53 protein-coding genes and 1 riboswitch (2 of these 54 cut by a window edge) are annotated in these 54,992 nt (G+C 64.6%); of the genes, 35 read left to right on the forward strand and 18 right to left on the reverse strand.

The genetic code is table 11. The features are described 5' to 3' along the window. Window positions 1–697 carry the 3' portion of a ferrochelatase gene (hemH, locus tag KSS90_RS04470; RefSeq protein WP_217868368.1) on the forward strand. It extends 317 nt beyond the left edge of the window, so the window shows 697 of its 1,014 coding nt (coding positions 318–1,014); its start codon lies beyond the left edge, outside the window; it ends in the stop codon at window positions 695–697. Window positions 698–750: 53 nt separating this feature from the next. Here the strand turns inward: hemH and KSS90_RS04475 are convergent, their stop codons facing one another. Then, entirely contained in the window at window positions 751–2,025 is a 1,275-nt protein-coding gene (locus KSS90_RS04475; RefSeq protein ID WP_217868369.1) for a uracil-xanthine permease family protein, read from the reverse strand. Window positions 2,026–2,027: 2 nt separating this feature from the next. After that, window positions 2,028–2,666 (reverse strand): uracil phosphoribosyltransferase, encoded by a 639-nt coding sequence (gene upp / locus KSS90_RS04480; RefSeq protein WP_023630748.1) that lies wholly within the window; start codon window positions 2,664–2,666, stop codon window positions 2,028–2,030. A 165-nt stretch (window positions 2,667–2,831) separates the two neighbouring features. Here upp and KSS90_RS04485 point away from each other — a divergent pair, with 165 nt between their 5' ends. From KSS90_RS04485 to KSS90_RS04500, 4 genes are all read left to right on the forward strand, one after another. After that, window positions 2,832–3,389 carry a hypoxanthine-guanine phosphoribosyltransferase gene (locus tag KSS90_RS04485; RefSeq protein ID WP_023630749.1) on the forward strand — a complete coding sequence of 186 codons (558 nt, stop codon included), beginning with the start codon at window positions 2,832–2,834 and terminating at the stop codon, window positions 3,387–3,389. A 2-nt stretch (window positions 3,390–3,391) separates the two neighbouring features. Further along, a complete protein-coding gene (locus KSS90_RS04490; RefSeq protein WP_217868370.1) occupies window positions 3,392–3,865 on the forward strand; it encodes a WbuC family cupin fold metalloprotein in 474 nt (157 codons plus the stop codon). A 99-nt stretch (window positions 3,866–3,964) separates the two neighbouring features. After that, complete coding sequence (locus tag KSS90_RS04495; protein WP_217868371.1) at window positions 3,965–4,435, forward strand: hypothetical protein; 471 nt, start codon at window positions 3,965–3,967, stop codon at window positions 4,433–4,435. A gap of 70 nt (window positions 4,436–4,505) precedes the next feature. Beyond that, window positions 4,506–4,796, forward strand: coding sequence for a PA4642 family protein (locus tag KSS90_RS04500; RefSeq protein ID WP_217869736.1), 291 nt, complete (start codon window positions 4,506–4,508; stop codon window positions 4,794–4,796). A 76-nt stretch (window positions 4,797–4,872) separates the two neighbouring features. Here the strand turns inward: KSS90_RS04500 and mqo are convergent, their stop codons facing one another. Both mqo and KSS90_RS04510 read right to left on the reverse strand, forming a co-directional pair. Then, window positions 4,873–6,378, reverse strand: coding sequence for a malate dehydrogenase (quinone) (mqo, locus tag KSS90_RS04505; protein WP_217868372.1), 1,506 nt, complete (start codon window positions 6,376–6,378; stop codon window positions 4,873–4,875). 605 nt (window positions 6,379–6,983) lie between these two features. Next, window positions 6,984–7,217, reverse strand: a complete 234-nt coding sequence (locus tag KSS90_RS04510; RefSeq protein ID WP_217868373.1) for a hypothetical protein — start codon at window positions 7,215–7,217, stop codon at window positions 6,984–6,986. Between the two features lie 144 nt (window positions 7,218–7,361). On the opposite strand from KSS90_RS04510, the gene KSS90_RS04515 reads away from it, so the two are divergent. Then, on the forward strand, window positions 7,362–7,946 hold the full coding sequence (locus KSS90_RS04515; RefSeq protein ID WP_217868374.1) for a YajG family lipoprotein: 585 nt from the start codon (window positions 7,362–7,364) through the stop codon (window positions 7,944–7,946). 145 nt (window positions 7,947–8,091) lie between these two features. Here the strand turns inward: KSS90_RS04515 and KSS90_RS04520 are convergent, their stop codons facing one another. After that, complete coding sequence (locus KSS90_RS04520) at window positions 8,092–8,298, reverse strand: hypothetical protein (protein WP_046857121.1); 207 nt, start codon at window positions 8,296–8,298, stop codon at window positions 8,092–8,094. A gap of 158 nt (window positions 8,299–8,456) precedes the next feature. On the opposite strand from KSS90_RS04520, the gene KSS90_RS04525 reads away from it, so the two are divergent. Beyond that, window positions 8,457–8,717, forward strand: coding sequence for a hypothetical protein (locus KSS90_RS04525; protein WP_217868375.1), 261 nt, complete (start codon window positions 8,457–8,459; stop codon window positions 8,715–8,717). Between the two features lie 111 nt (window positions 8,718–8,828). Here the strand turns inward: KSS90_RS04525 and KSS90_RS04530 are convergent, their stop codons facing one another. Continuing rightward, the gene (locus KSS90_RS04530; protein ID WP_023630963.1) at window positions 8,829–9,995 is read right to left on the reverse strand and encodes a 1-acyl-sn-glycerol-3-phosphate acyltransferase; all 1,167 of its coding nucleotides are present in this window, start codon (window positions 9,993–9,995) and stop codon (window positions 8,829–8,831) included. A 125-nt stretch (window positions 9,996–10,120) separates the two neighbouring features. On the opposite strand from KSS90_RS04530, the gene KSS90_RS04535 reads away from it, so the two are divergent. Genes KSS90_RS04535 through KSS90_RS04545 form a run of 3 tightly spaced genes read left to right on the forward strand, consistent with a single transcriptional unit; the run spans window position 10,121 to window position 11,199 of the window. Continuing rightward, window positions 10,121–10,303 (forward strand): CPXCG motif-containing cysteine-rich protein, encoded by a 183-nt coding sequence (locus KSS90_RS04535; protein ID WP_010225771.1) that lies wholly within the window; start codon window positions 10,121–10,123, stop codon window positions 10,301–10,303. After that, complete coding sequence (locus KSS90_RS04540) at window positions 10,303–10,563, forward strand: putative signal transducing protein (RefSeq protein ID WP_217868376.1); 261 nt, start codon at window positions 10,303–10,305, stop codon at window positions 10,561–10,563. The genes KSS90_RS04535 and KSS90_RS04540 overlap by 1 nt, the downstream gene beginning before the upstream one ends. Window positions 10,564–10,578: 15 nt before the next feature. Beyond that, a complete protein-coding gene (locus KSS90_RS04545) occupies window positions 10,579–11,199 on the forward strand; it encodes an SOS response-associated peptidase (protein ID WP_217868377.1) in 621 nt (206 codons plus the stop codon). 93 nt (window positions 11,200–11,292) lie between these two features. Here the strand turns inward: KSS90_RS04545 and KSS90_RS04550 are convergent, their stop codons facing one another. Continuing rightward, window positions 11,293–13,434: a methyl-accepting chemotaxis protein gene (locus KSS90_RS04550; protein ID WP_217868378.1), complete on the reverse strand. Its 2,142-nt coding sequence runs from the start codon at window positions 13,432–13,434 to the stop codon at window positions 11,293–11,295. A gap of 152 nt (window positions 13,435–13,586) precedes the next feature. Between KSS90_RS04550 and KSS90_RS04555 the strand changes: the two genes are divergently transcribed. Continuing rightward, complete coding sequence (locus KSS90_RS04555; protein WP_046857116.1) at window positions 13,587–14,402, forward strand: M48 family metallopeptidase; 816 nt, start codon at window positions 13,587–13,589, stop codon at window positions 14,400–14,402. A 101-nt stretch (window positions 14,403–14,503) separates the two neighbouring features. Here the strand turns inward: KSS90_RS04555 and KSS90_RS04560 are convergent, their stop codons facing one another. From KSS90_RS04560 to KSS90_RS04570, 3 genes are all read right to left on the reverse strand, one after another. Further along, complete coding sequence (locus KSS90_RS04560; protein WP_172670939.1) at window positions 14,504–15,088, reverse strand: TMEM165/GDT1 family protein; 585 nt, start codon at window positions 15,086–15,088, stop codon at window positions 14,504–14,506. A 90-nt stretch (window positions 15,089–15,178) separates the two neighbouring features. Continuing rightward, window positions 15,179–15,300, reverse strand: a riboswitch (yybP-ykoY riboswitch). Between the two features lie 38 nt (window positions 15,301–15,338). After that, window positions 15,339–16,337 carry a methyltransferase gene (locus KSS90_RS04565; RefSeq protein ID WP_217868379.1) on the reverse strand — a complete coding sequence of 333 codons (999 nt, stop codon included), beginning with the start codon at window positions 16,335–16,337 and terminating at the stop codon, window positions 15,339–15,341. A gap of 44 nt (window positions 16,338–16,381) precedes the next feature. Continuing rightward, window positions 16,382–17,347: a 2-hydroxyacid dehydrogenase gene (locus KSS90_RS04570; protein WP_217868380.1), complete on the reverse strand. Its 966-nt coding sequence runs from the start codon at window positions 17,345–17,347 to the stop codon at window positions 16,382–16,384. Window positions 17,348–17,537: 190 nt separating this feature from the next. On the opposite strand from KSS90_RS04570, the gene KSS90_RS04575 reads away from it, so the two are divergent. The 8 genes from KSS90_RS04575 to KSS90_RS04610 all read left to right on the forward strand — a co-directional run bounded on the left by KSS90_RS04575 (window position 17,538) and on the right by KSS90_RS04610 (window position 29,732). Next, a complete protein-coding gene (locus KSS90_RS04575) occupies window positions 17,538–19,220 on the forward strand; it encodes a fatty acid--CoA ligase (protein ID WP_217868381.1) in 1,683 nt (560 codons plus the stop codon). A 331-nt stretch (window positions 19,221–19,551) separates the two neighbouring features. Next, window positions 19,552–21,438 carry a DUF1302 domain-containing protein gene (locus tag KSS90_RS04580; protein WP_217868382.1) on the forward strand — a complete coding sequence of 629 codons (1,887 nt, stop codon included), beginning with the start codon at window positions 19,552–19,554 and terminating at the stop codon, window positions 21,436–21,438. A 25-nt stretch (window positions 21,439–21,463) separates the two neighbouring features. After that, on the forward strand, window positions 21,464–22,828 hold the full coding sequence (locus KSS90_RS04585; RefSeq protein ID WP_217868383.1) for a DUF1329 domain-containing protein: 1,365 nt from the start codon (window positions 21,464–21,466) through the stop codon (window positions 22,826–22,828). 216 nt (window positions 22,829–23,044) lie between these two features. Continuing rightward, window positions 23,045–25,762, forward strand: coding sequence for a winged helix-turn-helix domain-containing protein (locus KSS90_RS04590; RefSeq protein ID WP_217868384.1), 2,718 nt, complete (start codon window positions 23,045–23,047; stop codon window positions 25,760–25,762). Window positions 25,763–25,906: 144 nt separating this feature from the next. Then, window positions 25,907–27,514, forward strand: coding sequence for a tetratricopeptide repeat-containing response regulator (locus KSS90_RS04595; protein ID WP_217868385.1), 1,608 nt, complete (start codon window positions 25,907–25,909; stop codon window positions 27,512–27,514). Continuing rightward, window positions 27,511–28,203 (forward strand): sensor histidine kinase, encoded by a 693-nt coding sequence (locus KSS90_RS04600; RefSeq protein WP_217868386.1) that lies wholly within the window; start codon window positions 27,511–27,513, stop codon window positions 28,201–28,203. The genes KSS90_RS04595 and KSS90_RS04600 overlap by 4 nt, the downstream gene beginning before the upstream one ends. Before the next feature lie 69 nt (window positions 28,204–28,272). Further along, the gene (locus KSS90_RS04605; protein WP_217868387.1) at window positions 28,273–28,917 is read left to right on the forward strand and encodes an MBL fold metallo-hydrolase; all 645 of its coding nucleotides are present in this window, start codon (window positions 28,273–28,275) and stop codon (window positions 28,915–28,917) included. Window positions 28,918–29,012: 95 nt separating this feature from the next. Further along, window positions 29,013–29,732, forward strand: coding sequence for a YiaD family glycine zipper/OmpA-like lipoprotein (locus KSS90_RS04610; RefSeq protein ID WP_217868388.1), 720 nt, complete (start codon window positions 29,013–29,015; stop codon window positions 29,730–29,732). 87 nt (window positions 29,733–29,819) lie between these two features. Here KSS90_RS04610 and pta read toward each other — a convergent pair whose 3' ends face one another. Continuing rightward, window positions 29,820–31,910 carry a phosphate acetyltransferase gene (pta, locus tag KSS90_RS04615; protein ID WP_217868389.1) on the reverse strand — a complete coding sequence of 697 codons (2,091 nt, stop codon included), beginning with the start codon at window positions 31,908–31,910 and terminating at the stop codon, window positions 29,820–29,822. 32 nt (window positions 31,911–31,942) lie between these two features. Beyond that, the gene (locus tag KSS90_RS04620) at window positions 31,943–32,245 is read right to left on the reverse strand and encodes a DUF3565 domain-containing protein (RefSeq protein WP_217869737.1); all 303 of its coding nucleotides are present in this window, start codon (window positions 32,243–32,245) and stop codon (window positions 31,943–31,945) included. Here KSS90_RS04620 and KSS90_RS04625 point away from each other — a divergent pair. Beyond that, window positions 32,244–32,729, forward strand: coding sequence for an FKBP-type peptidyl-prolyl cis-trans isomerase (locus tag KSS90_RS04625; RefSeq protein WP_023630340.1), 486 nt, complete (start codon window positions 32,244–32,246; stop codon window positions 32,727–32,729). The two genes, KSS90_RS04620 and KSS90_RS04625, sit on opposite strands and share 2 nt — an antisense overlap. Window positions 32,730–32,874: 145 nt before the next feature. Continuing rightward, window positions 32,875–33,357: a glutathione peroxidase gene (locus tag KSS90_RS04630; protein ID WP_102682126.1), complete on the forward strand. Its 483-nt coding sequence runs from the start codon at window positions 32,875–32,877 to the stop codon at window positions 33,355–33,357. 135 nt (window positions 33,358–33,492) lie between these two features. Here KSS90_RS04630 and fecA read toward each other — a convergent pair whose 3' ends face one another. The 3 genes from fecA to KSS90_RS04645 form a co-directional block, all read right to left on the reverse strand. Further along, the gene (gene fecA / locus KSS90_RS04635; RefSeq protein WP_217868390.1) at window positions 33,493–35,802 is read right to left on the reverse strand and encodes a TonB-dependent Fe(3+) dicitrate receptor FecA; all 2,310 of its coding nucleotides are present in this window, start codon (window positions 35,800–35,802) and stop codon (window positions 33,493–33,495) included. 111 nt (window positions 35,803–35,913) lie between these two features. Continuing rightward, entirely contained in the window at window positions 35,914–36,840 is a 927-nt protein-coding gene (locus KSS90_RS04640) for a FecR domain-containing protein (RefSeq protein ID WP_217868391.1), read from the reverse strand. Continuing rightward, window positions 36,837–37,382 carry a sigma-70 family RNA polymerase sigma factor gene (locus KSS90_RS04645; RefSeq protein ID WP_225933134.1) on the reverse strand — a complete coding sequence of 182 codons (546 nt, stop codon included), beginning with the start codon at window positions 37,380–37,382 and terminating at the stop codon, window positions 36,837–36,839. The genes KSS90_RS04640 and KSS90_RS04645 overlap by 4 nt, the downstream gene beginning before the upstream one ends. A gap of 126 nt (window positions 37,383–37,508) precedes the next feature. Here KSS90_RS04645 and KSS90_RS04650 point away from each other — a divergent pair, with 126 nt between their 5' ends. From KSS90_RS04650 to KSS90_RS04675, 6 genes are all read left to right on the forward strand, one after another. Continuing rightward, the gene (locus KSS90_RS04650) at window positions 37,509–37,814 is read left to right on the forward strand and encodes a DUF3649 domain-containing protein (RefSeq protein WP_217868392.1); all 306 of its coding nucleotides are present in this window, start codon (window positions 37,509–37,511) and stop codon (window positions 37,812–37,814) included. After that, a complete protein-coding gene (locus KSS90_RS04655) occupies window positions 37,811–39,373 on the forward strand; it encodes a PepSY-associated TM helix domain-containing protein (protein WP_217868393.1) in 1,563 nt (520 codons plus the stop codon). Before KSS90_RS04650 ends, KSS90_RS04655 begins: the two co-directional genes overlap by 4 nt. Next, window positions 39,373–39,699: a DUF3325 domain-containing protein gene (locus tag KSS90_RS04660; protein ID WP_046854208.1), complete on the forward strand. Its 327-nt coding sequence runs from the start codon at window positions 39,373–39,375 to the stop codon at window positions 39,697–39,699. The genes KSS90_RS04655 and KSS90_RS04660 overlap by 1 nt, the downstream gene beginning before the upstream one ends. A 4-nt stretch (window positions 39,700–39,703) precedes the next feature. Continuing rightward, window positions 39,704–40,255 (forward strand): RNA polymerase sigma factor, encoded by a 552-nt coding sequence (locus KSS90_RS04665; protein WP_217868394.1) that lies wholly within the window; start codon window positions 39,704–39,706, stop codon window positions 40,253–40,255. After that, window positions 40,252–41,223: a FecR family protein gene (locus KSS90_RS04670; protein ID WP_217868395.1), complete on the forward strand. Its 972-nt coding sequence runs from the start codon at window positions 40,252–40,254 to the stop codon at window positions 41,221–41,223. The genes KSS90_RS04665 and KSS90_RS04670 overlap by 4 nt, the downstream gene beginning before the upstream one ends. A 116-nt stretch (window positions 41,224–41,339) precedes the next feature. Continuing rightward, window positions 41,340–43,742, forward strand: coding sequence for a TonB-dependent siderophore receptor (locus KSS90_RS04675; RefSeq protein ID WP_217868396.1), 2,403 nt, complete (start codon window positions 41,340–41,342; stop codon window positions 43,740–43,742). A 28-nt stretch (window positions 43,743–43,770) separates the two neighbouring features. On the opposite strand, the gene KSS90_RS04680 is transcribed toward KSS90_RS04675, so the two are convergent. After that, window positions 43,771–44,646 carry a helix-turn-helix domain-containing protein gene (locus KSS90_RS04680; protein WP_217868397.1) on the reverse strand — a complete coding sequence of 292 codons (876 nt, stop codon included), beginning with the start codon at window positions 44,644–44,646 and terminating at the stop codon, window positions 43,771–43,773. A 251-nt stretch (window positions 44,647–44,897) separates the two neighbouring features. On the opposite strand from KSS90_RS04680, the gene KSS90_RS04685 reads away from it, so the two are divergent. From KSS90_RS04685 to KSS90_RS04700, 4 genes are all read left to right on the forward strand, one after another. Beyond that, entirely contained in the window at window positions 44,898–45,797 is a 900-nt protein-coding gene (locus KSS90_RS04685; protein WP_217868398.1) for a DMT family transporter, read from the forward strand. Between the two features lie 146 nt (window positions 45,798–45,943). After that, window positions 45,944–47,401: a glucosyltransferase domain-containing protein gene (locus KSS90_RS04690; protein ID WP_217868399.1), complete on the forward strand. Its 1,458-nt coding sequence runs from the start codon at window positions 45,944–45,946 to the stop codon at window positions 47,399–47,401. Beyond that, on the forward strand, window positions 47,398–47,766 hold the full coding sequence (locus tag KSS90_RS04695; RefSeq protein ID WP_217868400.1) for a GtrA family protein: 369 nt from the start codon (window positions 47,398–47,400) through the stop codon (window positions 47,764–47,766). Before KSS90_RS04690 ends, KSS90_RS04695 begins: the two co-directional genes overlap by 4 nt. Beyond that, a complete protein-coding gene (locus KSS90_RS04700; RefSeq protein WP_217868401.1) occupies window positions 47,763–48,701 on the forward strand; it encodes a glycosyltransferase family 2 protein in 939 nt (312 codons plus the stop codon). The genes KSS90_RS04695 and KSS90_RS04700 overlap by 4 nt, the downstream gene beginning before the upstream one ends. A gap of 47 nt (window positions 48,702–48,748) precedes the next feature. Here KSS90_RS04700 and KSS90_RS04705 read toward each other — a convergent pair whose 3' ends face one another. Together KSS90_RS04705 and KSS90_RS04710 are read right to left on the reverse strand one after the other, a co-directional pair. Further along, window positions 48,749–49,723, reverse strand: a complete 975-nt coding sequence (locus tag KSS90_RS04705; protein WP_217868402.1) for a 2-hydroxyacid dehydrogenase — start codon at window positions 49,721–49,723, stop codon at window positions 48,749–48,751. 85 nt (window positions 49,724–49,808) lie between these two features. Continuing rightward, window positions 49,809–50,756 (reverse strand): LysR family transcriptional regulator, encoded by a 948-nt coding sequence (locus KSS90_RS04710; RefSeq protein ID WP_217868403.1) that lies wholly within the window; start codon window positions 50,754–50,756, stop codon window positions 49,809–49,811. A gap of 180 nt (window positions 50,757–50,936) precedes the next feature. On the opposite strand from KSS90_RS04710, the gene KSS90_RS04715 reads away from it, so the two are divergent. The 4 genes in view from KSS90_RS04715 to KSS90_RS04730 are tightly spaced (at most 10 nt apart) and all read left to right on the forward strand, a layout consistent with a single transcriptional unit that may run on beyond the window. Continuing rightward, entirely contained in the window at window positions 50,937–52,463 is a 1,527-nt protein-coding gene (locus tag KSS90_RS04715; protein ID WP_217868404.1) for an efflux transporter outer membrane subunit, read from the forward strand. Beyond that, window positions 52,460–54,637: an FUSC family protein gene (locus tag KSS90_RS04720; protein ID WP_217868405.1), complete on the forward strand. Its 2,178-nt coding sequence runs from the start codon at window positions 52,460–52,462 to the stop codon at window positions 54,635–54,637. The genes KSS90_RS04715 and KSS90_RS04720 overlap by 4 nt, the downstream gene beginning before the upstream one ends. A 4-nt stretch (window positions 54,638–54,641) precedes the next feature. Beyond that, on the forward strand, window positions 54,642–54,842 hold the full coding sequence (locus KSS90_RS04725) for a DUF1656 domain-containing protein (protein ID WP_008097766.1): 201 nt from the start codon (window positions 54,642–54,644) through the stop codon (window positions 54,840–54,842). Window positions 54,843–54,852: 10 nt separating this feature from the next. Further along, window positions 54,853–54,992, forward strand: the 5' end (the start) of a protein-coding gene (locus KSS90_RS04730) for an efflux RND transporter periplasmic adaptor subunit (RefSeq protein WP_217868406.1). It continues 721 nt past the right edge of the window; 140 of the gene's 861 nt are visible here — the first part of the coding sequence; it begins with the start codon at window positions 54,853–54,855; its stop codon lies beyond the right edge, outside the window.

The following is a 54,992-nucleotide window of genomic DNA, read 5'->3' on the forward strand; positions in this document are numbered from 1 at the left end:
CGTGCTCGAGCGCCTGGCCACGCAAGGTGTGCGCAAGGTGACGTTGGCACCGCTTTATCCACAGTTCGCCGACAGTACCGTGACCACGGTGGTGGAGCTGGCGAAGCAGACCATCGCCGAGCGCCGGCTGCCCTTGCAGACTCGCGTGCTCCAGCCGTTCTACGAGCATCCCGACTATATCGAGGCATTGGCCGCCAGTGCCCGCCCGTACCTGGAGCAGGACTACGATCACCTGCTGCTTAGCTTCCATGGTTTGCCCGAGCGGCACCTGAAAAAGCTCGACCCCACCGGCAACCATGACTTCCAGGCGGCCGACTGCTGCAAGGACGCCAGCGCCGAGATGCGCGCGGTGTGCTATCGCGGCCAGTGCCTGGCCACAGCCAGGGCGTTCGCTACGAAGATGGGCATACCCGACGGCAAGTGGTCGGTGTCGTTCCAATCGCGTCTGGGTCGGGCCAAGTGGATCGAGCCCTATACCGAAACGCGGCTTGATGAGCTGGGCAAGGCGGGAGTGAAGAAGTTGCTGGTGATGTGCCCGGCGTTTGTCGCCGACTGCATCGAGACACTGGAAGAGATCGGCATGCGCGGCAGCGAGCAGTTCATCGAGGCCGGCGGCAAGGAACTGGTGCTGGTGCCGTGCCTGAACGATCACCCGGAGTGGGTGAGGGTACTGGCGGGGATGTGCGAAAAGGCCTGAGCAAGTGTTCGTGGGAACGGGGCTAGCCCGCTCCCACGAACGCCGCGGTCCGATCAGGGCAACTGATCATCCAGCTTCTTGTTCTTCCAGCCATCATTGCCCGGCAGGATCAGGTTCAGGGCAATGGCCACCACGGCGCACAGAGCGATGCCCTTCAGGCCCCAGTCGTCCGGGCCGTCACCGCTACCGATCAGCACGCCGCCGATACCGAACACCAGAGTCACCGAGACGATCACCAGGTTGCGGGCTTCGGCCAGGTCGATCTTGTGGCGGATCATGGTGTTCATGCCCACCGCGGCGATCGAACCGAACAGCAGGCAGAGAATGCCGCCCATCACCGGTACCGGAATGCTCTGCAGCAATGCGCCGAACTTGCCGATGAAGGCCAGGGTGATGGCGAATACCGCCGCCCAGGTCATGATCTTCGGGTTGTAGTTCTTGGTCAGCATCACCGCGCCGGTCACTTCGGCGTAGGTGGTGTTGGGCGGACCACCGAACAGGCCGGCCGCGGTGGTGGCCAGGCCATCACCGAGCAGGGTGCGGTGCAGGCCCGGCTTCTTGAGGTAGTCCCGACCGGTCACGCTGCCCACGGCGATCACGCCGCCGATGTGCTCGATCGCCGGGGCCAGGGCCACCGGTACGATGAACAGGATCGCCTGCCAGTTGAACGCTGGCGCGGTGAAATTCGGCACTTCCAGCCATGGTGCCGCGGCGATCTTGGCGGTGTCGACCACGCCGAAGGCGAACGACAGGGCGAAGCCGACGAGCACACCGGCAATGATCGGCACCAGGCGGAAGATGCCCTTGCCGAACACCGCAACGATCAGCGTGGTCAACAGGGCCGGCATGGAGATCAGCATGGCGGTCTTGTACGGCATCAGCGCAGCGCCGTCGCCACCTTTGCCCATCGCCATGTTGGCGGCGATCGGCGCCATGGCCAGGCCGATGGAGATGATCACCGGCCCGATCACTACCGGCGGCAGCATGCGGTCGATGAAGCCGGTGCCCTTGATCTTCACCATCAGGCCCATGAAGGTGTACACGAAGCCTGCAGCCATGACGCCGCCCATGGTCTCGGCCAGGCCGAACTGGCCCTTGGCGAGGATGATCGGGGTAATGAAGGCGAAGCTCGAAGCCAGGAAAACCGGGACTTGACGGCCCGTGACCAGCTGGAACAGCAGGGTGCCGATACCGGCGGTGAACAGTGCCACGTTGGGGTCGAGGCCGGTGATCAGCGGCATCAGCACCAGCGCGCCGAATGCCACGAAGAGCATCTGCGCGCCCGAAACGACCTGGCGCCAGAGCGGGTCGTTGAAGCCGTCCTGCATGGTCAGGCGTCCTTCTGCTTGGTGCCGAAGATCTTGTCGCCGGCATCACCCAGGCCCGGCACGATGTAGCCGTGCTCGTTGAGGCGCTGGTCGATCGAGGCGGTGTAGATCTGCACGTCCGGGTGGGCTTTTTCCACCACCTCGATGCCTTCGGGCGCCGCGACCAGGACCATGGCGCGGATTTCCTTGCAGCCGGCTTTTTTCAGCAGGTCGATGGTGGCGACCATCGAGTTGCCGGTGGCCAGCATCGGGTCGATGATCAAGGCCAGGCGCTGGTTGATGTCCGGCGCGAGCTTTTCGAGGTAGGTATGGGCTTCGAGGGTCTCTTCGTTGCGGGCCACGCCCACGGCGCTGACTTTGGCGCCCGGGATCAGGCTGAGCACGCCGTCGAGCATGCCGATGCCGGCGCGCAAAATCGGCACCACGGTGATCTTCTTGCCGGCGATTTTCTCGACCTGCACCTTGCCGCACCAACCGTCGATCTCGTAGGTTTCGAGCGGCAGGTCCTGGGTGGCTTCATAGGTCAGTAATGCACCGACTTCCTGGGCGAGTTCGCGAAAATTCTTGGTGCTGATATCGGCACGGCGCATCAGGCCGAGCTTGTGGCGGATCAGCGGATGGCGGATCTCACGAGTAGGCATAGGGGGAGGGCTCCGGGAGGCGGGCAAAAAAACCGCGCTAGATTAATCTATTCAGTCTTTGATGTCGTGCAGTCATTGTGCACGTTAGTCCATAAAGGCTTGATCTGGGACGAGCGGATGCGTACCTTTGCCCGCTTTTCCAAAACGCACCCCCTGGAGAGCGCCATGTCCGCCGATCTCGAGCATATCCGTCAAGTGATGCGCGAGGCTGATTGCCTGTACAACGAAGCCGAGGTCGAGGCCGCCATCGCCGAGGTCGGCAAGCAGATCTGCAAGGATCTGCACGACAAGAACCCGGTGGTCTTCTGCGTGATGAACGGTGGCCTGATCTTCTCCGGCAAGCTGCTGACTCACCTGCAGTTCCCGCTGGAGGCCTCATACCTGCACGCCACCCGCTATCGCAACACCACCAGCGGTGGCGAGCTGTTCTGGAAGGCCAAGCCCGAAGTGTCGTTCATCGACCGTGATGTGCTGATCGTCGACGACATCCTCGACGAGGGCCACACCCTCAGCGCCATCATCGAGTTCTGCAAGCACGCCGGCGCGCGCGCCGTGCATACCGCGGTGCTGATCGACAAGGATCACGACCGCAAGGCCAGCCCGGACCTGAAGGCCACCTACACCGGCTTGTCGTGCGTCGATCGCTACGTCTTCGGCTACGGCATGGACTACAAGGGCTACTGGCGCAACGCCAACGGCCTCTTCGCCGTCAAGGGGATGTGAGCATGCGCCAGCCTGCGTTCCTCGATCAGTCGTTGTTCGTCGGGCTGGCACAAAAGGCCGCCGAGAGTCCGCGTGGCCGCCAGCACCACAACTTCCACCAGATGGAAGAGCCCTGCCACCGCATGGCGGTGGGCTTGCAGCCAGCCACCTACATCCCACCGCACAGGCACCTGAGTGACGACAAGGCCGAGGTCTTGATCGTCCTGAAAGGGCGTTTGGGTTTGCTGATCTTCGATGACCTGGGACAGGTCACCGACAAACGTGTGCTGCAAGCGGGCGGCGAGTGTCTTGGGGTCGACCTGGTGCCTGGCACCTACCATGGCCTGGTGGTGCTTGAGGCCGACAGCGTCATGTTCGAGTGCAAGGCCGGGCCGTACCGGCCGGTGGGCGAGGGGGAGCACGCTCATTGGGCGCCGCGTGAAGGTGAAGCGGGTGTTGCCGAGTATCACGCCTGGATGCGCGCGCAGTTCGATTGAGCTTGCGCCCAGTCTTGAGCCCGCTCCCTCACCTCAGGAGCGGCTTGCTCCGCGACAGGGCCTGTGCGTAGAGTGCCTGCTCATGCCAAGGAGCCACACATGCGTGCGATCGTCCCCCTCCTGCTGGCGGTGAGCCTGCCACTCTCGGCCGCCCCGCTGCACAGCCAGTTCCTCCCGCCTGACGACCTGTCCCTGCGCCAGGAGGCACCGGCCAGTCAGCAATTGCTGCAGGTCACCGACTACACCGTGGTGGTGGGCACCCAGCGCCAGTCCGACCAGCAACCCATCCCGATCACTTCGTCCTTGCAGATGCGCTTGAAGGGCAAGCCGTTGAGCAAGGGTTCAACCATCGCCCAGGTGCTGCTCAACTTTGATGGCGAAGGCGGCAAGAGCCTGAAAAAGCCGGTCTACGACGACAAGAGCCGGACCCTGACCCTCAACTATCCGATGGCCGATTATCGGGTGATCATGGACCTTTTGCGCAACGAAACCCTGTACGTGCAGTTCCTCACCTACGCCAACGGTCATGTCTGGGCCGACCTGCACACCGGCACCGTACGAACGCGTTGAGGCTCGCCGTCGCCGGGGGGTAAACTGCCGGCCTTCGAAAATGTCCGTGATGGTCCAGTTGGAGTCGGCGATGCGTAAAGACAAGAAACAAGTGATTGGTGACGAGATCAGCGACGAGTACATCAAGACGTTCCTGCAATTCGAGCCGGCCGATGGCCTGACCTCGCCTTCGCACCACAAGCTGATCAAAGGCTACCGCGGCCTGCGCGTCGATGACTTCGAGCGTTACGTCGGCTTTTTCGTCGCCGCCGGCTATGACTTGGACGGCAAGGACGAACATGGCAAGACCTTCGCCGAGGCCATCGCCGACCAGCGCAATGCGCCGGAGTACATCGAGATCATCGAAAAAGCCCGCGGCTGACCTGGCAAGCCCGCTCTGCGGGCGCGTCCCAGGCACAAAAAAACGCCCCGAGGGGCGTTTTTTCGTTTCAGCCGGATCAGGCGTAATGCTTGGCCGGGCTGCTTTCCACCAGCTCCAGGGCCGCGTCGTTGTCGGCGCTGATCTTGTGGTACAGGGCCGCGTCGGTGGCCAGGGTCTTCTCACGGGCGGGGAAGATTTCCTTGAGCTTGGCGGCCCAGGCGCCCTTGGCCTGCTCGGGGAAGCAGCGCTCGATCAGCTCGAGCATGATCGACACGGTCACCGAGGCGCCCGGCGATGCGCCCAGCAGCGCGGCCAGGCTGCCGTCTTCGGCGGATACCAGCTCGGTGCCGAACTGCAGGATGCCGCCTTTCTTCGGATCCTTCTTGATGATCTGCACGCGCTGGCCGGCGACTTCCAGGCGCCAGTCCTCGGCTTTCGCCTCTGGGTAGAAGCGGCGCAGCGACTCCAGGCGCTGCTCCATCGACTGCATCACTTCGCTGACCAGGTACTTGGTCAGGTCCATGTTGTCACGGGCCACGGCCAGCATCGGGCCGATATTGCCCATGCGCACCGACAGCGGCAGGTCCATGAACGAGCCGTGCTTGAGGAACTTGGTGGTGAAGCCGGCGTATGGCCCGAACAGCAGCGATTTCTTGCCGTCGACCACGCGGGTGTCCAGGTGCGGCACCGACATCGGCGGGGCGCCGACGGCGGCCTGGCTGTAGACCTTGGCCTGGTGCTGCTTGACGATCTCCGGATTGTCGCAACGCAGCCACTGGCCGCTGACCGGGAAGCCGCCGAAGCCCTTGCTTTCCGGGATGCCGGACACCTGCAGCAGGGGCAGGGCGGCGCCGCCGGCACCGAGGAAGACGAAGCGGGCGTCCACTTCACGGCTGCCGCCGCTGTTGACGTCCTTGATGCTCACGGTCCAGCCGCTGCCGTTGCGGCGCAGGCCGACGACCTTCTTGCTGTACTTGACCTGGGCATCCGGCGAGTCGCCAAGCAGCTTGAGGAGCTTGTTGGTGAGGGCACCGAAGTTGACGTCGGTGCCTTTCATCACGCGGGTGGCGGCGATGTGCTGGTCGGCCGGGCGGCCTGGCATCATCAGCGGCATCCAGTCCTTCATCACGGCCTTGTCTTCGGTGTATTCCATCTCGGCGAAGGCGTGGTGCTGCTTGAGCAGCTCGAAACGCTTCTTGAGGAACGAAACGCCCTTGTCACCTTCGACGTAGCTCAGGTGCGGCACCGGGTTGATGAAGGCGCGCGGCGAGCCGAAGTTGCCTTTGCGGCTCAGGTAGGCCCAGAACTGGCGTGAAACCTCGAACTGGGTGTTGATGTGCACGGCCTTCTTGATGTCGATGCTGCCATCGGCGGCCTGCGGGGTGTAATTGAGCTCGCACAGGCCAGCATGGCCGGTACCGGCGTTGTTCCAGGGGTTGGAACTCTCCGCGGCTCCGGAGTCCATCGCCTCGACGACCTCGAGCTTCAGGGTCGGGTCGAGCTCCTTGAGCAGTACGGCCAGGGTGGCACTCATGATGCCCGCGCCTACCAGTACCACATCAACCGATTCGTTCTGCGCCATTAACGCGTCTCCACAATCTACAGCACCTAATTGACAGCATAGGATCCCTGGGTTGGCCAGGATCGCCATGTCCGACTCTTCGCAGTTCTTGCAACTTCCGCGGACACCGCCAATCAGTCTTGGGTGTTCGGCTATTGAACGCCCATTGCCACGGGTGCGGCAATTCGACTTATGGTCAAGTGGTCCGTCGTGCGTTATGGACCGGCCTCAGGCGTTCATCAGGGATGAGCGCTTTTGCCGTCTGTTCAGGGCTGTTCGGTACACATCTGCCGCTCTTGCACATGCCAGACTGTTCATTTGCTCGCCACACTCTCGTGAAGTTGTGAAAAACCGTTTTTTCACGCTCTTTTGGAGTCGTGAACCTCAAAAGTGGACTGCGCGATGGCAACCCGCAGGTTCATGCGCAGCGGACGGCCGGAAACAGCAGGCACGACAGCCAATGCAAGACCTGAGTGGAAGGCTCTCTGTGGGCGAAGCGTCGAGGGTGCCGGGTTGAAGCGGCGAATGCGGGGCCCGATCAGGAGACGTCCTTATAATCGGGGGGAGATTATAACGATGTCGCGGGCGGAAAGGGCGTACTTGTTGGGTTTTTATTGCAGCGTTTGTCAGGCCGCGAGGGTGCGTTGCTGCCAGCGGCGCGTTGCACCGTTGCAAATCCGGGCGCTGGCCGGTAGCGGGCGGCCCAGCCAGGCCAGTCGCGCTTCGCGAACCTGCACCCAGGTGCCGTTGCCCGGCGGTGTGGCGCACTGCTTGAAGGCCAGGCAGGTGCCATCGCTGTCGAGGCGGGCGTAGGTGGCGTGGCGCGGGCGGTGGAAGAGCAGGGTCCAGAGCGAGGCCATGGCGGGGCGTCCTGTGTGTGAGGGCTGGCGCAAGGATAAACGCAGGGGCATGAAACGATTGTGACAAGCGGGCCGGGCCGATGGCTGGCGTGTGGTGCGCTGGGTATACTGTGGGCCTTTGCCGCTTTTTCTGGAGAAATGCGCATGTTGCAACGTCTGTTGGTCGGTTTGTTCGCGGTGGCCAGCCTGAGCCTGGCCGGTTGTGCCCACAGCCCGCAGCAACTCAGCCCGCAACCCAAGCTCACCCAGCAATTGGCCCCGGTCGGCCACGGCCAGCCGGTGGTGGTCAGGGTCGTCGACGGGCGTGCCTCGCAGTCGCTCGGCACCCGTGGTGGCATGTACCCCGAGACCAGCACCATCACCGTCAGTGGCAATGACGTGGTGCCCAAGCTGCAGGCCCAGGCCGAGGCGGCGGTGCGCCTGCTGGGCTTCACCCCGACGCCGAATGCCGGCAATGCCCCGCAGTTGACCGTGACCCTGGCCGAGCTCAAGTACCAGTCGCCCAAGGACAAGATGTACGTGACCGAGGCGACCATCGGTGCCACCTTCCGCGCTGACGTATCGAACGCCAACCGTCGCTACAGCGGCCGTTACGGTGCCTCGTTGGACCAGCGCTTCGGCATGGCGCCGAACCAGGAAACCAACACCAAGCTGGTGAGTGACGTGCTCAGCGATGCCCTGACCCGTCTTTTCAAAGACCCGACCATCGGTCAGGTGCTGGGCGAGTAAGCGCCGATACCGCGTAGAAAAGCCCGCTGCCTGCGAAACAGGCAGCGGGCTTTTTCATGGCTGTATCTAGTGTGGTGTTTCACAAATAACGACCATAACTCGCGAGTGATTGGTCGTATTTGCAAAACACCACACTAGGGCCGGGTCAGGCGGCCTGGACGTGAAAATCCAGCAGGCTGATGCCGGTATGCGGGTCGATCTCCGGCAGATCGTCGTGGGCATGCCCGCCCAGTGCGCAATACACCAGCCATTGGCGGTCTTGGACGTTGATCGCGAAGCCGTCGATCAGCGCCTGTTGTTCGTCGCTCTGGGCCACGAGGTAGAGGCGGTCCTGGTTTTCGGCGTGCAGCATGACAAGCTCCGGTCAGTTGAAGGCCGACAGAGTGGCCTGTCTTGATGACGAGCGTGTGACAGATGAAATTAGATGACAGCTGGTCGCAAAGTGGCGGTGGTTGAAGTGGGCTTGGGTAGAATGCCGGGCTTTGCCGCACGTGATACCGAGGTCGCGTAATGTCGTTGCAAGTGCTCTGGGGCTTTCTGGCCGCCCATCCGGCCAAGCTGATCAATCTTTTGGCTTTGCTGATCACCTGCCCGGGCGGGCTGCTGCTGCACGGCGCCCGACGCCGCGAGGCGCTCGCCAGGGAAAGCCTGGCAGTGGATGAAGGCGTGGTGGATGCGCTTGAGCAGCGGGTGCCGCGCTACTACTACATCCTGGGCTTCTGCTGCCTGGCGATGGCGTTGCTGCTGTCCTGGTTCAGCACCTGGATCTGAATCGCTGATGTCGACCCTGTAGGAGCGGCTTCAGCCGCGATCCAGGCAACGCGGTGCCTGGCACCCTCTTTGCGGGTGATCGCGGCTGAAGCCGCTCCTACAGGTGTGTTGTCAGGCTGAAGTGGGCTGACGCTTTACCTGATACTGGTTACGCACCGGCGTCGCATACTGCTGTACCAGGTACGGCTGCTGCTCGACCGGGCAGGCATCCAGCCGGCGCTGCCATTCTTCCTTGGCCTTGGCCAGTTCATCGGCCGGGAACAGCTTTTCCGCGCTCGGCACTTCGAGTGCCGCATCCTTCTCCGCCCACATCGCATAGGCCAGGTAATGCACCGGGAACAGCCGGTAGCCGCCGAGGATCTGCCGGTCGATGGCCTGCGCAAGTTGCTTGGTGTCCTCGTGGTACTCGGTCACCGGGGGCGCGAAGTTGATGTGGACCCGTCCTTTGTAGCCGGTGATGCCCTGGGCGATGCTGTTGTCGTCCTCGCCCGGCGCCTTCTTGTAGGTGCCGGTGGTGGCGCGGATGTACAGCTCGCGGGCCTTGGCCTGGTCGCAGGGGTCGTATTCGTAGCTGATCGACACGGGGATCAGGTTCAGGCTCTGGATCACCGCGCCGAACGGTTCGTCTTTGCGGCTCATGTGGAACATTTTCAGGATCGCCGAATCGGTACGGTCGTCGCCGTCCTTGGCGCGGCCTTCGGCCTGGGCGATCCAGATCGATGCGCCATCGTTGCGGATCGAGTGGTTGATGTAGGCCGAGAGCAGCTGGTAGGCGGCCAGTTTCTCGCGGCGGCCGCTGATCGAGCGATGCACGATGAAGCTCTTGTTCAAGCGCATCATGTCGCTGACGAACGGCTTTTGCAGCAGGTTGTCGCCGATGGCGATGCGCGGTGTCGGCAGGCCGGCGTGGTACACCGCATAGTTGACGAAGGCGGGGTCCATCACGATGTCACGGTGGTTGGCCAGGAACAGGTAGGCGGTACCGGACTTGAGCTGTTCGACGCCGCTATAGGTGACGCCGTCGGTAGCGCGGTCGATGGTGCGGTCGACGTAGTACTCGACCTTGTCCTGAAGCGTGGACACGCAGGTCACGCCGGCGAATTCCTTGCGCAGGCGTCGGGCGATCAGCGGTTTGAGCAGCCAGCCGAAGGCACCCGCCGCGCGCGGAAAGCGGAAGTGGGTGAGGATATCGAGGAATGCCGGGTCGCTGAGCAGGCGTGCCAGAACGGCAGGGACCTCAGCGTCGTCGTACGGTCGGATGGCATCGAATTCGCCCATCATGCTCTCTTGTTGGAAACGGCTAGGGTAAATAGGTAGGGGCGGGCTCCGAAAAACGGCTCGGACGCTCACAGGCCCTGTAAACAGACCGGCAATTATACGCACAAGTCACTCTGGAGGCCGCGATGCTGGAAACTGCGATCTACGATTGTCCTTATTGTGGTGAGGAAGTCGAAACCACGGTGGATCTGTCCGGCGGCGACCAGGAATACATCGAGGACTGCCAGGTGTGCTGCAAGCCCATTCGTTTCGTGCTGCAGGTGCATGGTGAGGAGTGGATGCTGGATGTCTACGGTGAGAACGACTGATGCGACGAATCTATGAGCCGGAAAGCCTGCTAGAGGCCCAGGTGCTGGTGGGCATGCTGGCCAGCGAAGGCATCGAGGTACACCTGGTCGGGCGCGACCTGATGGGCGGCGTGGGCGAGTTGCCGATGCAGGGATTGCTCGGTCTGGCGGTACCGGACGAACAGGCCGGGTACGCACGCCAGCTGATCGATGAGTACAATGCCGCTCAGCCGCTTGCCGGTGACGAGCCGGAGAGTTATCCCGGAACACTGATCTGCTAGGTTTTGATTTCGCCCATGTGTGGACGCTATGCCCTGTTTCGCTGGTCCCAGAGCTTCGCCGGCCTGCCGGGCTTCCCCCCGGGCCAGCAGGCCCAATGGAACATCGCCCCCGGCGCCTCGGTACTGATTCAGCGCCAGCTCGAAGGCCAACTGCAACTGGCCAGCGCTCGCTGGGGATTGACCCCGGCCTGGCTCACCGACCTTTCCCGCACACCGGCACAGGCCCGTGCCGAAACCCTCGCCGAGCAGCCGATGTTCCGCGAGCCCCTGCGCCAGCGGCGCTGCCTGATGCCCGCCAACGGTTTCTACGAGTGGCGCGGCACGGCGCGCAAGCGTCCGTACTGGGTGACCCCGGGAGAGGGTGCCTCGCTGTTCTTCGCCGCGCTGTGGGAGGTCTACCCGGTGCAGGAACAGCAATGGCTGAGCTGCGCGGTGGTGACGCAGGCGGCGGTGAACCAGCGTCGGCCACTGATCCTGGACGAGGCCGAGCAGGTGCTATGGCTGGACCCCGCAACACCGATGGCGAAATTGCATGAGTTGCTGGCCAAGCCGCCGACGGTGCTGCGTGAGCGGGCGCTGGCGAACTTCGTCAACGATCCGAAGCTCAATGGGCCGGAGTGCCTGACTCCCGCCTGACGGCGCAAGCGGCAAGTGGTGAGTTGCAAGCGGCAAGTCAAAGCGGTTCGCGCTCGGCTTTGACTTGTCGCTATCCACTTGCGACTTGAAGCGTCAGACCCTGAATTGATTGATCAGGCGCCGCTGCTGCTCGGCCAGCTTGGTCAGCTCGGCGCTGGCCTGGCTCGACTCGTCGGCGCCGCCCGCCACTTCGCCGGCCACCTGGCCGATGTTGATCACGTTGCGGTTGATGTCCTCGGCCACCGCGCTCTGTTCCTCGGCAGCACTGGCGATCTGCGTGTTCATGTCGTTGATCACCGACACCGCCTGAGTGATGCTCGCCAGCGATTCGGCCGCGCGGCTGGCCTGCTGCACACTGATGTCGGTCTTGCCCTGGCTGTCTTCCATCACCTTGACCACTTCGCGGGTGCCCAATTGCAGCTGCTGGATCATCTGCTGGATTTCCTGGGTGGCTTGCTGGGTCTTCTGCGCCAGGTTGCGCACCTCGTCGGCGACCACCGCGAAACCTCGACCCTGCTCGCCGGCCCGGGCCGCCTCGATGGCGGCGTTGAGCGCCAGCAGGTTGGTCTGCTCGGCGATGGCGCGGATGGTCACCAGGATGGCGTTGATGTTCTCGCTGTCGCGGGCCAGGTCCTGGACCACGGTCACGGCGCGACCGATCTCGGCGGCCAGTTCGCTGATCGAGTGCGACGTATCGCGGACGATGTCCAAGCCCTGGTTGGCGGCGCGGTCGGCTTCACTGGCGGCCTGGGCCGCTTGCGTGGCGTTGCGCGCCACGTCCTGGGCGGTAGCGGTCATTTCATGCACGGCGGTGGCCACTTGGTCGATTTCCGCCATTTGCTTATGCACGCCCTGGTTGGTTCGGATGGCGATGTCGGCGGTGTGCTCGGACGAGTCGCTGACCTTCTGCACCGAACCTACCACCTGGCTGATCATGGCCTGCAACTTGGCCAGGAAGGTATTGAAGCCCTTGGCGATGGCCCCCAGCTCGTCGCTGCGGTCGCTGTGCAGGCGACGGGTCAGGTCGCCTTCGCCCTGGGCGATGTCGTCGAGCATCGCCACCATCTGCTTGAGCGGGCGGGCGATGCCCAGGGCCAGCAGCCAGATGACCAGCAGGCCAAGGGCGGCGATGCCGAGGCCGACGAGGGTCATGCCGGTGATATCGGTGTTGCGCTGCTCGGCCAGGTCCTTCTGCAACTGGTTGACTTCGGCCATCACGGCGCTCAGCGGCAATTCCAGCAGCAGTGTCCAGCGGGCCTCGGTGTTGGCGACCTTGAACGGCAGGTACAGCTCGATGCGATCCTTGCCGGCGTCCACTTCGTAGTGCAGGGTTTCGCCGCTCAGGTTCTTGAGGGTGCCGGCTACTTCGCTGTCCAGTACATCGCTGGCCTTTTCGCCGAATTTCGCAGGGTCGCGGGTATAGGCCACCAGGCGGCCGTTGCTGGAGACCAGTGCCAGCTCGCCGGCGCCGTCGTACAGCTGGCGATCGGCGGCATTGAGCAGATCCTGAATGAAGTTCACCGACAGGTCGGCACCGGCCATGCCCTGGAACTGGCCATCGACCATGATCGGTTCGACGAACGACGCCAGCATGACCATCTTGTCGCCCACTTTATAAGGAGCAGGGTCGATCACGCAGGCCTTCTTCGACTCCTTGGGGCACAGGTAGTACTCGCTGGCGCGCACGCCGGTGGCGAGCACCGTGCGGTCGTCGACATCGGCCAGCTTGTCCTGGCCAAGGCTGCCGTCGCCATTGCGGAACCACCAGGGTAGGAAGCGACCGCTGGCACTGTCGATACCCACCAGGCTGCTGCCGACATAACGGGCATCGGCGTGGTCGAGGGCGTTCGGCTCCCAGCCAAGGTAAGCGCCGAGCACGCTCGGGTTGACCTCCACGGTGCGCTTGAGTTGGTTGATCAGGTGTTCGCGGTCGACCCGCATCAGCGCTTGGCCGTCGCTTCCCTGCATGCCGAGCATGGCGTTGCCGGTGGCCAGGCTGCGGGCGATCGACAGCGGGGCTTCGAGGCCGCGCTGGATCTCGCTGACCTGGGTGCGGGCCAGGGCGGTGAGGCGCTGCTCGATGACGTTTTCGAACTGTTGCTGGGTGCGCTGTTGCACCAGGGCTTGGGTGCGTTGCCCGGAGTAGACGGCGTACAGCACCAGGGCCGCGACAATGCTCAGCACGATGGCACCGGCCAGGGCGGCCACGGAAAACTGGATCGACTTGAACTTCATGGCAAAGCTCCGCGCGCAAGGAGGTCGTTACCGAGTGTTATCGGCGGGCTAATACCAAAGCATGAGGGCCTTGTCAGAAATCTTACCTGCGGCTCTGGCAGGGGCGGGCGTCTGGGCCTAGGATACGCGGCACGTAAAAAGGGAGTGTTTTCATGCGTAAGTCATTCGTTGTCAGCATGCTGACGGTCGGCGTCCTGCTCGGCGGCTGCCAGGCGGTCAATACCACCAGTGGTGGTGCCGTGGGCGTGCAGCGCCAGCAATACATGTTCAGCATGCTTTCGACCGATGAGGTCAACAAGATGTACGCCCAGTCCTACCAGCAGACCCTCGGCGAGGCGTCGAGCAAGGGCGTGCTGGACAAGAGCAGCAATGATGCCAAGCGCGTGCAGGCCATCGCCAAGCGCCTGATCGCCCAGGCGCCACAGTTCCGGCCGGATGCCGCGCAGTGGAACTGGGAAGTCAACGTGATCAAGAGCGACGAGCTCAACGCCAACTGCGGTCCGGGTGGCAAGATCATCGTCTACACCGGCCTGATCGATCAGCTCCAGCTGACCGACGCCGAGATCGCCGCGGTAGTGGGGCACGAGATCGCCCACGCCCTGCGCGAGCACAGCCGTGAAGCGATGTCCAAGGCCTACGGTGTGGAAATGGCCCGCCAGGGCGCCGGCGCGATCTTTGGCCTGGGGCAGGACAGCATGGCCATGGCCGATACCGTGGTGAACTACGCCATGACCCTGCCCAACAGCCGTTCCAACGAGAACGAAGCCGACCTGATCGGCCTCGAACTGTCGGCCCGTGCCGGCTATGACCCGAACGCCGCGATCACCCTGTGGAACAAGATGAGCAAGGCGTCCGAAGGCGCGCCGCCAGAGTTCATGAGCACCCACCCGGCTTCGAGCAGCCGTATCGCCTCGTTGCAGGCGGCGATTCCGAAGGTGATGCCGCTGTATCAGGCGGCCAAGAAGTAAAAGCAGCTTCAAGCTTCAAGCTTCAAGCTTCAAGCTTCAAGCGGCAAGTAAGGACGCATCTGCTCTTTCTTGCCGCTTGTAGCTTGCCACTTGCCGCTGCGTCACCCTATCCAGCCACTGGTCTTCATCGCCGAATACACCGCGACGATGGCCAGCACGATAAACGCGGTCGCCGCCAGGCGACGGATCAGCGTCAGCGGCAGTTTCTCCGCCGCGAAGTTGCCCGCCAGCACCACCGGCACGTTGGCGATCAGCATGCCCAGGGTGGTGCCGATGATCACCATGATCAGGTGCGGATACTGGGCGGCCAGCATCACCGTGGCCACCTGGGTCTTGTCGCCGATTTCCGCCAGGAAGAATGCGATCAGCGTGGTCACGAATGGCCCGAACCGTCGTGCGTTGCTGGTTTCTTCATCGTCCATCTTGTCCGGCACAAGGGTCCACAACGCGGTGGCGGTGAAGCTCGCGGCGAGGATCCAGTGCAGTACCGACTCGGTGAAGAAACTGCTGACCCAGGCCCCGACCGCGCCGGCGGCGGCATGGTTGGCCAGTGTCGCGGCGACGATCCCGGCAATGATTGGCCAAGGTTTGCGGAAGCGGGCGGCGAGAATGAGCGCGAGCAGCTGCGTCTTGTCGCCGATTTCGGCAAGCGCGACGATCGCGGTAGGGACGAGCAATGATTCCAGCATCAGGATTCCTACGGGGGCGGGTCGACACGGCTATGACACGTACGACCTTCCCGCCCCGGGTAAGGTGTGCGTGTCATAGGTCTTGTCAAACCCTGGATCTGTCTGCGCAGATCGTGGGTCGCACGCGCCATGGCCTGTGGGCCAAGTGTGTTGACGCGTACCGGGCGAGCAGGGTGCTCGCGGGAGACTACTCCCCTAGGACGGAGCGGATTCTGCCTAGGCGAATCGCTTTCGGCAAGCCCTGTTTTTATCCATGTGTTGCGCGGTAGATGCGAAAACCTTGCGCTTCGGCACGTATCTCACAGTTGCCCAGCGCGCCTTCGATGAGCGGCTGGTAACGTAGGAAACTGTTGGCAACCAAGCGGATTTCGCCACCTTTTCGCAGACTTTCTCTGGATTTTTTCAGCAGATTTTCCGAAGCGTGGTAGTCGGTGTGTACCCCGGTATGGAACGGAGGATTGCTCAGGATGACATCCAGGCCGGTAGGGGCGGCATCGATCCCGTCACCGCTGATCACCTCGCCTTCCAGACCATTGGCGGCCAGGGTCAGGCGACTGGCCGCAACCGCGAAGGCGTCGACATCGAGCAAGGTGACATGGCTCTGCGGATAGCGACGCTTGATCGTGGCACCGAGCACCCCGGCACCGCAGCCGAAGTCCAGGACATGACCGCTCGGCAGGCCGTCGAGGTGTTCCAGGAGCAGGGCCGTGCCTTTGTCCAGACGCCCGTGGCTGAACACGCCGGGGAGGCTGATCACCTGCAGCGGGCCATCTTCGAGCTGCAGGTCGAAGCGTTCGGCCAGGCTTTCCAGCGGCTTGGCTTCGGGCGCGTGGTCCACGGTCACCTGCCATAGCTGGCAGTGGCGGGCGCTGTCGAGCTTGCGCGGCCTGCCGAAGGCCTGCAACTGCTTGGCCGCGCCTTCGATGCCGCCGCGCTTCTCCCCCACCAGGTACAGCTCGCGACCTGCAAGGCGCGAGGCCAGGGCGTTGAGCAGGTAGGCAGCCAGCTCGCGAGACTTGGGCAAGAACAGCACGGCACTGGCAAAGGCGACCTCAGGTACGTCGACACCATAGTGGCTGCGCCCGGGGAAGCGGCTTTCGAGCACCGCCTGATCGCCGGCGTGCCAGGTCCAGCCGTGGGCATCGGGCAACTGGCCGAGCAGGCCATCGGCCTGGGCACCGGCGATCAGCAGCGGGCCTTGGAACAGCTCTGGCTGGCGGAGCAATACTTCACTGCGCGGGTCCATGGACGACGCCTCCTGAAAAAGTGGCGCAGTGTACCAGAGGCGGCTCAGCCGACCACGCGCCGCGGCTGCCCGGCGAAGTAGGCCAGGGCGTTTTCGGCCAGTTGCCCGACGATGCGCTGGCGCGACTCCACCGCGCCCCAGGCGCTGTGCGGGGTGATGAGCAGGCGGGGGATGTCCGGCGCCAGCAGCGGGTTGCCATCGACCGGTGGTTCGACGCTCAGCACATCGGTAGCTGCGCCACCCAAGTGGCCAACGCGCAGCGCGTCGGCCAGGGCCTGCTCGTCGATCAACCCGCCGCGGGCGGTATTGACCACCAGTGCGCCGGGCTTGAGCAGCGCCAGCTCGCGGGCACCGATCATGTGCCGGGTCTGCTCGTTGAGCGGGCAATGCAGGGTCAGGGCATCGACCTGTGGCAGCAATTCGTGCAGTGGCAGGCGATCGGCCCGGGGCGGTCGACCGGGGATCTGCCCGCTCAGCACGCGCATGCCGAAGGCTTCGGCCAGGCGCGCCACCGCGCCGCCAAGCTCGCCATGGCCGAGCAGGCCGAGGGTCTTGCCTTCCAACTCGACTATAGGGAAGTCCAGCAGGCAGAACTGGCTGGCCTTGGCCCATTGCCCGGCCTTCACCGCCTGGTCGTAGTCGCACAGGCGCGTGGCCAGGGCCAGCAGCAGGGCCAGGGTGTGCTGGGCCACCGAAGGCGTGCCGTAGCCCTGGCAGTTGCTCACGGTGATGCCCTGGGCACGGGCGGCGGCCAGGTCGACATTGTTGGTGCCGGTGGCGGCCACCAGGATCAGCTTGAGTTGCGGGTTGGCGGCCAGCGTGGCGGCATCGAGCAGCACTTTGTTGCTGATGACGGCCACGGCACCTTGCAGACGTTCGGCGACCTGCTCCGGGCGGGTCGTGGCATGCAGTTGCAACGTGTCGAACTGGGCATGCAAGGGCGAAAGGTCGAGGTCACCCAGGTCCAGTGACTGGTGATCGAGAAACACGGCGCGACGTGGGCTGGACATCAGGGGCTCCGGTGGCAGGGCAGGATGGGGTCGGCGCAGTGTCCGGCCCGGCGGCGCCGCTCGTCAATGGTAGCGCCTGCGCTCATACCTGCACGGCACAAATCATTCCTTCGGCTGATTTGACCGGTGCGTCACCGAACTACAGTTGATCTCTGAACTGTCCTGCCCGCTTTGAAGAAAAGGGATACCCATGCTGCAGACACGCATCATCAAGCCCGCCGAGGGCGCCTACCAGTACCCACTGTTGATCAAGCGCCTGCTGATGTCCGGCAGCCGCTACGAAAAGACCCGCGAGATCGTCTACCGCGACCAGATCCGCCTCACCTACCCGCAACTGAACGAGCGCATCGCCCGCCTGGCCAACGTATTGACCGAGGCTGGGGTGAAGGCCGGCGACACCGTGGCGGTGATGGACTGGGACAGCCACCGCTACCTGGAGTGCATGTTCGCCATCCCGATGATCGGTGCCGTGGTGCATACCATCAACGTGCGCCTGTCGCCGGAGCAGATCCTTTACACCATGAACCACGCCGAAGACCGGTTCGTGCTGGTCAACAGTGATTTCATCGGCCTGTACCAGGCTATCGCCGGGCAGCTAACCACGGTGCAAGGTACCGTTTTGCTGACCGACGGGCCGGACAAGTCTGCCGATCTGCCGGGCCTGCAGGGCGAGTACGAGCAACTGCTGGCCGCGGCGAGCGCGCATTATGACTTCCCCGATTTCGATGAAAACTCGGTGGCCACCACCTTCTACACCACCGGCACCACGGGCAACCCCAAAGGGGTGTATTTCACCCATCGCCAGCTGGTGCTGCACACGCTGGCCGAAACCTCGGTACTCGGCAGCCTGGACAGCGTGAGGCTGCTGAGCAGTAACGATGTCTACATGCCGATCACGCCGATGTTCCATGTGCATGCCTGGGGCATCCCCTACGCGGCGACCATGATGGGGATCAAGCAGGTCTACCCGGGGCGCTACGAGCCGGACATGCTGATCAGGCTGTGGCGCGAGGAGAAGGTGACGTTCTCCCACTGCGTGCCGACCATCCTGCAGATGCTGCTCAACTGCCCGTCGGCAGCCGGTCAGGATTTCGGCGGCTGGAAGATCATCATCGGCGGCAGCGCGCTCAATCGCGCCCTGTACCAGGCCGCACTGGCCCGTGGTATCCAGCTCACCGCCGCCTACGGCATGTCCGAAACCTGCCCGCTGATCAGCGCCGCGCACCTGAATGACGAGTTGCAGGCCGGCAGCGAGGATGAGCGTACCAGCTACCGGATCAAGGCTGGCGTGCCGGTGCCCTTGGTCGAGGCCGCCATCGTCGACGGTAATGGCAATTTCCTTCCCGCCGATGGCGAAACCCAGGGCGAGCTGGTACTGCGCGCGCCCTGGTTGACCATGGGTTATTTCCGGGAACCGGAGAAGGGCGAAGAACTCTGGCAGGGCGGCTGGCTGCACACCGGCGATGTCGCCACGCTCGATGGCATGGGCTTCATCGACATCCGCGACCGCATCAAGGATGTGATCAAGACCGGTGGCGAATGGATCTCCTCGCTCGACCTGGAAGACCTGGTCAGCCGCCATCCGGCGGTCCGCGAGGTCGCGGTGGTCGGGGTGCCCGATCCGCAGTGGGGCGAGCGCCCGTTCGCGTTGCTGGTGGTGCGCGAGGGGCAGAGTATCGATGCACGTGCGCTCAAGGAGCACCTCAAGCCTTTCGTCGAGCAGGGGCACATCAACAAGTGGGCGATTCCCAGCCAGATCGCCCTTGTTACTGAAATTCCCAAGACCAGCGTCGGCAAGCTCGACAAGAAGCGCATCCGCGTGGACATCAGCCAGTGGCAGGCCAGTAACAGCGCTTTCCTTTCCACTCTGTAACCCAGGCGCGGGTCGTGCTTCTTTCAGCGCGACCCCGCAGACTAGACAGTATGCCGCCTTGTCAAACAGCAGAATTGAGCCATGCTTGAGCACTGCCAGCGCGCAGGCCGGCCGATCGGGGTGGGCCGCAAGCAGGACGCGCAAATCACACTTTAGAGGGATCAAGCACCTGTGACCGCTGGCTATAGTCGGGTCAGGGGATTTTCAGGAATGGGGGAGGGCGCCGCACGGCAACGCGCGGCGTCACGGGCAGGAGCCTGCTTCACCAGGCGCTCGAGCCGTTTCTGAAAGGACTCACTGCCATAACAAAAAAGTACATGGAGTAGCGTCGATGACATCTGCAAACCCGTTCTGGCGCCGGGCGAAACTGCCCCTGGCCGTCAGCCTCGCTTCCACGCTCGCAAGTCCCGCTTTCGCGGTCAGCTTCAACATCGGTGAAATCGAAGGCCAGTTCGACTCGTCGCTCTCCGTTGGCGCCAGTTGGTCGACGGCCAATCCCAACAAGAACCTCATCGGGGTCAACAACGGTGGTAACGGCCTGTCGCAGACCTCCGACGACGGCCACCTGAACTTCAAGAAAGGCGAAACCTTCTCGAAGATCTTCAAGGGTATCCACGACCTGGAGCTCAAGTACGGCGACACCGGCGTGTTCGTCCGTGGCAAGTACTGGTATGACTTCGAGCTCAAGGATGAAAACCGCGAGTTTAAGGACATCAGCGACTCCAACCGCAAGGAGGGCGCTAAATCCTCGGGCGCGGAGCTGCTCGACGCCTTTGTCTATCACAACTACTCCATCGCCGATCTGCCGGGTTCGGTGCGCCTGGGCAAGCAGGTAGTGAGTTGGGGGGAGAGCACCTTCATCGGCGGCGGTATCAACTCGATCAACCCGATTGACGTGTCCGCGTTCCGCCGTCCGGGTTCCGAGATCAAGGAAGGCCTGATCCCGGTCAACATGTTCTATGTCTCCCAGAGCCTGACCGACAACCTGTCGGCCGAGGCCTTCTATCAGATCGAATGGGACCAGACGGTTGTCGACAACTGCGGCACCTTCTTCTCCCAACCTGACATCATCGCCGATGGCTGTACCGACAACCTGCGTGTGCTGAACAGCAGCCGTACCCTCAATGCCTTGCCGGCAGTAGCGCGGGGTGTGCTGGCCGCCAACGGTGTCAATTACAACGAGGAAGGCGTGCTGGTTCGCCGTGGCGCTGACCGTGATGCCCGTGACAGTGGCCAGTGGGGCGTCGCGTTCCGCTACATGTACGAGCCGCTGGATACCGAATTCGGCGCCTACTTCATGAACTACCACAGTCGCGCACCGATCTTCAGTGCCACCGGTGCCTCGCGTGCGACCTTTGCCCGCGCAGCGGCCCTGCCACCGGCATTGCAAGCACTTGCGCCGCTGATCGTGGCGGGTAACTCGCAGTACTTCGTCGAGTATCCGGAAGACATCCGTCTCTACGGGCTCAGCTTCTCCACCACCTTGCCTACCGGCACCGCCTGGAGCGGCGAGATCAGCTACCGCCCCAACGCGCCTGTGCAGTTGAACAGTACGGACATCCTGTTTGCCGGTGTCAAGCCGCTGGGCGGTCCGTTGTTCGGCAATGCTTCAGTACTCAACGGCCAGCCAGGGGAAGACCTTCACGGTTACAAACGCAAGGAGATCACCCAGTTCCAGACCACTTTCACTCACTTCTTCGATCAGGTCATGGGTGCCAGCCGCATGACACTTGTCGGTGAAGTCGGCGTCACCCATGTGGGTGGTCTGGAGAGCCGTGACAAGGCCCGCTATGGCCGCGACCCGGTCTATGGTCCAGGTGATCTGCCAGGCAATGCCTGCCGTCTGCTCAATAACAGCACCATCGGTGGTTCAGGCCTGGGCAGTTCTACCGCCAACCTGACCCGCAACTGCGAGGGTGACGGTTTCACCACCAGCACCTCCTGGGGTTACCGCGCACGCGCCATCTGGGACTACAACGATGTCTTCGCCGGCATCAACCTCAAGCCCAGCGTGGCCTGGTCCCACGACGTCTCGGGTTACTCCCCGGGCCCTGGCGGCAACTTCGAGGAAGGTCGCAAGGCGGTCAGCCTGGGCCTGGACGCCGAATACCAGAACACCTACACGGCGAGCCTGTCGTACACCAACTTCTTCGATGGCAAGTACACCACCGTGGATGACCGCGACTTCGTCGCGCTCAGCTTCGGCGTGAACTTCTAAGAACATTGATCCAGGACGACAAAGAATGAAAATGACCACACGTCTGCTGCAAGCCGGTGTACTGGGCATGTCCCTGCTGGCAACCAGCGTCATGGCTGCGGTTTCCGCTGACGAGGCCGCCAAGCTGGGCGCGTCGCTCACCCCGATGGGCGCCGAGAAGGCCGGTAACGCCGATGGTTCCATCGGCCCGTGGGAGCCGCTGTCCAAGAGCGCCGGCAGTGCCGACTCCAAGGGCTTCCTCTCCGATCCTTACGCCAGCGAAAAACCGTTGTTCACCATCACCGCGCAGAACGTCGACCAGTACAAGGACAAGCTTTCGCCTGGCCAAGTGGCGATGTTCAAGCGTTACCCGGATAGCTACAAGATTCCGGTGTACAAGACCCACCGCGGTTCCACGGTGCCGGACGATGTCTTCGCCGCCATCAAGGAAAACGCCACCAAGACCACCCTGGTTGCCGGTGGCAACGGCCTGGAGAACTTCAAGACCGCCGTGCCGTTCCCGATTCCCAAGGATGGCCTGGAGGTGATCTGGAACCACATCACCCGCTACCGTGGCGGCAGCGTGACCCGCCTGGTCACCCAGGCCACCCCGCAGCAGAACGGCTCCTACAGCCTGGTGTACTTCCAGGACCAGTTCGTCTTCCGCGACAAGATGAAGGACTATGATCCGGCCAACCCCGGCAACATCCTGTTCTACTTCAAGCAGGAAGTGACCGCTCCGGCGCGTCTTGCCGGGACCGTGCTGCTGGTCCACGAAACCCTCGACCAGGTCAAGGAACCGCGCAAGGCGTGGATCTACAACGCCGGCCAGCGCCGTGTGCGTCAGGCGCCGCAAGTGTCGTATGACGGCCCGGGTACCGCCGCCGACGGCCTGCGCACCTCCGACAACCTGGACATGTACAACGGCGCGCCAGACCGTTACGACTGGAAGCTCGAAGGCAAGAAGGAGATGTACATCGCCTCCAACGCTTACAAGCTGGACGATCCCAAGCTCAAGTACAGCGACATCGTCAAGGCTGGGCACATCAACCAGGACCTGTCGCGTTACGAGCTGCGTCGTGTCTGGCACGTGGTCGCCACGCTCAAGCCGGGCCAGCGCCATATCTATGCCAAGCGTGACTTCTATATCGACGAGGACACCTGGCAGGCCGCGGTGATCGACCAGTATGACGGTCGCAACCAGCTGTGGCGCGTTTCCGAGGCTCACGCCCAGCCGTACTACAACGTGCAGGTACCGTGGTACACCCTGGAAGCCATCTACGACCTGCAGTCGGGTCGCTACCTGGCGCTGGGCATGAAGAACGAAGAGAAAAGTGCCTACAACTTCGGCTTCAGCGCCAGCAAGGCTGACTTCCAGCCAGCGGCATTGCGCCAGGCGGGTGTGCGTTGAGTCGTTAAGCGCAAACTTCGTTTGATCTCCCAGAACGCCCCGGCTTGCCGGGGCGTTTCTGTTTTCGTGGGAGAGGGACAGGGCGATCGGCCAGAATTGTTTCTTGTCATGTCTTTTTGAGGCAAAGCGCCTGCATCATCTTCAAATGCGCAGCGTTTGCCGCTAGTCTCGCAACAAACCGTACCGCCGCCATATTCCAATCAGAACGAGCCGGCCATGACAGACTTGTCCCGTACGCATGGAGTCGCCAGCCAGGCCTTGGGCCTGTTGGACGGGCGCTTCTTCCGGCCACCGCTGCCGGAGGCGCACGTGCCCAGGGCACGCCTGTGCCAGCGCCTGCAGATTGGCCTGGCGGGGCGCCTGCTGCTGGTCAACGCGCCTGCAGGGTTCGGTAAGAGCTCGCTCGCCATCGAGTTCTGTCAGGAGCTGCCTAGCCATTGGCGCAGCCTCTGGCTCGGGTTGAGTCAGCGCGATGCCGACCCTGGCCGCTTTCTCGAGCGCTTGCTCGAAGGGCTGCAGCAGTTCTGCCCGGCGCTCGGCGGGCAGGCCATGGGCCTGTTGAAGATGCGCCAGCGTCATCAGCCCTTCGCCTTCGAGGAATGGCTCGATGGGCTGCTCGATGAGCTCGCGCTCTATCTGCAGCCGGACACACCCCTGCTGCTGGTCCTGGATGACTACCATCTGGCCCAGGGGCCGGTGCTCGATCGATGTTTGCAGTTCTTCCTCAATCACCTGCCTGCCGGGCTGGTCCTGCTGGTCACCAGCCGTCAGCGGCCCGACTGGCACCTGGCACGTTTGCGCCTGTCGCGCCAGCTGGTCGAGCTCAACGAGCAGGACTTGCGCCTGACTGCCGATGAAGCGTTGGCGGTGATCGGTCGTCAGCCCACCGGTCTGCGCGGCCAGGCCCTGGACAACCTGATCCAGCGCAGCGACGGCTGGGTGGCTGGGCTGCGCTTCTGGCAGCTGGCGGCCAGCGAATCCGGCGATGACAACGCCTTGCCCCAAGCACTGCATGGCGGCGAGGGATTGATTCGCGATTATCTGCTCGAAGAGGTGATCGAGATCCTGCCGGCGCCTGTGCAGGCGTTTCTCTACGACACCGCCTGCCAGGAGCGTTTCTGCGCCGAACTGTGCGATGCCCTGCGCGAGCGGCACGACAGTGCCGAGATCCTGCGCTACCTGCAGGCCCACCAGGTGTTCCTGGTGCCGCTGGATGAGCATGGGCTGTGGTTCCGCTATCACCATCTGTTTTCCGACCTGTTGCGCAGCCGGCAAGCCAGTGGCCCCCAGGCGGGATTGCACTTGCGTGCCTGCCGCTGGTTCGAAGGGCAGGGCCTGCTGGACGAAGCGGTGGAGCAGGCCCTGCGGGCCGGCCATCTCGATGTGGCGGCGGACCTGGTACAGAGCCTGTCGGAGGAGCAACTGCTCGCCGAGCAAAATGTCGGCATGCTGCTGCGTTGGAAAATGGATTTGCCCGACAGCCTGCTGATCAGCACGCCCAGGTTGATTGTCCTGTACAGCTGGGCCCTGGGGCTTGCCTGCCAGTTGGACGCCGCCGAGGAACTGGCGGCCTACTTGAGCCGTTTCCTGCCCGCGCCTTCGGCCACGGCGCAAAAATCGATGCTCGCCCAGTGGCTTGCCCTGAGCGGGGTCATCGCCCGCGGCCGTGGTGATCGCGAGCGAACCCTCGCCTATTGTGGCGAGGCGCTGCAGAGCTTGCCGAGCAAACGTTATGGGCAGCGCCTGGTGTGCCTGTCGACCTTGTCGAACCTGGCCATCGCCGATGGCGATTTCTGGCGGGCGCGGGGCTGGAACCGTGAGGCGCTCGAGCTGGCGCAACGGGTCGGCAATCCGCTGTTCGAGGCATTGGCCCATTACGACCGGGCGCGGGTGCTGCACGCTCGAGGCGAGATACTGCGGGCACTGGATGAAGTGCGCCAGGGGCTGCAACGGTTGCAGGGCCTGTCGGGGCAACGCCTGTATGCAGTGCGCGCCCGTCTTACCTTGTACGAGGGGTATCTGTTGGCTACCCGCCTGCACTGTGCCCCGGGCCGTGCGCGGTTGCGCGCCGGGCTCAGCGAGGCGCGGAGCTGTCGCGATATCAGTGTCCTGATCGGGCACTGCGTCATCGCTTCGCTCGACGGGCGTGAAGGGCGGTTTGCCGAGGCATTTTCCGAGCTGGCCGAGGCCGAGCGGTTGATGCATATCTGGGATGTGCCGCCGATTTTCTACCTGGCCATGATTACCCTGGTGAAATGCGAGCTGTGGCTGGCCCAGGGCCGCACGGACCTGGCGGAGTCCTGGCTGCTGCGTCTGGGGCAGACCTACGGTGGCGAGCAGCCTGCCGCCGCGCCGGAGTTCCACCCCTTGTTGCCGTTGCACATCGAGTTGCAGCAAGCGTTGCTGGAGCGGGTGCTGGCCCGTGTCGACGATGCCGAAGCGAGGCTGCGCAAGCTGATCGAGCGCGGGCAGGCCAGCGGTGGCATGACGCTGATGGTCAGCGCGCAATGCCAGTTGATCGCATTGCTGTTGGCCCAGGGGCGTGAGCCCGAGGCGGCCAAGCTGCTTGCCCAGGCACTGGAAGCCGCGCAGGGCGGTACCTTGCAGGCATTCCAGCGCTTGATCGAGGAGCAGCCGCAATGGCTGCGTGAGCAGTTGGCCGGCCGTGCCGCCTGTCCCCTGCAGCGCGATCTGCTGACGTACCTGCCGGAAACCCTCGTCGCCAGCACTTGCGCCACCGAGGCCCTGAGCAGCCGCGAGTTCGCCGTGCTGGAACTTATCGCCCAGGGTTGTTCGAACCAGCAGATCAGCGAGCGGCTGTTCATTTCCCTGCATACGGTCAAGACCCACGCCAGCCATATCAACAGCAAGCTGGGCGTGGAGCGGCGTACCCAGGCGGTGGCCAGGGCCAAGTCTCTGGGATTGCTGGTCTAGTGTGCGGCAGGGGCGGCCGTTAAGATAGCGGCACAAGGCTATCGCCGTTCCGCGCTCATCTTTCCCGATCCGCTGCCGATACACTTTTCGGCGATACGCATCGCCGTGCGCCACTTCCCACTTCTTCCAATACAGGTCGTGTTGATGCTGCAGTACGGGCAAAAAAGCTTTCTGATCGTCGACGACTTTACCGACTTCCGCACCTCGACCCGCTCGATGCTTCGCGAGCTGGGCGTACGCGACGTTGACACCGCCGACAGTGGCGAACAGGCGCTGCGCATGTGCGGGCAGAAACGCTACGACTTCATCCTCCAGGATTTCCACCTGGGCGATGGCAAGAAGAATGGCCAACAGGTGCTCGAGGACCTGATTCTCGACAAGCTCATCAGCCATGAATGCGTGTTCATCATGGTCACCGCCGAGAGCAGTCAGGCCATCGTGCTCAGCGCCATCGAGCACGAGCCCGACGCCTACCTGACCAAGCCCTTCAACCGCGTAGGCCTGGCCCAGCGTCTCGAGAAGCTGACCCAGCGCAAGACCTTGCTCAAGCCCATCCTCCAGGCCCTGGATCGCAGCCGCCCGGCCGAGGTGCTCGCTGCCTGCGCCGAGCTGTGCAAGAAAGACCCGCGGTTCGCCCCGTTGTGCCTGCGCTATCGTGCCGATGCCCTGCGCGACCTCAATCGCTTCGAAGAGCTGGAGAAGTTCCTCAAGAACATCCTGGCCAGCCGCCCGCAACCCTGGGCTTACGCGGCGCTAGGCAGCCTGTTGCACAAGCGTGGCCAGAACGCCCAGGCCCAGGGCGTCTACGAGCAGGCCCTCAAGGCCTTCCCGATCATGCCCAACCTGTACGATGGCATGGCCGACGTGCTGGTGGCCCAGGGCGAAACCAAGCGCGCCCAGCACATGCTCGAAGAGGCTGTACGTCTGTCGCCGCTCGCGGTGCGCCGCCAGGCTGCGCTGGGCAAGCTGGCGCTGGACAACGCCGACTTCGAAAGCGCGTCCAAGGCCTATCGCCATGCGGTCAACCAGGGGCAAAGCTCGCGCTACAAGGACGCCGAAAGCAATCTCGGCCTGGTCCAGGCGCTGATGAGCAAGAACACCGGCAACGGTCTCGATGCGCGCACCCGGGTGGAAATCAACACCGTGCTCAGCGAGGTGGCCAAGGAGAACGTCGAGGACCAGGGCCTGCAGGTGCGTGCCCGCCTGATGAAGGCTGCCAGCCTGCAGCAGGCCGGTGACCCGGATACCGCTGCCAAGCTCACCGAGCAGGCGATGCTGCGCCTGGAAAAGATGGATCAGTTCTTCTCCGTCGAGGCGGCGCTGACAGTGGCCAAGCAGTTGCAGCAACTCGGTCAGGACGCGGCAGGCACCTCTATCCTCAAGGGCTGCGTGGAAACCTACGGTGACGACCCCAAGGTCATGCAGAGCGTCGCCAAGCTCACCGACGACCCGCTGGTGCTGGGGGCGGTGACCGAAGCCGTGGACCTCAACCGCCAGGGCGTGCGCAGCTACCAGGGGGGCCAGCTCAACGAGGCGCTGGGCATGTTCCGCAAGGCGCTGTCGCTGCAGCCGAAGAACATCAGCATTGCCCTGAACACCGCCCAGGCGCTGCTGCGCATCGGCGGCGAGACGCCGCCGCCGGCGTTGATGCAGGAGTGCCGCGACTGCCTTACCAGCGTGGCCGGCATTCCCGCCAGCGACAGCCGCTATGACCGTTACCGCAAACTGCACATCCGGGTCTTTGGCGCATGAACCAGGATAACCAGGGGCTGGATTTTTCCACGGTGATCGCCTCCACCGTGCATGACCTGAAGAACTCCCTCTCGGCGCTGACCCACGCCCACAATCAATGGCTGGCGCGCCTCCCTGAAGAGCTGCGCGGCGGAACCGAGCAGGGCGTGGTGGAGCATGAACTCAGCCATCTGAACGGCATGCTCGTGCAGTTGCTGGGGCTCTACAAACTGGGCGTCAACCAGTTGCCCATCTGCCCGGGCTATCACGAGCTGGACGACTTCATCGAGGCCCAACTGGCGACCCAGGAAGACGTGATCAAGCACCGCGATATCCTGGCTACCTGGCGCATCGAGACCGAAAGCCCGTTGGGGTTCTTCGACCGTGAACTGGTCGCCTCGGTAGTGACCAATGTGCTCACCAACGCCATCCGCTATGCCGGCCACGCCTTGTTGATCAGCATCGAGGAAGAGGGCGAGCAGCTGGTGATCAGCGTCAACGACGATGGTGCTGGCTATCCACAGCGCATGCTCGAACGCCAGCATGACTACGTGCAGGGTATCGATTCGCAGAGTGGCAGTACCGGATTGGGGCTGTATTTCGCGGCGCGGATTGCCGCGTTGCACGAGCGCAATGGCGTGCGCGGGCGGATCGAGATCGCCAATGGCGGGACGCTGGGGGGCGGGTTGTTCCGGTTGTATCTGCCTTGATTTGGTGAGAGGCAAGCTGGACCATGGTCATATTCGCTCTCTCTATCGACTGTACCGAGTTCCAGAACAATGAACCCATTGCCCGTTAGCCTAATCCGCGAAACCTTCCCCGTCGGCCCCTTGCAGTGCAACTGCACCCTGATCGGCGACCCGGTCAGCAAGCACGCCATCGTCGTCGATCCGGGCGGGGACGAGCAGAAGATTCTCGCCCGCCTGCAACACCATGGCCTGACCCTGGTGAGCATCATTCACACCCACGCGCACTTCGACCATTTCCTCGCCTCGGGCAGGCTCAAGGAGCTGACCGGCGCCACGCTGCACCTGCACAAGGCCGACCAACCGCTGTGGGAGAGCCTGGAAATGCAGTGCCAGATGTTCGGCGTGCCCTACACGCCGGTGCCATCGCCGGACCGCTGGCTGAGCGACGACGAGGAGCTGGCCTGCGGCTGCGGCGTGGCGTTGCACACGCCGGGGCATACGCCAGGCTCGATGAGCTTCTGGTTCGCCGAGCACAAGTTGCTGATCGCCGGCGATACCTTGTTCCGCCGTGGTGTCGGGCGTACCGATTTGTGGGGAGGCGATCAGCGGGCTATCGTTCGTTCCATCAAGGAACGCCTGTACCGCCTGGATGAGGACGCCACCGTGGTGACCGGTCATGGCCCGGACACCCGCCTCGGCGACGAGATGCGCGAGAACCCCTTCGTGCGTGCCTGAGGTTTCATGGAATTTTTCCGCAGCGCTGCAATCCAAGGCTGGCATAGATCCGTAGGCGATCCGCTGCACTTTTGAATTTCAGTAGGAGCTTGTCCATGTTCACCATGCGTCGTCTGATTATCGTCGCTACCGCCGCCGCCCTGATGTCTGGTTGTGCCAGCCCCAACCCGTATGACAGCCAGGGCCAGGCGCAGGGCTCCACAGGGATGAGCAAGACCGCCAAGTACGGTGGCCTGGGCGCGCTGGCCGGTGCCATCGCTGGAGCCGCCATCGACCACAACAACCGCGGCAAGGGTGCGCTGATCGGCGCCGCCGCGGTGGGCGCCGCAGCGGCCGGTTACGGTTACTACGCCGATAAGCAGGAAGCCGAGCTGCGGGCGCAGATGGCCAATACCGGCGTCGAAGTGCAGCGCCAGGGCGACCAGATCAAGCTGATCATGCCGGGTAACATCACCTTCGCCACCGATTCGGCGAATATCTCTCCAAGTTTCTACTCGCCGCTGAACAACCTGGCCAACTCGTTCAAGCAGTTCAACCAGAACACTATCGAAGTGGTGGGCTTCACCGACAGCACCGGCAGCCGTCAGCACAACATGGACCTCTCGCAGCGCCGTGCCCAGGCGGTCAGCACCTACCTGACCTCCCAGGGCGTGGATTCGTCGCGGGTCAGCGTGCGCGGCATGGGCCCGGACCAGCCGATCGCCAGCAACGCCGATGCCAATGGTCGTGCGCAGAACCGTCGGGTCGAGGTCAACCTGAAGCCGATCCCGGGCCAGCAGTATGACCAGCAGGGAACCGTACAACAGTACCCTTAAGCCGCCTGGTTGCAATCGATCGCGGGACAAGCCCGCTTCCACACTATTCATTCATGGCGTGGGAGAGGGCTTGTCCCGCGATGCTTTCTAGCGCTCGGTACTGGCCTGAATCGCCGTCAACGCGATGGTATGCACGATATCGTCCACCTGCGCCCCGCGCGGTAGGTCGTTGACCGGCTTGCGCAGCCCTTGCAGCATCGGCCCGAGGCTGACGCAATCGGCGCTGCGCTGTACCGCCTTGTGCGTGGTGTTGCCGGTGTTGAGGTCGGGGAATACGAACACCGTGGCGCGTCCGGCTACCGAGCTCGACGGCGCCAGCTGTCGGGCGATCTCGGGGTTGGCGGCGGCGTCGTACTGCAACGGGCCGTCGATCAGCAGGTCGTGCTCGGCCTGCTGCGCCAGGCGCGTGGCCTCGCGGACCTTCTCCACCTCTTCGTCGCTGGCCGCCGAGTCGCTGGAGTAGCTGAGCATCGCCACCCGTGGCGCGATGCCGAACGATTCGGCCGACTCGGCGCTCTGCCGGGCGATCTCCGCCAGTTCGGCGGCGCTGGGGTGCGGGTTCATCACGCAGTCGCCATAGACCAGCACCTGGTCGGGGAACAGCATGAAGAACACCGAGGACACCAGGCTGCTGCCCGGCGCGGTCTTGATCAGTTGCAAGGCCGGCCGGATGGTGTTGGCGGTGGAATGCACCAGGCCCGAGACCAGGCCGTCGACTTCACCGAGTGCCAGCATCATGGTACCGATCACCACCGGGTCTTCCAGTTGCTGCTCGGCCATCGGCGCGTTGAGGTTCTTGCTCTTGCGCAGGTTCACCATGGGTTCGACATAGCGACCACGGATCACCTCGGGGTCGAGCACCTCCAGGTCCGGCGGCAAGGTGATGCCCTGGGCGCGGGCCACGGCTTGCACTTCCTCGGGCTTGGCCAGCAGCACGCAACGGGCGATGCCCCGGGCCTGGCACAAGGCCGCGGCCTGCACCAGCAAGGGCTCGGCGCCCTCGGGCAGAACGATGCGCTTGTTGGCCTGCTGGGCGCGCTGGATCAACTGGTAGCGGAACACCGCCGGTGACAGGCGCAGCTCGCGTGGCGTGCCGCAGCGCTGGTGCAGCCAGGCAGCGTCCAGGTGGCTGGCGACGAAGTCGGTGATGAACTCGGCGCGCTCGCGGTCGTCCACCGGGATCTCGCGGTTCAGCGAGTTGAGCTGGTTGGCGGTGTCGTAGGAGCCGGTGCTCACCGACAGGATCGGCAGGCCGGCCTGCAGGGCGCCGCGGCACAACTCGAGGATGCGTGGGTCGGGCTTGCTGTCGCTGGTCAGCAGCAGGCCGGCCAGGGGCACGCCGTTGATCGCCGCCATGCACACGGCGAGGATGATGTCGTCGCGGTCGCCCGGCGTCACCACCAGGGTGCCGGAGGTCAGCAGCGGCACGGTGTTGGCCACGGTGCGGGCGCAGATGATGATCTTGCTCATGCGACGCTGGTCGTAGTCGCCGGGGTTGAGCACCTGGGCGCCGAGCAGCTCGGCCACGTCGCGGGTGCGCGGGGCGTTGAGCTCGGCCTGGTAGGGGATGCAGCCGAGCAGGCGGAAGTCGTTGCCGCGCAGCAGCGGCGAGTGCTCGCGCAGGCGCGTGGCGAAATCGGCCATGCTTTCGTCGGTGCGCACCTTGTTGAGGATCACCCCCAGCACCTTCGGGTCGCGCGGGCCGCCGAACAGCTGGGCCTGCAGTTCGACACGGCCGGACAGCTCGCTGAGCACCTCGTTTTCCGGCGCCGACACCAGGATCACCTCGGCGTCCAGGCTCTTGGCCAGGTGCAGGTTGACCCTGGCGGCATAGCTGGCGTGGCGGGTCGGCACCATGCCCTCGACCACCACCACGTCCTTGCCGACGCAGGCCTGCTGGTACAGGCGGATGATCTGCTCGAGCAGTTCGTCGAGCTGGCCATCACCAAGCATGCGCTCGACATGGCCCAGGCTCAGGGGCGTCGGCGGCTTGATGCCATGGGTGCGGGCGACCAGTTCGCTGGAGCGCTCCGGGCCGGTGTCGCCGGGGTGCGGCTGGGCGATCGGCTTGAAGAAGCCGACCTTGAGCCCGGCGCGCTCCAGGGTGCGCACCAGGCCCAGGCTGATGGAGGTCAGGCCGACACCGAAGTCGGTCGGCGCGATGAAAAATGTCTGCATGCGTGCTTCTCGGAATAAGCGGTGCAAGGAATTCAGCGGCCAAGGGTAGCGCTAACGGCACCCTGAGCGCACCAGCCACAGGCGAATGCCTGGCCGATGCGCCGGGCGCGCTCGTCGGCGTCGAGCACCCAGGGTCGGGCCTGCCACGGTGGTTGGTGGCGCAGATGCTGGGTGTGGCCGCAGGACAGCTCGACCACCCAGTGCCGCTCTTCGTCGAGGTGAAAGCCCGTGATCCGACTGATGGGCTGCTGTTGGTCCGCGCCGGGTTCGCAATCGGCCGATGCGTTGGTTACACTTGTTCGTTCTATATTCTTTTGCAAAAGGTCTTGCCCCATGCTGATCGCCGCCAACAAGGCTGTCTCCATCGACTATACCCTCACCAACGACGCTGGTGAGGTCATCGACAGCTCCGCCGGTGGTGCGCCGCTGGTCTACCTGCACGGTGCCGGCAACATCATCCCGGGCCTGGAAAAAGCCCTGGAAGGCAAGCAGGCCGGTGACGAACTGACCGTTGCCATCGAACCCGAAGAAGCCTACGGCGAATACTCCGCCGAGCTGGTCAGCACCCTGAGCAGCAAGATGTTCGAAGGCGTCGACCAACTGGAAGTCGGCATGCAGTTCCACGCCTCGGCGCCGGACGGCCAGATGCAGATCGTCACCATCCGCGACATCGACGGCGACGACGTGACTGTCGACGGCAACCACCCGCTGGCTGGCCAGCGCCTGAACTTCAAGGTCAAGGTTGTCGACGTGCGTGACGCCAGCGAAGAAGAAATCGCTCACCGTCACATCCACGGTGAAGGTGGCCATCACCACTGATTTTCTGCGCTAAGCTCAGAGAGTCGCCAGGCGCTCGGGCAAGCCGGACTTGCCCTCCTCGGGAGGGTGGACGGTTTGGCCGCGCGCCTTTTTCGTGGGCGGGATTCGCCCCTGCGGCAATCGGAACCTGAGAGGGGATTTCATCATGAGTGCATTTCACGACCTGACGTTGAAGGCGCTGAACGGCGAGGACCTGCCCCTTGCACCGTTCAAGGGCCAGGTGGTGCTGGTGGTCAATGTCGCCTCCAAGTGCGGCCTGACGCCGCAGTACGCTTCGCTGGAAAAGCTGCACCAGCAGTACAAGGGCCAGGGCTTCAACGTGCTCGGCCTGCCGTGCAACCAGTTCGCAGGCCAGGAGCCTGGCAGCGACAAGGAAATCCAGGATTTCTGCAGCCTCAACTACGGCGTGAGCTTCCCGCTGGGGGCCAAGCTCGAGGTCAACGGCGCGCAACGCCATTCGCTGTATCGCCTGCTGGCGGGCGAAGGCGCCGAGTTCCCCGGCGACATCACCTGGAACTTCGAAAAGTTCCTGGTCGGCAAGGATGGCCGGGTTCTGGCACGCTTCGCCCCGCGTACCGCGCCAGACGATCCGACCGTGGTGCAGGCGATTGAGAAAGCGCTGGCCTGATCACGGGCTGCCCAGCGCCGGCTCGCCGGCTTCCACGGAAGGGCGCTTTGCCTGTGGACGGCGCGGTCGGTGTGGGAGCCGGCTTGTCGTGGCGACGAACCGCGGTGAAAGGGCCGCAAGGCGGCCCCGGGCGATCTAGAACGCTACCGACGTCTGCACGTATAGCGTGCGCGGCTCACCCACGTACTTGCCCTTGTTGTTGTCGTCGAACGAGCGGGTGTAGTACTCGCGGTTGAACAGGTTCTTCACCCCCACCGCCACCTTCAGGTTCGAAAGCGCAGGGCCGAAGTCATAGCCGGCGCGGGTGCTGACCAGCATGTAGCCGGGGATGCGCCCGGTGCTGCCGTCGGCACTCTCGCTGCCGGTGTTGGCGTTGTCGGCGTACTGGCTGCTCTGGAAGCTGCTGTCCAGGTTCAACTGCCACGGGCCTTCGGTGTAGCCGATGCCCAGCGTGCCCTTGTGGCGCGACGAGAACGGCACCTGGTTGCCCTTGTTCGGGCCGTCTTCACGAATGGTGGCGTCGACGAAGGCGTAGCCGGCATGCACGTCGAAGCCGGCCAGGGCCGGGCTCAGGCCGTCGAGGGCGTAGCGCACGCTGGTCTCGATGCCCTGGTGGCGGGTTTCGCCACGGGCGATCACCGAATCGTTGGTCTGGTTGCTTTCGTACTGGTTGTCGAAATTGATCAGGAACGCGCCGATCTCTGCCTGCAGGTCGCCATTGTCGTAGCGGGTGCCGACTTCCCAGGTGCGCGCCTTCTCCGGTTTCACCTCGCCACTGCTGACCCGGTTGGGCATCTGGCTGTACTGCACGCTGCCGAACGAGCCTTCGGTGTTGGCGTACAGGTTCCAGTTGTCGGTGAGGTGGTACATCACGTTCAGTGCGGGCAAGGCGGTGTTGTAGCTGCCTTGGTACTGCTGGCCGTTGAGCTTGTTGCTCTGCCGCGAGTCGATCATCTCGTAGCGGATGCCCGGGGTGATGGTCCAGCGGCCGATATCGATACGGTCGTCCAGATAGATGGCGTGGGCTTCGGTGCTGCCGCGGGTGTCGCGGTCGTTGCGGCTGGCGGTGGTCGGCAGGGCGCCGTTGACCGGTTCGCGGTAACGCAGTTCATGGCCGGCTTCGTTGACGTAGCGATAGCCGATGCCCAGTTCGTGCCAGCTTTCGCCCAGGGCCAGGCCCTGCGAGAAACGCGTTTCGATGCCGCGCACCCAGTACTCGCGCGGCGACAGCGAGACGAAGCTGCCCTGGTCCAGGTAGCCGCTGCGCAGGGTCTTGGTGAAGAAGCTGTTGACGCTGAACTGGCGGTCGTCCTGCTTGTAGTCGTAACCGAAGTTGAACAGGGTGCGACGGCCCCAGAACTTGTCCTTCAGGCGCGTCGACTGGTACGGATCGGCGTCGAAGTCCGCCGTGCTGAGGCCGCCGGGCATCTCGGCCTCGCCCTCGTAGTACTGGGCCATGGCGTGCAGGCTGTTGGCTTCGTCCAGTTGCAGCTTGCCCTTGAGCATCAGGTCGTCGATCTGCGTGTCGCTGTGCTCGCGCCAGTCACTGCCACGGGTGCCGGAGTAGAGCAGGGCGCCGCCCAGGCCGCTGGCGTTGGTGCCGCCGATCAGCAGGTTGGCGCTGTTCTTCAGGCCATCCTGGCTGGACGACGGGCTGAGCTGGTTCTGCATCGCCGCCTTGAAGGTGGCCTCTTCGGGAATGGCGCGGGTGACGAAGTTGACGATGCCGCCGACGTTCTGCGGCCCGTAGCGCACCGCGCCGCCGCCGCGCACCACGTCCACGGCGTCCATGTTGCCCAGGCTGATCGGCGCCAGCGACAGCTGCGGCTGGCCGTAGGGGGCGAAGGGCACCGGGATGCCATCCATCAGCACGGTGGAGCGCGAGGCCAGGCGCGGATTGAGGCCGCGGATGCCGAAGTTCAGCGCCAGGTCGTGGCTGCCGGTGCCGTTGTTTTCCGGGGCGTTGACGCCGGGGATGCGGTTGAGCACTTCGCGGGCACTGCTGGCGCCGCTGCGTTCGAATTCATCGCGACGCACCACGTCGCGGGCACCGGGGTGCTCGAAGACGTTGTCCTGGCGGGCCTCGGCCAGCCAATCGCCGACCACGGTCGAGGCGCCCAGTTCGACCGCCGCATTGCCGCCGGTGGCCGGCAGCGGTTGCAGGCTGTAGGCGTTGTCGACCTCCTGACGCGCCTGCAGGCCACTGCCGCGCAGCAGGGCGTCCAGGCCCTGGCCGACCTCGTACTGGCCTTCCAGGCCAGGGCTGTTCAGGCCCTGGGTGAGGCCGGGGCTGAACGAGATCAGCGCACCGCTTTCGCGACCGAACTGGTTCAGGGCCTGTTCCAGTGTGCCGGGCGCGATGTGGTAGTCACGGGGCTCGCCGGCGAGGGCGAACGGGGCGGCGAGGATCAGGGCGTAGGCGAGGGGGCTGAGGCGCAGGGGCATGTGACGGAGGTCCTGTGACAAGGGGTTCTGCCTTCTCTGTCACGCGAGGTTCGGGAAATGGCTCAACGGGTTGGAAAAAAGATCGAGCAGGTTATGTCTGCCGTTTGCTGCTTAGCCGGTTGACGCCGCCTCGAGCGACACCCAGTACCGGGTGAACCGCCGCACCTTCACCGGTAGTGTCACCTCCAGCATTTCCAGGATCCGCTCACTGTCGGCCAGTGGATACGACCCGGAAATCCGCAGGTCGGCGACGCTTTCGCTGCAACCCAGCTGGCCGAGCCGATAACGCCCAAGCTCGGCGAGAAAATCGCTCAGGCGCATCTGCGACACCACCAGCATGCCGTCCACCCAGGCCGCGCGGTTGGGGTCGAGCGGCGCGATGGCCTGCCAGCCGCCCATGGCAAACCGTGCCTGGTGGCCGGCCAGCAGCGGTGTGCCGGCCACGCTGGCGCTGCCGCTGAACACCGAGACCAGGCTGAAACCGTCGAACTGGCGCACATCGAAGCGCCCGCTTTCCAGGCGCAGCTCGCCCTGGGCCGTGGCCAGGCGCAGTGGACGGGGATCGTTTTGCACTTCGAGCAACAACTCGCCCTCCTGCAATCGCACCCGGCGCTGCTGGCCGTCGAAGCGCACATCGGCGGCGCTGCGGGTGTTCAGGTGCAGCTGGCTGCCGTCGTCGAGGGTCAGGCGGCGGCGCTGGCCGACCGGGCTGCGGTAGTCGGCCATCAGCCCGGGCAGTGGATTGTGCTGCTGCAGGCCCAGCCCGGCGGCACTGGCCACGCCGGCCAGCAGCAAGACCTTGAGGGCGCGGCGCCGGGCGGGTGAGGGTGGTGCCTGCAGGGTGGCGTGGACCACTGGCGCGGTCACGCCGCGCAGGCGCTGGTTGACCTGCTGGATATGCGCCCAGGCGCGCTGGTGCTCGCTGTCTGCCTGCAGCCAGTGCTGCAGGGCCTGGTGCTGGTCGAAATCGGCACTCTGCGACTCGATCAGCCAGTGCACCGCCTGTTCGGCGATCTGCGCCGAGAACGTGCCGTTCACAGGGCGAAGTAGCAGCGTAGGGCTGCCTTGTGCAGGTAGCGCTTGACCGTGGCCAGGGAGATGCCCAGCTCACGGGCGATCTCGCCCTGGCCCAGGCCGTCGACCTGGGCCAGCAGGAAGGCGCGCTTGACCAGCGCCGGCAGGCCGTCCAGCAGGCGGTCGAGCTCCAGCAGGGTATCGAAGATAAGGGCTTTGTCTTCCTCGCTCGGTGCCACCTGTTCGGGCACCTGGGCCAGGGCCTCGAGGTAGGCGCGCTCCAGTTCCTGGCGGCGGAAGTGGTTGCACAGCACACGCTTGGCCACGGTGGTGAGGAAGGCACGGGGCTCGATCAGTTGCGGCGCTTCGCGGGCCTGGAGCAAGCGCACGTAGGTGTCCTGTGCCAGGTCGGCGGCGCTTTGCGGGCAACCCAGACGTCGTCGCAGCCAACCGGTCAGCCAGCTGTGGTGGGCGATGTAGAGGCCTTCGACGGTGGAAGAGAGGGCGCTGGGCACCGATGCGACTCCGGCGCACAAGGCGCAACTGGAAGTAAGAATTGTTCGCATTGTATTCATGCCGCCGCTGTTCGGCAATTGCTGCCGACGCAAGGCATGCGACCGTTTGCGCCGGCATGCTTTGCTTATGAGAATTGAAATCATTAGTATTGCAACCCCCATTCCCGGACCCTCGCCATGAAGAGCAAAGCCGCCGGCCTTCCCCTGAGCTACCGCCTGGCCGTGACCTCACGCAGCCTGGCCGCGCTGCTGGGTGGCTACCTGCTGGCGTCGATGGCCAGTGTCTGCATCACCCTGCTGGCGCCGATGACCCAGGCCGACGCGACGATGACCGGGATGATGCTGTCATTCGTCTTCTACCTGATCGCCTTCATCTGGTGCTTCGCCTGCCGCAGCGCCTGGCGCGCCTGGCTGGGCATGCTGCTGCCAAGCATGGTGCTGGGGCTGATCAACGCACTGGCCTACTGGATGAACCTGCCATGAAAGAAGGCTTCCGCCAGGCCATGGCCTGGCTGCACACCTGGACCGGCCTGATCTTCGGCTGGCTGCTGTTCGCCATCTTCCTCACCGGGACGCTGTCGTACTTCAAGGACGAGATCAGCCACTGGACCCAGCCCGAGGTGCAGAGCCATCCGCTGGACCCTGTGACCAGTCTCGGCCTGGCCCAGCGTTACCTCGAAACCAATGCCAGCCATGCCAGCACCTGGTTCATCCGCCTGCCCAGCGAGCGCGAGGCGGCGTTGAGCGTCAGCTGGCGCGATCCGAACGGTGGTGGGCGGCGTGGTTTCACCGACAAGGAGCTCGACGCGCGCACTGGCGAGGCGGTCGAGGCCCGCGACAGCCGGGGCGGCGAGTTCTTCTACCGCTTCCACTTCCAACTGCAGATGCCCCACCCATGGGGGCGCTGGCTGTCGACCTTCTGCGCCTTCATCATGCTATTGGGGCTGGTCACCGGGATCATCACCCACAAGAAGATCTTCAAGGAGTTCTTCACCTTCCGCCCGGGCAAGGGCCAGCGGTCCTGGCTCGACGGCCACAACGCCATCGGTGTGCTGGTGCTGCCGTTCCACCTGATGATCAGCTACAGCAGCCTGGTGATCTTCATGTACATGGTCATGCCGGCCAGCATCCTGGCCAGCTACGGCGACAGCAGCGGCTACTTCAACGATGTGTTCGGCCGCGACGAGGTGCCCGAGGCGGTTGCCCAGGCCGCGCCGCTGGCGCCGTTGACCGAGCTGTATGCCAAGGTCCAGGAACAGGCGCCGGGGGCGCGCATGGGCTACATCCAGGTGCACAACCCCGGTGACCGCAACGCCCGGGTCACCTTCACCCGCGCCTCGGCCGACAGTGTCGCCTACCAGCGCAGCGCCATCTGGACCTTTGATGGCGTCAGTGGCGAGCTGCTGCGCCGCGGCGCGCCGGAAAGCGCGGCGATGACCACCTCGTTCACCTTCGTCGGCCTGCACATGGGCAACTTCGCCGGGCCCTGGCTGCGCTGGCTGTACTTCGCCTTCGGCGTGGCCGGCACCGCGGTGATCGGCACCGGGCTGGTGATGTGGCTGGGCAAGCGCCAGCTCAAGCATGCCAAGAGCGCGCGCATGCCCGGCGAGCTGCGCCTGGTCGAAGTGCTGAACATCGCCAGCATGAGCGGCCTGTTGCTGGGCGTGGCGGCGTTCTTCTGGGCCAATCGCCTGTTGCCGGCAACGTTGGAAGGGCGGGCTGACTGGGAGATCAACGGCTTCTTCCTGGCCTGGGGCGCGTCGTTGCTCCACGCCATGTTGAGGAGCGGGCGCCGCGCCTGGGGCGAACAACTGACGCTGGGCGCGCTGGCGTTCGCCTTGCTGCCGTTGCTCAACGCGCTGACCTACGACAAGGGGCTGGATCACTCCATCGCCGCCGGTGACTGGGCCATGGCCGGTTTCGACCTGACGGCCCTGGCCACCGGCCTGTTCCTGGCCTGGGCCGCCGGCAAGATGCTGCGCGCGCCCAAGCCGGCCACCAAGCGTGTACCACGCGCCGCCAAGACCGTGGAGGCGAGCTGATGCTGGGGGTTGCGCTGATGGGCTTCGCCGGTTTTGCCGGCCTGTGCCTGGCCATGGAAAAACACTTCAACGACCTGCTTGGGCGCAAGCCCACGGGGCGGCAGCTGCGAGCCTTGAAAATCACGGGCTGGGCGTTGCTGCTGCTGTCGTTGATCCTCGCCGTGCATGGGCGCGGCTGGGCCCTGGGCCTGGTGGAGTGGATCGCCGTGCTGATGGCCGGGGTGACCCTGTGGGTGTTCGGCCTGCCCTACCAACCGCGGCTGTTGCTCGGAGCGGCGCTTGCCAGCCTGGTACTCGGGCCGCTGCTGGCCGTGCTGGCGGTCTAGCCCCTTGAGCGACTCCGAGGCCGGCGGCGGGCGGGCACGCTTCCTCCAGGTGTTCCTCGCCCAGCGTGCGCGCATGGAGGCGCTGGTCAGCCGCCGTGTCGGCTGCCGCGCCACGGCGTCGGACCTGGTGCAGGATCTGTTCCTGCGCTTCTGGCGGCGCCCCGAGGTGAAGGTCGAGGCGCTCGATACCTACCTGCTGCGCAGCGCCAGCAACCTGGCCATCGACTACCTGCGCAGCGAAGGCAGCCGCGACCGCGCCGCCGAGGGTTTGCACGAACCCGATGAAACGCATTGTGCCCAGGCGCCCGAGCAGGCCCTGGAGGTCGACCACGACCTGCAACGTATCGAGGCTGCCTTGCGGGCATTGCCCGAACGCACCCGGCAGATCTTCCTGCTCAGCCGCATCCATGGCTGCACCTACGGCGAGATCGCCAAGGCCATGCAGTTGTCCCAGAGCGCAGTGGAAAAGCATATGATGCGCGCCCTCGAAGCGTGCAAGGCGAGTGTCGCCGAACCCGCGTCCCCATTGCGCCGGCCAGGGAGCGCCCGTCGATGAGTGTTGAACCGCCGATCACTGCCGCCCAGTCCCAGGCCGCCCTGCGCTGGCTGGGGCGCATCCAGCAGCAGCCGGCGCAGGCCGAGGGCGCGGCGTTCAAGCGCTGGTTGCTGGAGAGCCCCGCCCACCGCCAGGCCTATGCCGAGGCCCAGGCGCTCTGGCGCCTGAGCGAGGCGCCGGCGGCGCGGCTGGCGGCCGAGGAACACCAAGGTCTGCAAGCGTACCTGGAGGCCATGCGCCGGCCCGAGCGCAAGCGACCGTGGCGCGGCCTGGCGGTGGCGGCGAGCCTGGTCCTGGCGCTGGGATTCGCGGCAGGCTGGCAGCCACAGTTCTGGCTGCAGGACTTGCGCGCCGACTACACCAGCGGGGCGCAGGTGCGCCAGGTGACCCTGGCCGATCGTTCGCAACTGACCCTGGATGCCGGCACTGCCGTGGCAGTGGATTTCACCCAGGGCGAGCGGCGTGTGCGGTTGCTGCGCGGCGCCGCGTTCTTCGAGGTGACCCATACCGGCGAACCGTTCCTGGTGGATGCCCAAGGCGGCGAAGTGCGGGTGCTGGGGACCCAGTTCGAGGTGCGCGGGCAGGGTGACGGCGCGCAGGTCACGGTGCGCAGCGGGCGGGTGGCGGTGACGGCCAGCGCTGGACAGCAAGCCCGCGAACTGACGGCCAATCAGCAGATGGCCTATGCCGCAGGCGTGGCCGGCACGGTCGAGGGAGTGGACAGCGACAGCCGGCTGGCCTGGCGGCAGGGCTGGCTGAACTACTACCAGGTGCCATTGGCACAGGTGATCGAGGACCTGGGACGCTATTACCCCGGGCGAATCCTGTTGCTCGACGACGAGCTGGCGCAGCGTAAGGTCAGTGGCAGTTTCCCAGCAGGGGAGCCGCTGGCCGCGTTGGATTCGCTGGGCAAGGTGATGGGGTTTTCGCGGCAGACGGTTTTGGGGCGGTTGACCGTTCTGCGTTGATCGCGGGGCAGAAAAATATTTCGATCAGGTGATGAGGTACCCCACGCCGGCATCCGTGTAGTGAGTGGAAGTGCGATTCATTCGCATACGATCATCCCGCCCACAGGTCCGCGTCCATGAAGTTCACCCCGCGTTGCGTCTCGCTCTGGTTCGGCCTCTGCAGCTTGTCCGTTATGGCCGTCGTGCCCCATGCCGTGGCCGCCCAGCAGAGCCAGGTCTATGCCTTCGCCCAGCCCAGCCAGCCGCTGGCCCAGGCACTCAACGCCTTCAGCCGTACCACCGGGCAGAGCGTGGTCTATACCCTGACGCTACCGGACCTGCGGGCCCCGGCGCTGAACGGCACCTTCGACGCCGAGCAGGCGCTGCAGCAGCTGCTCGGCAACTCGGGCCTGGCCTGGCGTCGCCTCGACGCGCGCACCCTGACCCTGGAGCCGCTCGACACCTCCGGCGCACTGAACCTGCAGGCCACCACCATCAATTCGCAACTGGACGACTACAGCTACCAGCCGCCGGCCAGCGCCTCGATCATGCGCGGCCAGGGCGCGACCCTGGACATCCCGCAGGCCGTGAACGTGGTCCCGGCCCAGGTGATCCGCGACCAGGCACCGCGCAACCTGGACGATGCCCTGTACAACGTCAGCGGCATCACCCAGGGCAACAACTTCGGCGGTACCGCCGACACCGTGATGAAGCGTGGCTTCGGCGACAACCGCGACGGCTCGATCATGCGCGACGGCATGCCGATCGTGCAGGGCCGCGCGCTCAATGCCAGCACCGAACGGGTCGAAGTGCTCAAGGGCCCGGCCTCGCTGCTCTACGGCATCCAGGACCCGGGTGGGGTGATCAACGTGGTCAGCAAGCGCCCGCAACTTACCCAGTACAACGCCCTGACCCTGCGCGGCTCGACCTACGGCAGCGGCAAGAACGGCAGCGGCGGCGGCCTGGACAGCACGGGTGCGCTGGGGGAGAGCAACCTGGCCTATCGCCTGATCGTCGATCACGAGGATGAAGACTACTGGCGCAACTTCGGCGTGCATCGCGAATCACTGGTGGCGCCGTCGCTGGCCTGGTATGGCGAGGACACCCAGGTGGTGCTGGCCTATGAGCACCGCGAGTTTCGCTATCCGTTCGACCGCGGTACCGCCTTCGGCAGCGACGGCCACCCGCTGAACATACCCGCCACCCGCCGCCTGGACGAGCCGTTCAACGACATGGAGGGCCGCTCCGACCTGTACCGCCTGGAAATCGACCATCAGTTGGATGACGCATGGAAGCTGCACGTCGGCTACAGCTTCAACCGCGAGACCTACGATGCCAGCCAGGTGCGCGTGACCGGCGTGGATGAAAGCAAGAGTACGCTGTCGCGCAGTATCGACGGCACCCGGGGCGCACTGAGCCGCGACCAGTTCGCCACCTTCAGCCTCAACGGCAGCGTCGAGCTGGCCGGCATGCGCCACGACCTGGTGCTGGGTGCCGATCACGAGGACCGCAAGGTCTATCGCGCCGACCTGATCCGCCAGAACAGCCGCTCGACCTTCAGCTACCTGAACCCGGTCTATGGCCGCGAAGTGGAAGGCACCAGCGTGCGCGCCAGCGACAGCGACCAGACCGACAAGCTGCGCACCGATTCGCTGTTCCTGCAGGACGCCTGGCACCTGGACGAGCACTGGATCCTGGTGGCCGGCGGGCGTTTCCAGCAGTACGACCAGTACGCCGGCCGCGGCCGACCGTTCAACGTCAACACCGACACCAGCGACCAGACCTGGGTGCCCCATGCGGGCGTGGTCTACAAGGTCGATGACCAGCTGTCGTTCTATGCCAGCTACAGCGAGTCGTTCAAGCCCAACTCGACCATCGCCCCGCTGAGCATCGGCGGTGGCCGTACCCTGACCCTGGACTCTGGGGTCGCGCCGGAGGAGGGCAAGTCGTGGGAGCTGGGGGCCAAGCTCGACGTGCCGGGCGCGGTGACCGGTACCTTGGCGCTGTTCGACATCACCAAGCGCAACGTGCTGGTGGCCGATGGCGATACCCAGCCGGGGACCATTCTCTACAGCAACGCGGGGGAAGTCCGCTCACGGGGTGTCGAGCTGGACCTGACCGGCCAGCTCAGCGAGCGCTGGAGCCTGATCGGCGCCTATGCCTTCACTGACGCCGAGGTCACCAAGGACCCGCAGCTCAAGGGCAATCGCCTGCAAAACGTCGCCCGCCACAGTGGCTCGCTTTCGGCGGTATACGACTACGGCAGCCTGTTCGGCGGTGATCGCCTGCGCCTGGGGGCCGGTGCGCGCTATGTGGGTGAGCGTGCGGGCAACGCGACAAACGACTTCGACTTGCCGGCCTACACCGTGGCCGATGCCTTTGCCAGCTACGAAACCAAGCTGGACGAGCACAAGGTGCGCCTGCAGTTGAACGTGAAGAACCTGTTCGACAAGGTGTACTACAGCTCGGCGGTGAACCGTTACTTCGTCGCGGTGGGGGATGCGCGGCAAGTCAGCCTGTCGAGCACTCTGGAGTTCTGATCAGCGGGGCCGCAATGCGGCCCCAGGATCAACTGGCGAATGCCGCCCGATACGCCCCCGGCGTCGCTCCCAATGCCTGGCGAAACCGGTTGCTGAAGTGACTGGCACTGGCAAACCCGCACAGCAGCGCCACTTCGCCCAGGGGCAGGGTGCCCATGCGCAGCAAGCGACACGCCCTTTGCAGCCGCCGGGCCAGCAGGTACTGATGCGGCGGCAGGCCGAAGCTCGCCCGGAACATCCGCGCGAAGTGGTACTCGGACAGGTTGCAGCGCAGTGCCAGCTCCCCCAGCGTCAGCGGCTGGTCGAGGTTGGCCTCGATATAGTCCACCAGTTGCCGACGCTGGTGCGGTGCCAGCCCGCCCTTGAGTTTCAGCCCCTGGCGCAGGCCGACCTGGTTGAGCACGGCATGGTCGATTATGTCGTGGGCCAGGCTGCTGGCCAGCAGGCGTTCGCCGGGTTCGGCCCAGTCCAGGCCGATCAGCTCGCGGAAACGCCGGGCCTGCTGAGGATCGTCGAGGAAGGTCGCTTCGCGCAGTTGCATTTCCCGGGGCTCGCGGTCCAGCAGGCGGGTGCAGCCGAGGGCGAACTGTTCCTCGCTGATGTACAAGTGGGCCAGACGGATCGTGCCGTTGATCACCCAGTTCGACTCGTGGCCGGCGGGCATCACGCACAGCTTGTCCGGCGCGCCGCGATCGCCAGGGCGCTGGCGGCGGAAGGTGCCGGTACCGTCGGCGATGTAGCAGGACAGCGTGTGATGGCTGGGCGCCTGGTAGTCGCGGGCATCGTCGCGGTTGCTCCACAAGGCCGCCGCCAGGCCGTCGCCCAGGTGCGCGCTCAGCTCCAGCCGGGCGTGGGGCGAGGCGTTGAGGGCGTTGAAGACCTGCAGGTGATCGAGTGGGGGCATGGGCGACTCCTCTGCCGGCCATCGTACTGCGGTGCGGGCGGGAAGGCAGCTGGTGGAAGAGGAAAAGCGCAAGTTTATGCAAGCGCCGGACTCAGGGCGCGGTAAAGACTCGTAGTCCTGGCGAGGGCGGCGCCCTCGATCGCTGGCAAGCCAGCTCCCACAAGGTGAAGGCATGTGCTGTTCCTGTGGGAGCTGGCTTGCCAGCGATGGGCCGCAAAGCGGCCCCAAGTCGACTGTCTGGAGGAATGCCTGTGAATCTGTCGCTCTACCTGCTCACCGTCCTGATCTGGGGCACCACCTGGATCGCCTTGAAACTGCAACTGGGCGAGGTCGCCATCCCGGTGTCGATCGTCTACCGCTTCGCCCTGGCCGGGTTGATCCTGTTCGCCTTCCTGCTGCTCACCCGCCGCCTGCAGCCGATGAACCGGCGCGGCCACCTGGTGTGCCTGGCCCAGGGCCTGTGCCTGTTCTGCGTCAACTTCATGTGCTTCCTCACCGCCAGCCAGTGGGTAGCTACCGGCTTGATCGCCGTGGTGTTCTCCACCGCCACCTTGTGGAACGCGATCAATGCGCGGTTGTTCTTCGGCCAACGGATTGCCGCCAACGTGTTGGCCGGCGGCGCCCTGGGCCTGCTCGGCCTGGGCTTGCTGTTCTGGCCGGAGCTTTCGCACCACACCGCCAGCCGCGAGACCTTGTACGGGCTGGGGCTGGGCCTGCTCGGCACGTTGTGTTTCTCGGCGGGCAACATGCTCTCCAGCGTGCAACAGAAGGCCGGGCTCAAGCCAATGACCACCAATGCCTGGGGCATGCTGTATGGCGCCTCGATGCTGGCGGTGTACTGCCTGGCCAGGGGCATTCCGTTCGACATGGAGTGGAACGCCCGCTACATCGGCTCGCTGCTGTACCTGGTGATACCGGGCTCGGTGATCGCCTTCACCGCCTACCTGACGTTGGTCGGGCGCATGGGGCCGGAGCGGGCCGCGTACTGCACGGTGCTGTTCCCGCTGGTGGCGCTGAACGTGTCGGCGTTTGCAGAAGGCTATGAGTGGACTGCACCAGCCCTGCTGGGACTGGTCGCGGTGATGGCGGGGAATGTGCTGGTGTTTCGCAAGCCGTCGCAACGTACGCAGAGTGCCCTGGCCAGAAGCTAGTCCGGCACAGCTGATATTTTTAGCAGGTGCGGCCAGCCAGCGGGTGACTAGACTAGCCCAGGGGCGACAGACTGGGGAGCGCAATGGCCGTTTCGGCAATCTTGGATCATCGACTGTCTCGCAGGGATGCTTGGCTGTTGTGTCTCATGGCGATCGGGCTGCACGTCTTGCCCCTGGTGCTGGCAGACCTGGCCTACATCGACGATGTCTGGCGATCTCAATTGGCGGGGCAGTTGCAAGACCCGGGTGATTCCTGGACGGGTCAGGGCCGGGTGTTGGCTGACGTGCTGCATGGCGGGCTGGGGTTCGGCAAGGCGACGCCGAACCTTTACCCACTGCCGTTGCTGCTGGCAATGGTGGTGGCCGCCAAGGCATTGGCGGATTTGGCATTCCACTACTTCGAGGCACCCACAGGTACGGCACTGCTGGTGGTCTTGCCCCTTTGGTACAACCCCTTCTTCCTGCAGAACCTGTCCTACCAGTACGACGGGGCCGTGATGGCGCTGGCCCTTGCCGCGAGTGTCATGGCCATCACGCAAGGGGCACGGCACCGGTGGGGCACAGGCCTGGCGATGGTGCTGATTGCGGCGGCGGCCAGCCTTTATCAGGTCAGTGTCAATGTCTTCGCGGGGTTGTGCTGCATCGAAGTCATTCGTCAGGTCGCCGCGCATGCACCCCTGAAGCAGGTGGTACGGCAGTTGGCGCAGCGTATGGTTCAGTTGCTGGGGGGCGTCCTGCTGTACTTGGTCACGGGATATCGACTCATTGATGTTCCTCGCACGGCGCTGCTCCCCCTGGACCACGCATGGCCGGGAACCCTGGCGCGTCGCCTGCAGATGGCCTTCGAGCATGTGGGGTTGTTGGCAACGGCCGGCACGGCCTGGCTGTTCCTCATGCTCGGCGGCCTGGCTGGCGCGACGTTGGTGCTGTGCTCCTGTCAGGTGCTACGCAGTGCGCGCCCGGTGATGTCGAGGGTGGCGCTGTTGACGTTGATTTGGTTCTCTGTCGTGGCGCTTGTGCTACTGGTGCCGGGCATGTCGCTGCTGTTCGACTATTACAACCAAGGCGCGCGATTGTTGATGGGGCTGGGGCCCGCCATGGTGCTGGTGATGTTGCTGGCACATGAGCGGCTTGCTGGCCTGCATGCACGACTGGCCTGGGTCACGGCCATCCCCCTGGTGTTCATGCTGTCTTTTTCTTATGCCTATGGGCGGCTGCTGGTGGCGCAAAAGGAAGTGGAGCGGGTGATGACCTTCAGTATCGCGCAAGCCATCCAGTCCAACCCCGCGTTGTATGGCGCCAAGCGTTTCTACATCCTTGGCCATGACAGCCGTCAAGTGTGGTTGCCCGCCGGCAGTGGTTCGTTTCAGGCCATGCCGGCCTTGAGGTATGTGTTCGCCATCGGTTACCAGGTGCTTCCCGAAATGATGCCGAGAGTGGGCATGACGACTTTCGGCAGCCACCCGCCCCTGCAAAGAGCGCAAGTATTGGTGTCCAGCCCTCAGCCCCAAGTGGATGGAAAGTTCTTTGCCATTCATCGGATAGACGACGTCGGCTATGTGTTGATGAAGCCGATTCTCGACGCAGAGGCCTTCCATAAATGAGCCTGGTACGTTTCAACCGTTACGCGCTGATTGGCGTCGGCAACACGCTGATCCATTGGCTGACCTTCCTGCTCCTCCACCTGCTTGTGGGCTTGTCGCAAGGGGCGAGCAACCTGCTGGCGTTTCTGTTGGCGGCGAGCGTGTCCTACTTCATGAATGCCCACTACACCTTTGCCGTCAGAGCTCGCACGAGACGTTACCTGATGTTCCTTTCTGGCATGGGTTGCCTGAGCCTGGCTCTGGGTGCGTTTTCTGACTTTGCCCGTCTGTCTCCATGGTTGACCTTGGTGACCTTTTCGATGGTCAGCCTTATTGTCGGGTATGCCTTTTCACACACCGTGGTGTTCAAGAGGAGGGGCCTGTGAACATTACCTTGGTGGTGCCGTTGTTCAACGAACAGGAAACCCTGGAGCGCTTCTACCAGACGGTGCGCAGCGAACCTTCGTTGCAGGATAAGACTGTGGAGATCGTCTTCGTCAACGACGGCAGCACCGACGACACCGAAGCCATCTGCGCCGAGCTGGCGGATAGGGACGAGTGGGTCACGTCGATCACCTTCTCGCGCAACTTCGGCAAGGAGTCGGCGTTGTTCGCGGGGCTGGAGCACGCCGAAGGCGACGCTGTGGTGCCAATCGATGTCGACTTGCAAGACCCCATTGAGGTCGTCGCGCAGATGATCGAGCGCTGGCAGGGCGGCGCCGACGTGGTGCTGGCCAAGCGCCGCAGCCGACTGGCTGATACGCGGTTCAAACGGTGGACGGCGGGGCTCTACTATCGGCTGCACAACGCCATCGCTGCGTTGCCGATTGAAGAGAACGTCGGCGATTTCCGCCTGCTCGACCGCAAGGTGGTCGCTGCCATCCGGCAGATGCCGGAGCAGCAGTTGTTCATGAAGGGCGTGCTGTCGTGGGTGGGGTTTCGTACCGAGATCATCGAGTACGACCGCCAGGAGCGGGCGGCGGGCAATAGCAAGTTTGGCTTCTGGCGCCTGTGGAACCTGGCACTGGACGGTATTACCTCGTTCAGCACGGTGCCGCTGCGGTTATGGACCTACATCGGTGGCGGTGTGTCGTTGTTCGCCCTGCTGTACGCGGCATTTCTGGTGCTGGACAAGCTGCTGTTCGGCAACGACTTGCCGGGGTACCCGTCACTGATGACAGCGATTCTGTTCCTTGGCGGAGTGCAGTTGATCGGGATTGGCATCCTGGGCGAGTACATCGGGCGGATCTACCAGGAAACCAAGCACCGGCCCCGCTATGTTGTACGCAAGGTACTGGGGCGGCGTAGCCAACCCCAGTAGGCCCTATCGTGGGGCAACCCGCTCCCACAAACCCGATGATTGGGCCTTCAGCCTTTCCACACCTGCGGATTCACCAGATCCTGCGGTCGCTCGCCCAGCAATGCCGCGCGCAGGTTGTCGATGGCCCGGTTGGCCATGGCTTCGCGGGTCTCGGCAGTGGCCGAACCGATGTGCGGCAGGGTCAGGGCGTTGGGTAGCTTGAACAGCGGCGAATCGGCCAACGGCTCCTTTTCGTACACGTCCAGGCCGGCACCGCGAATGGTGCCTTCCTGCAGGGCCTCGACCAGTGCCGCTTCGTCGACCACCGGGCCACGGGCGATGTTGACCAGGAACGCGCTGGGCTTCATCAGCTTCAGCTCGCGGGCGCCGATAAGCTTGCGGGTGGCGTCGGACAGCGGCACCACCAGGCAGACGAAATCGGCTTCTGCCAACAGTTCATCCAGGCTGCGCAATTGCGCGCCCAACTCCTGTTCCAGCGCGGCCTTGCGGCTGTTGCCGGTGTACAGCACCTGCATGTTGAAACCGAAACGGCCACGCCGGGCGATGGCCGCGCCGATGTTGCCCAGGCCGACGATGCCCAGTTTCTTGCCATGCACATCGCAGCCGAACTGCGCCGGGCCGACGGTGGCCTGCCAGTGGCCGGCCTTGGTCCAGGCGTCCAGCTCGGCGGTGCGCCGGGCGCAACCCATGATCAGGGCGAAGCCCAGGTCGGCGGTGCTTTCGGTGAGTACGTCGGGGGTGTTGGTCAGGGCGATGCCGCGCTCGTTGAAGTAGTCCAGGTCGTAGTTGTCGTAGCCGACCGAGACGCTGGACACCACCTCCAGCTTGCCCGCGCCTTCGAGCTGCGCCCGGCCCAGCTTGCGCCCGACGCCGATCAGGCCGTGGGCCTCGGGCAGGGCTTCGTTGAACTGGGCGGCGATGTCGCCCAGCTTGGGGTTGGGCACGATCACGTTGAAGTCGTGTTGCAGGCGCTCGGCCATGGCCGGGGTGATGCGGCTGAAGGCCAGGACGGTCTTTTTCATCGGGCTGCTTCTCTGCAAGGCGGGTAGGGGCGGTGTCGTTGCTTAGCAACCTACCATTGTCCCCCGCCCGAATGCACCGGCTTTTTCAGTTGGCGATCAGCAGCTCGTGGGTTTTCAGGTCGGCCTCGTGGGCGGCGAGAATCTCCGGTAGCGAGTTGCGCAGGTACTCGACCCAGGTCTTGATCTTCGCATCCAGGTACTGGCGCGACGGGTAGATCGCATACAGGTTCAGCTCCTGCAGGCGGTACTGCGGCAGGATCCGCACCAGGCTGCCGTCACGCAGGCCATCGATGGCGGTGTAGATCGGCAGCACGCCTACGCCCATGCCGCTGCGAATCGCGGTCTTCATCGCGTCGGCGGAGTTCACCTGGAACGGTGAGGTGGTGATGTTGACCACCTCCTGCCCCTCGGGACCGTCGAACAGCCATTTCTCCAACGGGATCACCGGGCTGACCATGCGCAGGCAGGCATGCTTGAGCAGGTCGGCGGGCTTGTGCGCGAAGCCGTGGCGCGCCACGTAGTCGGGCGCGGCGCAGACGATGCTGTAGGTGATGCCCAGGCGCTGGGAGACGAACCCCGAGTCCGGCAGCTCGCTGGCCAGCACGATCGACACGTCATAGCCCTCGTCGAGCAGGTCGGGCACGCGGTTGGCCATGGTCAGGTCGAAGGTCACGTCCGGGTGCGATTCGCGGTAGCGGGCGATGGCGTCGACCACGAAGTGCTGGCCGACACCGGTCATCGAATGCACCTTCAGCTGCCCGGCGGGGCGGGCATGGGCATCGCTGGCCTCGGCCTCGGCTTCTTCGACATAGGTAAGAATCTGTTCGCAGCGCATCAGGTAGCGCTTGCCGGCCTCGGTCAGCGCGATGCGCCGGGTGGTGCGGTTGAGCAGGCGGGTTTGCAGATGGGCTTCCAGGTTGGAGACCGCCCGCGACACGTTCGCGGTGGTCGTATCCAGTTGCATGGCGGCGGCAGTGAAACTGCCGAGCTGGGCCACACAACTGAAAGCACGCATGTTTTGCAGGGTGTCCATGGGTCACTCTCGGTTTAGAGGACAAAATTGTGACATGAAGTAACGGTATTTCGCTTCCGACTAAAGCCGGATTATCGCTGTTTTGGTAACAAAGATTCGCAGGATTATGCGCTTATCGCCAGTGCGGGCGGCACCTAGAATTGCTCGGCCCCTCCACCTCTTCCTCGGGAAATCGCAGCTGTGCCGCGTCGCCACATCAGAGCGCTCCATGCGCTCAGTGCCTGTGCCCTTTGTCTCACCTTGAGCGGCTGTATCGGAACCTGGGGCATCGCCCCGCAAAGCAAGACACTCCAAGCCAACCAACTGACCACCGACGACGCCATCCGCGAGGCCGCGCGCGATGCCCGCTGGCCGGCCCAGCAATGGTGGCGCGCCTATGGCGACCCACAACTCGACGCCTGGGTCATCCAGGCCCTGGCCGCTAGCCCGAGCCTGGCCATGGCCGCTGCACGGGTGCGCCAAGCCAAGGCCATGGCGGGCGTGATCGAGTCGGCGGAAAAGCTGCAGGCCAACGGCACTGCCACGCTCAAGCGCCACAACTGGCCAGAGGATCAGTTCTACGGCCCCGGCGCGCTGTCCGGCGCCAACACCTGGGACAACAACGCGGCCATTGGCTTGAGCTACGCGCTGGACCTGTGGGGCCGCGAGCGCAATGCCAGCGAGCAGGCCGTAGATCAGGCGCACATGAGCGTCGCCGAGGCGCGCCAGGCCCAGCTGGAACTGCAGAACAACGTGGTGCGTGCCTACATCCAGCTCAGCCTGCATTACGCCCGGCGCGATATCGTGCGGGCCGAGCTTGCGCAGCAGGAGCAGATCGTCGCCCTGGCCAAGCGTCGCCTCGACGCTGGCATCGGTACCCATTTCGAAGTTAGCCAGGCCGAGGCGCCGCTGCCGGAAACCCACCGCCAGATCGACAGCCTCGACGAAGAGATCGCCCTGACCCGCAACCAGCTGGCGGCCCTGGCCGGCAAGGGGCCGGGGGCGGGCGCGACACTGCAACGCCCGACCCTGACCCTCGGCGCGCCGTTGAAACTGCCGTCGAATCTGCCCGCCGAACTGGTCGGCCAGCGTCCCGACGTGGTCGCCAGCCGCTGGCAGGTGGCAGCCCAGGCCCGTGGCATCGACGTGGCCCATGCCGGGTTCTTCCCCAATGTCGATCTGGTCGGCGGCCTCGGCTTCATGGCCACCGGCGGCGGCCCGCTGGAATTTCTCACCGGGCGCAAGTTCAACTACAACGTCGGGCCGGCCATCAGCCTGCCGATCTTCGATGGTGGCCGCCTGCGCTCGCAGCTGGGCGTGGCCTCGGCGGGCTATGACGTGGCCGTGGCGCGCTACAACCAGACGGTGATCGGCGCGTTGAAGAACATCTCCGACCAGTTGATCCGCCGCGAGTCGATGAAGGAGCAGGCGCATTTCGCCGCCGAATCCGTGGCCGCCGCGCAGAAGACCTACGACATCGCCACCGTCGCCTTCCAGCGCGGGCTCACCGATTACCTCGAAGTGCTCAATGCCCAGACCTTGTTGTTCCGCCAGCAGCAGGTGCAGCAGCAGCTGCAGGCCGCGCGCCTGGTAGCCCATGCCGAACTGGTCACCGCCCTGGGCGGCGGGCTGGAGGCGGGCAGGGATGTGCCGGACGAAGAGCGTCAGGCCGCACCGAAAACACCCGCCACCCTGGCCATCTTCGACACGCCGGACCACGCCGAATGAGCACATCGAGCTTGCCCGTGCGCTGGCTGCAGAGCCTGGAATGGCGCCGGGGTTTCTTTGCCTGGGCGCGTACCGACGGCGTCACCTGGGTCTACATCTTCAAAGTCCTGGCCGCCGCCTTCATCACCCTGTGGTTGGCCATGCGCCTGGAGCTGCCGCAGCCGCGCACGGCGATGATCACCGTGTTCATCGTCATGCAGCCGCAGAGCGGCCATGTGTTCGCCAAGAGTTTCTACCGGGTGCTCGGCACCCTGGCCGGCTCGGCGATGATGGTCGCGCTGATCGCGATCTTCCCGCAGAACACCGAGCTGTTCTTGCCCAGCCTGGCCCTGTGGGTCGGCCTGTGCTCGGCGGGCGCGATGCGCTATCGGACCTTCCGCGCCTATGGTTTCGTGCTGGCCGGCTACACCGCGGCGATGATCGGCCTGCCGGTGCTGCAGCACCCCGACCAGGCGTTCATGGCGGCGGTATGGCGGGTGCTGGAGATCGCCCTGGGGATTCTCGTTTCGACCTTCGTCAGCGCCGCGATCCTGCCGCAGTCGGCCAGTGCCGCCATGCGCAACGCCCTGTACCAGCGCTTCGGCGTGTTCGCCGGGGTGGTGGTCGAGGCCCTGCGCGGCGACAGCCAGCGCGACCGTTTCGAGACCAGCAACGTGCGCTTCGTCGCCGAGGCGGTGGGCCTGGAGAGCCTGCGCAACGTCACCGCCTTCGAAGACCCGCACATGCGCCGGCGCTCCGGCCGGCTGGTACGCATGAACAGCGAGTTCATGGCTATCACCACGCGTTTCAACGCCCTGCACCGGTTGCTCGAGCGCCTGCGCGCCCGTGGCCCGCTGCAGATCGTCGGCGCCATCGAACCTGGCCTGCAAACCCTGGCCGAGCTGCTGCAGCCCTACGTCGGTCGGGCGCTGACCGACGCCGACGCCTTGCGCCTGGCCCTGGAGCTGGGCACCTACAAGGAAGGCCTGCAGGCCCAGGTGCGTGGCCTTCGCGCCGAGTATCTGCAGACCAACCCCAGCGAGTCCGACCTGCTCGACTTCCATACCGCCTTCGAGCTGCTGTACCGCTTCGTCGACGAGATGTACAGCTACGCCGAGACCCACGCCTCGCTCGCCATGCACAAGCACGAACGCGAACAGTGGGACGAACCCTACGTGGCCCAGACCAGCTGGCTGGTATCGCTCGCCGCTGGCGTGCGCGCCTCGGCGGTGCTGTTGCTGCTGGGCAGCTACTGGCTGCTCAGCGACTGGCCCAGCGGCGGCATGATGACCCTGATCGCCACAGTCACCGTGGGCCTGTCGGCGGCTTCGCCGAACCCCAAGCGCATGGCATTCCAGATGGCCTGCGGCACGGCGATCGGCGCCTTTGTCGGGTTCTTCGAGACGTTCTTCGTGTTCCCCTGGATCGATGGTTTCCCGCTGCTATGCATGGTGTTGGCGCCGGTGTTCGTGCTCGGTGCGTTCCTCGCCTCGCGCCCGGCCTATGCCGGTTACGGCCTGGGCTTGCTGGTGTTCTTCGCCATCGGTTCGGTGCCGAACAACCTGACGATCTACGACCCCTATACCTTCATCAACGACTACATCGGCATGGTCATCGGCATGTTCGTCTGTGCCGCGGCCGGCGCAATCATCCTGCCGCCCAACAGCCGCTGGTTGTGGAGCCGCCTGGAGCAGGAGCTGCGCGAGCAGGTGCTGTTCGCCATCGGCGGGCGCCTGCGCGGCCTGGGCTCGGCCTTCGAAAGCCGTACCCGCGACCTGCTGCACCAGGCCTACGGCCTGGCCGCCGGCAAGCCGCAGGTGCAGAGCCAGCTGATGGGCTGGATGTTCACCGTGCTGGAGATCGGCCACGCCGTCATCGAGCTGCGCAAGGAGCAAGCCCGCGCCCCCGTGCATCCGGCCTACGCCGAGTCGCAGCCGTGGCGCCAAGCCATCCGCGTCATGGGCCGGGCCCTGGCGCGGCTGTTCCTGCAGCCCAGCACCAGCAACCACGAACGCGCCCTGGTGGCGGTGGACCATGCCATCAGCCGCGTGCAGGCCACCGATGAGCCCTTCGCCCGGCACTTCGACACCTCGGTGCTGCGCCGGGCGCAGAGCTACCTGCACTTCATCCGTTCTTCCCTGCTCGACCCACAGTCGCCGCTGGCCCCGGCGAAAGGACTGCACGATGCTCCGTGAAACCATGCCCCGCGAGATCGCCTTCCATGGCGTGTACATGCCCACCATGACCTTGATGTTCCTGTTCGCCCTGGGCCTGGCCTGGGGCCTGGACCGGTTCATCGCCAGCCATGATGGCTATCGCTTCTTCTGGCACCCGGCGCTGCTGCGCCTGAGCCTGTTCGTCTGCCTGTTCGGCGCCCTGGCGCTGTCGCTCTACTGGTGAGAATCCTGCAATGAAAAAGTTCTTCAGCCTGATCGCCACCCTGCTGGTGCTGACCGCTGCCGTGGTGATCGGCCGCCAGTTGTGGCTGCACTACATGACCACGCCGTGGACCCGCGACGGCCGGGTGCGCGCCGACATCATCAACGTTGC

The organism is Pseudomonas maumuensis (assembly GCF_019139675.1).
Taxonomy (GTDB): Bacteria; Pseudomonadota; Gammaproteobacteria; order Pseudomonadales; family Pseudomonadaceae; genus Aquipseudomonas; species Aquipseudomonas maumuensis.

What these genes read in the sequence shown, in the direction of transcription:
- KSS90_RS04475 (WP_217868369.1), bottom strand. Translation starts at nt 2,025, where the DNA reads ATGCAGGACGGCTTCAACGACCCGCTCTGGCGCCAGGTCGTTTCGGGC.
- upp (WP_023630748.1), bottom strand. Translation starts at nt 2,666, where the DNA reads ATGCCTACTCGTGAGATCCGCCATCCGCTGATCCGCCACAAGCTCGGC.
- KSS90_RS04485 (WP_023630749.1), top strand. Translation starts at nt 2,832, where the DNA reads ATGTCCGCCGATCTCGAGCATATCCGTCAAGTGATGCGCGAGGCTGAT.
- KSS90_RS04490 (WP_217868370.1), top strand. Translation starts at nt 3,392, where the DNA reads ATGCGCCAGCCTGCGTTCCTCGATCAGTCGTTGTTCGTCGGGCTGGCA.
- KSS90_RS04495 (WP_217868371.1), top strand. Translation starts at nt 3,965, where the DNA reads ATGCGTGCGATCGTCCCCCTCCTGCTGGCGGTGAGCCTGCCACTCTCG.
- KSS90_RS04500 (WP_217869736.1), top strand. Translation starts at nt 4,506, where the DNA reads ATGCGTAAAGACAAGAAACAAGTGATTGGTGACGAGATCAGCGACGAG.
- mqo (WP_217868372.1), bottom strand. Translation starts at nt 6,378, where the DNA reads ATGGCGCAGAACGAATCGGTTGATGTGGTACTGGTAGGCGCGGGCATC.
- KSS90_RS04510 (WP_217868373.1), bottom strand. Translation starts at nt 7,217, where the DNA reads ATGGCCTCGCTCTGGACCCTGCTCTTCCACCGCCCGCGCCACGCCACC.
- KSS90_RS04515 (WP_217868374.1), top strand. Translation starts at nt 7,362, where the DNA reads ATGTTGCAACGTCTGTTGGTCGGTTTGTTCGCGGTGGCCAGCCTGAGC.
- KSS90_RS04520 (WP_046857121.1), bottom strand. Translation starts at nt 8,298, where the DNA reads ATGCTGCACGCCGAAAACCAGGACCGCCTCTACCTCGTGGCCCAGAGC.
- KSS90_RS04525 (WP_217868375.1), top strand. Translation starts at nt 8,457, where the DNA reads ATGTCGTTGCAAGTGCTCTGGGGCTTTCTGGCCGCCCATCCGGCCAAG.
- KSS90_RS04530 (WP_023630963.1), bottom strand. Translation starts at nt 9,995, where the DNA reads ATGGGCGAATTCGATGCCATCCGACCGTACGACGACGCTGAGGTCCCT.
- KSS90_RS04535 (WP_010225771.1), top strand. Translation starts at nt 10,121, where the DNA reads ATGCTGGAAACTGCGATCTACGATTGTCCTTATTGTGGTGAGGAAGTC.
- KSS90_RS04540 (WP_217868376.1), top strand. Translation starts at nt 10,303, where the DNA reads ATGCGACGAATCTATGAGCCGGAAAGCCTGCTAGAGGCCCAGGTGCTG.
- KSS90_RS04545 (WP_217868377.1), top strand. Translation starts at nt 10,579, where the DNA reads ATGTGTGGACGCTATGCCCTGTTTCGCTGGTCCCAGAGCTTCGCCGGC.
- KSS90_RS04550 (WP_217868378.1), bottom strand. Translation starts at nt 13,434, where the DNA reads ATGAAGTTCAAGTCGATCCAGTTTTCCGTGGCCGCCCTGGCCGGTGCC.
- KSS90_RS04555 (WP_046857116.1), top strand. Translation starts at nt 13,587, where the DNA reads ATGCGTAAGTCATTCGTTGTCAGCATGCTGACGGTCGGCGTCCTGCTC.
- KSS90_RS04565 (WP_217868379.1), bottom strand. Translation starts at nt 16,337, where the DNA reads ATGGACCCGCGCAGTGAAGTATTGCTCCGCCAGCCAGAGCTGTTCCAA.
- KSS90_RS04570 (WP_217868380.1), bottom strand. Translation starts at nt 17,347, where the DNA reads ATGTCCAGCCCACGTCGCGCCGTGTTTCTCGATCACCAGTCACTGGAC.
- KSS90_RS04575 (WP_217868381.1), top strand. Translation starts at nt 17,538, where the DNA reads ATGCTGCAGACACGCATCATCAAGCCCGCCGAGGGCGCCTACCAGTAC.
- KSS90_RS04580 (WP_217868382.1), top strand. Translation starts at nt 19,552, where the DNA reads ATGACATCTGCAAACCCGTTCTGGCGCCGGGCGAAACTGCCCCTGGCC.
- KSS90_RS04585 (WP_217868383.1), top strand. Translation starts at nt 21,464, where the DNA reads ATGAAAATGACCACACGTCTGCTGCAAGCCGGTGTACTGGGCATGTCC.
- KSS90_RS04590 (WP_217868384.1), top strand. Translation starts at nt 23,045, where the DNA reads ATGACAGACTTGTCCCGTACGCATGGAGTCGCCAGCCAGGCCTTGGGC.
- KSS90_RS04595 (WP_217868385.1), top strand. Translation starts at nt 25,907, where the DNA reads ATGCTGCAGTACGGGCAAAAAAGCTTTCTGATCGTCGACGACTTTACC.
- KSS90_RS04600 (WP_217868386.1), top strand. Translation starts at nt 27,511, where the DNA reads ATGAACCAGGATAACCAGGGGCTGGATTTTTCCACGGTGATCGCCTCC.
- KSS90_RS04605 (WP_217868387.1), top strand. Translation starts at nt 28,273, where the DNA reads ATGAACCCATTGCCCGTTAGCCTAATCCGCGAAACCTTCCCCGTCGGC.
- KSS90_RS04610 (WP_217868388.1), top strand. Translation starts at nt 29,013, where the DNA reads ATGTTCACCATGCGTCGTCTGATTATCGTCGCTACCGCCGCCGCCCTG.
- pta (WP_217868389.1), bottom strand. Translation starts at nt 31,910, where the DNA reads ATGCAGACATTTTTCATCGCGCCGACCGACTTCGGTGTCGGCCTGACC.
- KSS90_RS04625 (WP_023630340.1), top strand. Translation starts at nt 32,244, where the DNA reads ATGCTGATCGCCGCCAACAAGGCTGTCTCCATCGACTATACCCTCACC.
- KSS90_RS04620 (WP_217869737.1), bottom strand. Translation starts at nt 32,245, where the DNA reads ATGGGGCAAGACCTTTTGCAAAAGAATATAGAACGAACAAGTGTAACC.
- KSS90_RS04630 (WP_102682126.1), top strand. Translation starts at nt 32,875, where the DNA reads ATGAGTGCATTTCACGACCTGACGTTGAAGGCGCTGAACGGCGAGGAC.
- fecA (WP_217868390.1), bottom strand. Translation starts at nt 35,802, where the DNA reads ATGCCCCTGCGCCTCAGCCCCCTCGCCTACGCCCTGATCCTCGCCGCC.
- KSS90_RS04645 (WP_225933134.1), bottom strand. Translation starts at nt 37,382, where the DNA reads ATGCGAACAATTCTTACTTCCAGTTGCGCCTTGTGCGCCGGAGTCGCA.
- KSS90_RS04650 (WP_217868392.1), top strand. Translation starts at nt 37,509, where the DNA reads ATGAAGAGCAAAGCCGCCGGCCTTCCCCTGAGCTACCGCCTGGCCGTG.
- KSS90_RS04655 (WP_217868393.1), top strand. Translation starts at nt 37,811, where the DNA reads ATGAAAGAAGGCTTCCGCCAGGCCATGGCCTGGCTGCACACCTGGACC.
- KSS90_RS04660 (WP_046854208.1), top strand. Translation starts at nt 39,373, where the DNA reads ATGCTGGGGGTTGCGCTGATGGGCTTCGCCGGTTTTGCCGGCCTGTGC.
- KSS90_RS04670 (WP_217868395.1), top strand. Translation starts at nt 40,252, where the DNA reads ATGAGTGTTGAACCGCCGATCACTGCCGCCCAGTCCCAGGCCGCCCTG.
- KSS90_RS04675 (WP_217868396.1), top strand. Translation starts at nt 41,340, where the DNA reads ATGAAGTTCACCCCGCGTTGCGTCTCGCTCTGGTTCGGCCTCTGCAGC.
- KSS90_RS04680 (WP_217868397.1), bottom strand. Translation starts at nt 44,646, where the DNA reads ATGCCCCCACTCGATCACCTGCAGGTCTTCAACGCCCTCAACGCCTCG.
- KSS90_RS04690 (WP_217868399.1), top strand. Translation starts at nt 45,944, where the DNA reads ATGGCGATCGGGCTGCACGTCTTGCCCCTGGTGCTGGCAGACCTGGCC.
- KSS90_RS04695 (WP_217868400.1), top strand. Translation starts at nt 47,398, where the DNA reads ATGAGCCTGGTACGTTTCAACCGTTACGCGCTGATTGGCGTCGGCAAC.
- KSS90_RS04705 (WP_217868402.1), bottom strand. Translation starts at nt 49,723, where the DNA reads ATGAAAAAGACCGTCCTGGCCTTCAGCCGCATCACCCCGGCCATGGCC.
- KSS90_RS04710 (WP_217868403.1), bottom strand. Translation starts at nt 50,756, where the DNA reads ATGGACACCCTGCAAAACATGCGTGCTTTCAGTTGTGTGGCCCAGCTC.
- KSS90_RS04720 (WP_217868405.1), top strand. Translation starts at nt 52,460, where the DNA reads ATGAGCACATCGAGCTTGCCCGTGCGCTGGCTGCAGAGCCTGGAATGG.
- KSS90_RS04725 (WP_008097766.1), top strand. Translation starts at nt 54,642, where the DNA reads ATGCCCCGCGAGATCGCCTTCCATGGCGTGTACATGCCCACCATGACC.